The organism is Deinococcus alpinitundrae (genome assembly GCF_009982895.1).
GTDB lineage: Bacteria > Deinococcota > Deinococci > Deinococcales > Deinococcaceae > Deinococcus > Deinococcus alpinitundrae.
Map to the genome: position 1 here is coordinate 109,546 of NZ_WXZL01000004.1, position 54,723 is coordinate 164,268.

A 54,723-nucleotide genomic window follows, 5' to 3' on the forward strand; every position below is an offset into this window, starting at 1 on the left:
GCGTGGCCCAGACCACCGCCGAGGGCGGACACAGCTCGCACGAGCAGGTGCTGGAAGCCGCCGACCGAGCGCTGCACCGGGCCAAGGCCAGCGGACGCAATCAGGTGCGGGCCGAAGGCGACGACCCCGATCCGGCGGCCCCCTTTAGCAGTTCGCGTCAGTCGATGTTCGGCTGAACTGCTCCCCGGTCAGGCGGGGTACAGGCGACTGGCCCGGGCCGCCTGAATGAGCGCCGAGGCCGCCGCCTCAATCTCCTCCGGCATGGTCGCTGCTCCGAAACTCAGGCGAACGGTGGCCAGGGCGTCGGCGTCGCTCAGGCCCAGGGCAGTGAGGACATGGCTGGGCTGCAGGGTACCTGCCGAGCAGGCGCTGCCCGCCGAGACGCACACTCCGGCGAAATCCAGATTCATCAGCAGCGCCTCGCCGTCTGCGCCGAGGGCCGTGAAGGAGGCCACCTTGGGACTGCCCGCCGGAGTGTGGTTGGCCCGCAGGTTCGCCTCGCCTGAGAGCAGCGCCGTGAGCCGGTCATTGAGGGCACGCAAGTGGGCGTGCGTCTGCGGCTGGGCCGCCACCGCCGCTTGCAGACTCAGGCCCGCCGCATACAGGCCCGGGGCGTTCTGGGTGCCGCTGCGCTGGCCGCGCTCCTGTCCGCCGCCCCGCAGCAGCGGCGGTAACTCCAGGCCGCGCTGCAGGTACAGCAGCCCCACGCCCAGCGGCCCGCCCCACTTGTGGGCGCTGAAGCTGGCACAGTCCACGCCCCAGCTGATCAGGTCGAGCGCCACCACACCCGGCGACTGCACCGCATCGGTGTGAAACTTCGCGCCGCCCGTGTGTGCCACTTCGGCCAGTGCCGCGATATCCTGTACCGCGCCGATCTCGTTGTTGGCGTGGTGAATACTGACCAGCCGGGTGCCGGGGCGCAAAGCTTCTCGCAACTGCTCGGGATCAATCTGACCGCTGGCGTCCGGCCTCAGGTAGGTAACGGCCACGCCGCGCTCGGCGAGGAATCGGGCCGGAGCCAGCACCGCCGAGTGCTCGGTACTGGAGACGATCAGGTGGCCTTGGCCGCCCGCTGCGCCCTGAGCGCCGTCTGCCCAGACTTCGGGAAAGCTGCCGAGCAATACCTGGTTGTCGGCCTCGGTGCCGCCGCTGAGGGCCACCAGGGTCAGCGGCGGCACGCCCAGCGCCGAGGCCGCCGCCGCCCGGCCCTCCTCCAGCAGTTCGCGGGCCGCCTGCCCGGCGACGTGAATGCTGGCCGGATTGCCCGGCACGGCGGCGGCGCGCTGGTAGGCATCCAGGGCCAGCGGGGTCATCGGGTGGGTGGCGGCGTAGTCGAGGTAAATCACCGGGGCAAACTCCGAAAGCCGCTCACGGCCCGAAGGTCGCGTAATCCTGACCGCCCACCCTGACCGTGAAGGTGTAGTTGCCGCGCACGCTCACGTCGTCACGCTGGGCCACCGCGCCCCTGAGCTGGGCGCTGTCGGTGGCGGGCAGCACGGTCCGCTCGCCGTCCTCGTCGCGCACCACGATCTCCACGTTACCCGCGGGCAGATCACCGGGGAAGGTGTAGGTCATCGGCACGCTGCGCACGGGAGACGGTGTCGTCTCGGGAGTCGGCGTGGTGTCCGGCGGGGGCGTCTGGTCGGGCGTCGTCGGGGCGACCGGCGTTTGCTCCGGATTCGTCTGATCGGGCGTCACTGGGTTGGGAGTCGTCTGGTCGGGGACAGTCTGGTTGTCGGGCAGCGTGGGCGCGTCCTGACCCGGCGTGGTCGGCGCGAACTCTGGCTGGGCGGCCGGGGAGCCGCCGTCCACGTTACCGGAAGCGGGCGTCTGGTCGGGCAGCGGGTCGGGGGTGGGCGGCAGCGGCAGCGGCGGCACCGGCAGCGGCGAGATGCTGACCGCCGGGGCCTGGTAGCGGGTCTGGGCCACCACCAGCGTCACCGGCGAGCCGCTGTCCACCTTAGCGAAGGCAGCGGGCGACTGGCGCAGGACGGTGTTTTCCGCCGCATCCGAACCCTCCTTCTTGACCGTGTTGACGACCAACCCAGCCCGGCGCACCAGATCACGGGCGTCGCCGAACGGCAACCCGCGCAGATCCGGCAGCCAGGTCTGCTGCACCGAGACGCCGCTGCTGATCAGCAAACGCACACTCTGGCCGCGCCGGATCACCGCGCCAGGCGCGGGCAACTGGGCCACGACCCGGCCCTTGGGCGTGCCACTGAGCGCGCCGTCGACCTGCGAGACGCTGCCCAGCTTGAGATAGTTTTCGCCCAACGCCGACCTGGCTTGATCGAGCGTCTGCTCCTCCAGGCGCGGCACTGTCAGGGTGGGCGGGTTGTTGACGGTCAAGGTGATCAACCGGCCCAGGTGCAGGCTGCTGCCGCCGCCGGGTTCCTGGGCGATCACGGCCCCCAGCGCCGCGCCGCGCTCGTCACCCTCGGCGTATTGCACCCGGTAGCCAATCTTCGCGAGCTTGTCTGCCGCTGCCTTGGCCGGTTGCCCCACCACGGCGGGCACGTCGGCCAGCGCCGGGTTGAGGTAGATCTGGGCGGCCTGGGCACCGAAATACGCCGCGCCCACCACACAGGCCAGCCCCGGGATCCAGGTCCAGACGCTGCGCGGCGGGCGCTGGCGGCGCACCTTGCCCTGGTTGATGGGGGTCAGCGCCGCCGCGCTCAGCGACTCGGCTTCCTGTGGGGTGCGGGTCGCAGGGGTCAGGAAAGCGATTTGGGGGGTGTCACCGTCCATCACGATGTCGGCGTCCATCAGCGCAAAGCCCTGGGCCGCCAGCCGGGCGGCCAGATCACGCAGGGCGCTGAGGGCAGCCTCGTTCTTGACCGGCTGGACCTGAAAGGCCGAGAGCGGCATGCCCGGCACCTCGCGCCAGACGGCATAATACGCGCCGGGGCGGGCCACCACGTCGCTCAGGCCCGCCGGGGCCAGCGCCTTGAGAGCGGTGCGGTAGCGGTGAAAAGCGTTGCGTTCGTCGGGAGTGCTGACCTCGAACCACGACAGCCGCAGCAGTTCGCCGACCCCAGCTCCCGGCAGGGCGTCGGCCCGCACGCTGTAGATCGTCTGGCCGCCGCTCTGCGAGCGCTCCTCCACCACTTCGTACTTGCCGTCTATCCGCGCCATTCGTCGCCCAGTATAGAGTGGCGTGCGTCCACAGACCGCTCATCTGGGTGGAGGCGCCCAGGCCACCGCATCAGGGCTGGTTCCTAAGCGCCGCCAGCGCCTGCGACACGGTACGTCCGGTCACGGGGTGGGCGTAGTCGGGGACAATTTCCGAGAGCGGCAGCAGCACGAACGACCGCTCCCAAGCGCGGGGATGCGGCAGGGTGAGGTCAGGTGTATCGAGCACCCGGCTGCCGTAGGCGATCAGATCGAGGTCGAGCACCCGCGCTCCCCAGCGCTCGCGGCGCACCCGTCCGAAGCGGGTCTCGGTGTCCAGCAGCGCCGTGAGCAATGCCTGCGGCGGCAGCGCGGTGTGCAGCTTCGCGGCGGCGTTGAGGTAGTCCGGCTGGCCCGGCGGCCCGCCCACCGGCGCGGTGCGGTAAAACGTCGAGACGGCCCGCAGCTCGCCCAGCGCCGCCAGTTCCTTCAGGGCCCAGTCCAGCGCCGCCGCCGGGTCGCCCAGATTGGCTCCCAGGGCGATCAGGGCCGTCTCGCCCGGCCGTTCAGGCACCAGGCACCGGGCGCGCCATATCGGAGCGGGCCAGGTCAATTCGGGTCAGGTGCAGCTCGGCGTACACGTCCTCGAAGACGCCCGGCAGCGGCGCGTGCGGTTTGTGAACACGCACCGTCACGGCGCTGAGCTGCGGCTGCTCGCTCAGCAGCGCCCGGGCCAGCCGTCCGCACAGCGCCTCGAGCAGTTGCCAGCGCTCCCCGGTGACAATGCCCGCCACCAGATCGTAAACGGCGGCGTAGTTGACGGCCTGCGCCAGCTCGTCGGTGATGTCAGCAAAATCGTAGTGCAACTCGGCGTCCACGACGAAGCGCGCCCCGAAGACCGCTTCCTCCTGATACACGCCGTGCCGCCCATGAAAGGCCAGGCCCTTCAGCACGACCTTGCTCAGCTGGCCCACCCGTTGCTCGCCGCGCGCATCCATTCCGCGCCCGATTATGCACCCTCCAGCGCGGCCTGCACCCGCAGGGCCAGCGCGTGCCCGCGTGCGTCGTGCACCCGCACCATCGCCGTACCCGCCCGCGCTGCGTGGAGGTGCAGCGCCAGACTGGCCGCGTCGCGGGAGTCGGCACTTCCCTGCGGCTCGCCCGAGAGCGCGGCCAGGAATTTCTTGCGGCTGCCGCCCACCAACACCGGCCAGGGCCGCGCCGTCAGCTGCGGCAGGGCACGCAGGAGCGCCAGATTGTGCTGAGGCGTTTTGCCGAAGCCGATGCCGGGGTCAAGCAGCACACCCGGCACCCCTGCGGCCAGGGCCAGCTCGGCCTGGGCCGCCAGGAAGCCGAACACCTCGGTCACCACGTCGCCGTAGTGCGGAGCAAGCTGCATGGTACGCGGCTCGCCCTGCATGTGCATGATGCAGGCAGGTGCGCCGCGCTCGGCACAGACAGCCCTCATCCGCGTATCGCGCAGGCCCGACACGTCGTTGACCAGGTGCGCTCCGGCCCCCAGCGCGGCGGCGGCGACCTCCGGCTTCATGGTGTCAATGCTGATGACGGCTCCGCTGCCAGCCAGCCCGCGAATCACCGGCCGCACCCGGTCGAGTTCGGTGGCCGCATCCACTGCCGGCGCGCCGGGCCGGGTGCTCTCGCCGCCAATATCGAGCACCAGTGCGCCGCCGAGAAGCAGCTGCCGGGCGTGAAGCAGGGCGGCCTCAGCGCCGCGCCCGCCGTCCGAGAACGAATCGGGCGTCACGTTGACGATGCCCATGACCGCGCAGCCGGGCCAGCTTAGCTGCCAGCCGCCTGCGGTTCGCACGCCGCCGGGCACAGGAAAGCCGAAGCTCAGCCCAAAGTCGGCCACCGCCTACTGCCCGAAGCCCACCGGAGCCGCGCCCTCCCAGCCGCCCAGCACGTGAATGTGGGTGTGAAAGACCTCCTGGCCGCCGCCCCGGCCCACGTTGACGATCAGGCGGTAGTCGCTCAGGTGCTGCTGGGCCACCTTCACCGCCGTGAGCCACAAGCGGCCCATCTCGCCTGCGTCGGTGATCTCGTCGACGCGGGTGCTAACCTGCTTGGGAATGACCAGCAGGTGAACCGGCGCTTTGGGGGCGATGTCCCGGACAGCAATGTAGTCGTCGTCCTCGTAGACGATCTGGGCCGGAATCTGGCGGGCGATGATGCGCTCGAACAGAGTCGGGGCGGCGGGGTCGGCGTTGGTCATGTCTTTACTCTAAAGGCCCGCGCCGCCGGGTTCACGCAGACTGAAGGCATGAAGCCTGTGCTCGGCAATCGCGGCGGCGTTCGCCTCTTGTTCTCCAGCTCCAACACGCCCGCCAAACACGCCAGAAAGCGGCGCTCGGGCACCCGGCGAACGCTACTGCTGGGCGCGGCGGCCCTGATCGCCTTCCGGCGGCTCCTGATTCCGCCGTACCCGCTCGCCGGAAAGTCGGTGCTGATCACTGGCGGCTCGCGTGGCCTGGGGCTGGCCCTGGCGCGCGAACTGCTGCGCTACGGCGCGAACCTGACCTTACTGGCCCGAGACGAGGCCGAACTGCGCCGTGCCGAGGGCGATCTGAAGGCGCGGGCGCTGGGGGTTTCCCCGCCTCCGAGCATTCAGATCGTGGCGGGCGACGTCACGGTCCAGGCCGATCTGGAGCGGGCCGTCGCGGCGGCCATCAGCGCTTACGGACGGCTCGACGTGGTCGCCAACGTGGCCGGTATCATCCAGAGCGGGCCGCTGGACAACGTGACCGATAAAGATTTTCAGGAGAGTATGGCGGTCAATGCCTTTGCGCCGCTGCACCTGACCCGCGCCGCCCTGCCGTACCTGCGGGCGAGCGGCGGACGGGTGCTGATCGTGGCGTCGCTGGCCGGAAAAGTCGCCGTGCCGCACCTGAGCAGCTACAGCGTCAGCAAGTTCGCTGCCGTGGGGCTGGGCCAGTCGCTGCGCGCCGAACTCGCCCAGGACGGCGTGGGCGTCACCACCGTCTGCCCCGGCTTGATGCGCACCGGCAGCCCCCGCCACGCCCAGATCAAGGGTCAGCACCGCCGAGAGTACGCGCTGTTCGCTACCCTTGACAATTTGCCGCTGATCTCGCTGGACGCCGATAAGGCCGCCCAGCGCACCGTGCAGGCGCTGATTCGCGGCGAGGCCGAGGTGATGATCGGTGGCCCGGCCCGGCTGCTCAATCTGCTGCAGTCGCTCGCGCCGCAGCTCAGCGCCGACGTGCTCTCGCTGCTCAACCGGGTGTTACCGGGGCCGGGCAGCAGCGACGCGGCCCTGCCCGGACACGCCGCCGAGGGCCGCCTGACCCGCGCGAACCTAATGAAGCGGGCAGCGGAGCAGGCCCTCAACGAACGCTGAGGGACGTCTGCGCTGCCCCTGGGGTGGCTCAGGCCGCTTGCTTTACTTCAGGTCTTCGGCGTTCACCGTCTGAACCTTGGCCATCTTGGGCTGGTACATCTCGTCGTATTTCATGATGAGGAGGCGCGAGCGCTGGCGCTCTCCGGTCGGCGAGAAGGCCAGCGCTCCGGTGATGGTCACGCAGTCTTTCTTGTCGTTCGAAAAGCAGGCGGGCAGATTGACCTTGCGCACGGCAGCGCTGACCTGGGCGCGGCTGGGCGTCGCTCCAGACGCCTTGAGCGCCGAGAGCAGGGCATTGGTGGCGTCGTAGGCATAGATGGCCACGCCGCTGGGTTCACTCTTAAAGGCCGCGCGGTAAGCCGCCGAGAAGTCTACCGAGTTGGAAAAGGTGTTGACCGGCCCGAACACGGTGGTGTAGATGACCCCGACGGCGGCCTTGCCGGCCCGCTGAAGAAAGCTGGGTGAGTCGAGCGCGTCGCCGCCCATGATGACGGCCTTGACACCCGCGTCGCGCAGGCCCTGCATCAACTGACCGCCGGTATCGTCGGTGCCGCCGAAGTACACCACCTGCGGGTTGCTGAGCTTGATCTGCTTGATGACGCCCGCAATCTGCGCCGCGCCAGACGCGCCCACGTAGGCGACCACACCCACCTTGCGCGCCTTGAGGTTGCCGAGCAGGCTCTTGGTCAGGCCGTTGCCGTAGGCGGTGTTGTCCGAGACCACAAACACCGATTTGGCCGTGAGCGTGTCGGCGATGTAGGCGGCGGCGGCCACGCTCTGGGCCTGGTCGGGAGCCACCACGCGGCTGAAGTTGGTCCACTTGTGCTCGGTCAGGGCGTCGTTGGTGCTCGACGGCGAGATCAGCGCCAGATCACTCGCCGCAAAGCTCTCACCCAGCACATTGGTCACGCTAGAGTTGAGGGCACCGACCACGCCGAGAATGCTCTTGTCGGCCAGAACCGTCTGGGCGATCTGCCCGCCCTTGGTGGCCGAGGCCTGATCGTCGAACGACACCAGTGACACGTCGATGCCCGCCGCTTTGAGTTCAGCGGCGCGGTCCTGAAAAGCGAGTTGCGCGCCGCGCTTGACCTCGCTGCCGATGGCGGTGAGGCTGCCGCTGAGCGGGCTGACAGTGGCAATCTTGTAACTGACGGCCTGGGCGGCACTGAGGGCGGCGAGGAGGACGAGGGCAGTCGGCAAACGCAAACGGGAGACAGAAGTCATGCGCGATGCTAGGCAGCGCCGGATAACCAAGGTCTTACAGCTGTCGCATTTTTCACAGCGTGAAGAACACGTTCTGATGCGGGCGGCCCGGCGCGCGGAGGATCAGCTCTGGCGCAGGGCAGGCAGTCGACGGGTGGGCGGCTCAGCCCAGCTCGCGCCGCAGTTTGCCCGCCAGCGCGAACCACTCGCGCTCCTGCCCTTTGTAGAGGCGGCTGGCCCGCTGCTCGGTCTTGGCCAGCCGCTCGAGTTCGAGCCGCGCCTCGGCCGGCCGCTGCTGGCCGATCAGATAAGCGGCGTAGCGCACGCGCGGCTCCTCGCTGGTCGCGCCAGTCATGGCCTGCCGGTAGGTCGCCTCGGCCTCGGGCAGCCCCGACTCGGCCTGTGCCCGCGCCAGCAACGTCAGGGTGCGGGTGCGAACCGAAGCACTGGTCTTGAGATCGACCCGTTTGAGCTGGGCCGCCGCCGAGGCCGGATCGCGCCGGGCCATCGCCAGCTCGGCGCTGGTCAGCAGCACCAGCGGGTCGTCGGCGTAGATACTGCTGGTCAGCAGCGGGTGCAGCACAGCCTGGGCCTCGTCCTCGCGGTTCGCGTGGGCCAGAAGCGCCGCCAGTTCGGTGCGGTGCTGCAAGGTGTCACTTTCCTCAATCTGCTCTCTGGCCTCGCGGATGCGGGTCTCCAGCGGGCGTAGGTTCTCCAGGGCCGGTTGCAGGCGGCGGCCAACCTGCCGGGAGGTGCCGCGCCAGCCGGGCACGAGTTCCAGAAACAGGTAGGCCAGCACCCCGATATAACTGCCGAACAGCAGAATGAAAAACCAGTAGGTGTTGCGCCGGGTGCTGACCGCGTGAATCAGAAAGACGAGCTGGAGCGCGGCTGAGAGGTAACCGAGCCAGGGGTACTGACCCAGTAAGCCGAGGAGGTTCATGCCCGCATGCTAGAGGCTGAGCGTGAACGGATTCGGAGCAAACCGCATGCTTGTGCTGGGCGCGGCGTACCGTAAAGCCGTGCGCCGTCTCCCACCCTCCCCCACCCTGACCCTCGGTTGGCTGATCGCCCTGCCCGCGCTGACCTTCCTGGGTGTGTTTCTGATCTGGCCGCTGATCAAAGTCATGCGGGTGGGCGGCGTCAACCTGAGCGTCTGGAGCGATCCCTACTTCCTGGGCCGCCTGGGCTGGACACTGGGACAGGCAGGGGTCACGGTGACGCTCGGCGCACTGATCGCCTGGCCGCTGGCGTATCTGTTCTCGCGCCACGCCGTCCCCGGCAAGCGCGGACTGCTCCGATTGTTGCTGCTGCCGTTCGTGACACCCACGCTGGTGGCGGTGCTGGGCCTCACCGCCCTGCTGGGGCCGCGCGGCTGGCTGACCCAGCTCAGCGGCATTGACCTCTCGGAAAGCCCGGTGCTGATCATTCTGGGCAACCTGTTCTTCAATCTGCCGATCATGCTGCGCCTGGCTTACGGCGGCTTTGCCCGCGTGCCGCCGAGCCTGATCGGAGCGGCGCGCACGCTGGGAGCCAGCAACCTGCGGGCCGCCCTGACGGTGGCGCTGCCGCTGGCGCTGCCGGGTCTGGCAGCGGGCGCAATTCTGGTGTTTCTCTACAGCGCCCTGTCGTTCGGGTTGCCGCTGACGCTGGGCGGCGAGCGCTACGCCACGCTGGAAGTCGAGATCTACACCCTGACCGCCTACGAACTGAAGTTGCCGGAAGCCAGCGCCCTGATTCTGGGGCAATTTCTGGTCACGCTGGCGGCGACGCTGCTCTACACCCGGCTGATCGGCGGCGCGGTGCCGGAAGCCGCCCGCCGCCTGCCCAGGGCACGCGGCGCGGCAGCGCTCTTTCTCTACAGTTTGCTGGTTCTGGTGCTGCTGATCTGCTTCTCGCCGCTACTGGCCGTCGCCGTGCGGAGCGTGACCGGCACGGCTGGGCCGACCCTGGCGTTCTGGCGCGGCGTGCTGGCTTCGGACAACGACCCACCGCTGGGCCTGCTGCTGGGCAACACCCTGCGCTTCGCGGGCCTAACGCTCTGCGGCGCGGTGCTGCTGGGGGCCTCGCACGCCCTGAGCACTTACCTGAGCCGCTCACGTGCGCTCGACGCCCTCTCCCTGCTGCCGCTGATGCTCTCGCCGGTCAGCGTGGGGGTGGGCTATCTGCTGAGCTACCCCGGCTGGGCGGCGCAACTCGGCCTGTTGATCGCCGCCTACACCTTGATCGCCTCGCCGCTGATTACCCGCAGCTTGCTGCCTGCCCTGCGCGCATTGCCCCTGCGAGCGCTGGAGGCCGCCCGCACATTAGGGGCCAGCCCGCTCGCGGCGGCGCGCACAGTAGCCCTGCCGCTGGTCTGGCCCGCCCTGCGCGGCGGCGCGGCCCTGTCACTGGCCACTGTGCTGGGCGAGTTCGGCGCGACCCTGGTGCTGACCCGCCCAGAGTGGGCCACCCTCAGCACCGGGCTGTACGAGCGCCTCTCGCGGCCCGGCGCGCAGAACTTGGGCGAGGCCTGCGTTTTGGCGACCATACTGCTGGGCCTGAGCCTGGGAGCCTTTACCGTACTGGACGGCGGCGAGGGAGAGGTGACCTGAGCAACGCACAGTACAATGACAGGGTGAAACGGTTGTGGGTTCTGGCGTGCCTGGCCCTCTGCGGCGCGGCCCAGGCCGATTCGGTGCCGGTCTACGTGACGCTCCCCACGCCCGATCTGCCGCCGTCCGGCCTGAGCGCGCCAATCAGCCCGTTGCCCGTGTCCACGTCGGTGCCCACCTGCGGCGCGGCCAGCACTGTCCCCGCGCCGGGTGGGCGACTGCCACCAGCGGTCACCGGACGGGTCGGCTTCTACGCGGCCCTGTACGACGCGCAGTTCAGGCCGCTCAAAGCACTGGGGCTGGGGCCGGTCAACGCCCTGTTTGCGCTGGGCAGCGCCTTCAAGCCGCAGGTGGTGCGGGCCGCCTTGCAGGAAGTGGACGCCGGGCGGCTGAGCCTGAATGCCCTGATCACCACCACGCCCGGCAAGCGCAGCATCGAGGGCTATCCGCCGGGCCAGAACACGGTGGCACAACTCTCTCAGTGGGCGCTGGAGCGCAGCGACAACACCGCCTCCGATCTGCTGCAACTCGGTCTCGGGCCGCCGAAGATCGCGCGGGCGGTGCATTCGCTCAGTCCGTGTACCAGCATTCTGCACACCACCAAGGCCTGGTGGGCAGCGCAATCGGGACTGATGCCCGACGTGTTTCCCAATCTGGTGGCGGACGCCGTGAGCGCTTCGGTGTTGCCCTTCGAAGCCCGCCTGAACCTGGCCGAGCGGCTCAATGCCCGTGCCCAGGACTTCACGGGGCCACAAGTCGAGGCCGCGCTGGACCGGTATTTTCACGGCCCCGCCTACGCTCCAGCCCTCGAATTGGCGCTGCAAAACACCAGCACCCCGCAGGCTTACGCCGATCTGCTGGCCCGCACCCTGGGCGGCAGCAGTCTGCAACCCGCCACCCGCGCCCTATTTCGGCGCTGGCTGGCCGCGTCGTGCTGCCAGCCCAGACGCCCGGCGCTCAAAGCACTCTACTGGGGCCACAAGGCCGGGAGCGGCTGGCGGCTGCTGACCCTGACCGGCTACGCCGAACTGCCGGGCGGGCGGCGGCTGGCCTACGCCTACTTCAACGACGGCTCAGACACCCTGGAATCGGAAGATATGGAGCGCCAGATTCCGGCCGTCGTGGCCTGGATTGACGCGGCACTGACCGAACTGGCGCGCTAGGGGCACCTTTGTCAGGCGCTACCCTGAGCCGCGTGCTTCCCGCGCTCGAAACTGCCCACCTCAGCCGCCATTACGGCGCAGTCGCCGCCGCCAAGAATGTCAGCCTGAGCCTGGCCGCAGGCGAGACGCTGGCCCTACTGGGGCCGTCGGGCAGCGGCAAAAGTACGGTGCTGCGGATGGTCGCGGGCCTGGAGCGGCCCGACACCGGCCGCGTGAGCACCTCGGGCCGCGACGTGACCCGGCTGCCGCCCGAAGCGCGAAATCTGGGGCTGGTCTTTCAGGATTACGCCCTTTTTCCGCACCTGCGGGTGCTGGACAACGTGGCCTACGGCCCGCGCAGGCGCGGCGCAGGCCGAGCGCAGGCCGAGCAGCAGGCCAGGGAAGCGCTGGCGCTGGTCGGGCTGGCGGAGTTGACCGGGCGGCGCATCTCCGAGCTGTCGGGCGGGCAGCAGCAGCGCGTCGCGCTGGCCCGCGCCCTCGCGCCGCGCCCGCCGCTGCTGCTACTCGACGAGCCGCTGAGTAACCTCGACGAGCAACTTCGCGCCCACCTGCGCGCCGAGTTGCGCTCCCTGTTCGGCACGCTCGGCACGGCGGTACTGCTCGTCACCCACGACCAGCGCGAGGCCCTGGCCCTGGCTGATCAGGTGGCGCTGATGCGGGCCGGGCGGGTGGTGCAGGTCGGCGCGGCAGCCCGCGTGTTCGGCCAGCCCGCGACCGCCTGGGTGGCCGAGTTTCTGGGCCAGCCGAACGTGTTCGCGCGCGGCGATCAAGCTGTTCTGGTGCCGGAAAGTGCGGTGGTGCTGGGCGAGGGAGAAGCCCACCGCATCACCTTCCGTCAGCCCGACGAGCACGGCGAAACCGTCAAGGCCACACACCCACTCGGCGAACTCACCCTGCACCTGAGCCGCCGCGAGGCCGCCCTGATCGGCGGCGGTACCCTGCGGCTGCGGCTGGACGAGCGCCAGTTGCGCCAGGTGCCGGACGACCGGGCCGGGCCTTGACGCCCGTTTGACGCTCGCTGTATCTAGAATGAATGACAGGCCAGTCATCTGTAAGTAGCACCATTCCGGAGGTCACCCCATGAAGAACACCCATTTCAAGGCGAGTTTTCAGTTGCTTAGCGTCGGTTTCGGACTCCTCGGTGCGGCACAGGCCCAGCAGACCCCGGCCTACAGCGGCCCGCAGGCAGTGGTCTATATCGGCGACAACTACTGCAGCGGCGGCTACTGCGGCTACAGCGTCTGGTCGTCGTTCGACACGGCCATGACCCAGGCGCTCAAGGCCAGCGGCTACGTGCGCCCGGTGCGCCAGCAAGACGGAGCCAACCTGATCATGAAGGCGGGCATCAACGACATCACCGGCGGCGGCGGCGTGTGCCTGCCGCTCGTGGGCTGCCTCAACGCCAAGACGGTGAAGGCCAGCTTCGAGATTGACGACGCGAGGACCGGCACGGTGATCTGGCAAGATACCTGCGACGGCACCAGTGCCGGGTACAGCTCGTGGTACTGGTGGAGCGGGGTGAGTTTCAGCAGTGACGAGAGCAAGGCTGCCGCCGACTGCGCGGGCAAGCTGGTGCAGAAGTTCAACGGCAGCGCGGCGATCAAGCCCTACCTGACGGTGGCGGCCGGCGCGCCGCTGGGCACGGCGGCCCCGGTGACGACCACGACCACCGTCAGCAGCGTGACCACCACCTCCAACGCCCCCGGCTCCGGCAGCCCCAGCGAGGCACAGGCGGTCAGCGTGGTGCAGCTGCTCGGCGGGGCCATGCAGGCGCTGAGCTTCAGTGACGTCAACGCGCTGTTCAGCAGCGATCCCCTGAACCCGGTCAGCGTCAAGGCGCTCAACGCGGCGGCCACGGCCGACACCCTCAGCCGGGCGGGCACCCTGCAGTTCAGCGTGACGCCCGGCGAGGACGCGGGCGCGTACCGGCTCGTCGGCCTGAGCTACACCTTGCCCGGCGGCAGCGAGAAATTCGTGCAACTGGCGGTGGCCGCCGAGGGGCCGCTCAACACCCGCAGCGGTCCGCATATCGTCTACCTCTCGGCCTTCAATCCGGCGCGCACCAGTGCGCCCACCCTCGACGGCCTGAGCAAAAATGTGGAAACGCTGCTCTCGGACATGCGCTCGGCGCTGAATCTGCCCTGAGCAGCCCGCCCGTTGCCGACGGGCGCTAGAGTGGCCGCCATGCTCGCCTGGATTCTGGTGGGTGGGCGGCTGACGGCGACGCCCGCCCTGGCTGCGCTGCTGCGCCCCGACCTGATCATCGCCGCCGACGGGGGGGCGCGCCACGCCGCCGTGCTGGGCGTGCACATTGATTTGTGGGTGGGCGATTTCGATTCGTCCGAGGGCCTGATCCTGGACGCGCCGCGCGAGCGGCACCCAGCGGCGAAGGACAGCACCGACTTCGAGCTGGCTGTCCGGGTGGCCCGGCAGCGCGGCGCAACTGAACTCATCATTCTGGGGGCCTTCGGGGGGCGCTTCGACCACGCCTTTGCTCTGGCGCTGGGGGCCTGCCGACTGGCTGGCGAGGCACTGAAGGTGACGCTTCACAGCGGCGACGAGGCCGGGTACCCGCTCCTGGCACAGGTGCCGGTCAGACTCGAATTACGGGCTGGGCAGGTCTTCAGCGTGCTGGCGACCTCCAGCTTGAACGGGCTGACCCTGCGCGGCGCGCGCTGGCCGCTGACCGACGCCGACGTGCCGCTGGGCAGCGGGCTGACCCTCAGCAACGAGGCGGCGGGCGGGGTGCTGACCGCCGAGTTGAGATCGGGCGTGGCGCTGCTCACCGTGCTGGAGGAGATGAGACGGGCTTAAACGTCGTGCGGTGACGGTGGTTGAACTGCGGCTTGGTCCAGTGCCCTCCCCTGAACTCATGTCCAGCTTCAAGACCCTCGTTCTGCTCTCGGCTCTTCTGGCAGGGAGCGGAACGGAATCGGCTCAATCGGAGGCCACACCCTCCACGCCCGCCGCCTCAAGCGTGTAAGCGCCTGTGACCGGGGCCGGCCTTCAGAAGTTCATTGCCAGGCCGAAAAAGACACGCTGAGCGACAGTTTTTTCAGCTTCCAGATGCTGTTCAACGACATCAAGTCGGGCAACAACCCTAACTTCCTGCAAGTCGCCGGAGCGCTGCGCCAGATCGGCGGCTAGGTGGGCGACGCCAGGGCCACGCAGAAGACGGCGCTGGAGAAGCAAACTCTCAGCAGCGCCCGCTTTCGAGCAGATTAATTGGCCGCTGGAGAAGCTCAACAGCGGCGATTTTACCAGCCTGGGCAGTACTGTCAGGACCGACGCCGATTCCCAAATCAAAGCGTTAATAGAGCCGGAGCAAGCGCAGCGATCTGCTCAAGACGGCTCCGCTGGGTCTCTGACGACGGGGGCTGCCGGGAGCGGCAGGGCGGAACTTCCCAGGCCCTGCGCCCGTATCTAATTCCATGAACGCGAGACGTGGATGCGGTTGCGGCTGCGGCGGCTTTGTGGTGCTGATGGTGGCCCTGCTGGCAGCGGGCTATTTCCTGGTCTACCGCCCAGTGACAGTCTTTCTGAGCGGCTGGCGGGTACCTGCCCAGACCCAGCAGATTCCGGCGGCCAGCGGCAACGTGCAGGCCCCGCTGACGCGCAGCGACGTGCAGAAGTTCGTGCGGATTCGTCGTGATGAGCGCGCCGCCCTGGGCAGCAGCTTCACCAGCGTTCAGAACACCTTCCAGAGCATTCAGAACGGCCAGACGCCGACCTTCTGGCAGGTGACCGGCGTGTTGCGCGACCTGGGCCGCTCGGTGGGCCAGGCGCGGGCCGCGCAGGTACAGGGGCTGACGCGCGAGCAGCTCAGCCGTGAGCGCTACAACGTCATCGCGGGCGGGGTCAACCGCGCACTGGGCGTGCCGGACATTGACTTCGGCAAGATCGCCAGCGAATTGCAGGGCGGCAAGCTGCCCGACTTCGGCAACACCGTCAGCACCGGGGCCAGTCCCCAGACCACCGCCCTCATTCAACCGTTCAAGACCGAACTGACGGCAACGGCGGCGCTGGGACTGCTGGGCCTCTGAGATGCCTTCCCCACACCCGGCCCGCTGGCGGCGGCTGTGCTGGACTCTGGTCGCCTTCGCCGGATTCATCGCCGCCGTCTTCACCTTGCTGTGGGCGCTCGGCGGGCTTACCCGCGCCCTCGGCTACCAGAGCAACGACGCCGACCTGCCGATCACGCTGATCATCGCGCTCGCCGTTTTCGCCGTTGCCGGATGGCTGTGGCCCGGTGCAGGTGAGCGCAGTCTGCGCCAGCGCCTGCACCGGTGGTGGCGCGGCGAGCGCTGAGCAAAACCCCCGCCTGCGCGCTGTCCCCACTCGAACCGACCGTTCTTCAGGAGCCTTCGTCATGGAGAAACTTCCTCCCGCCCTGCCCGTCCGCCCGTCCTCGGCCGCCACGCCCTACCTGCGCTGGGGCGGCCTGCTGCTCGTGATTATCGTGGTTGTCAGTGTGCTCAGCAGCAGCCTTCAGGTCATCGGCCCTGGCCAGATCGGGCTGAAATTCAACAAGGCGGGCAGCGCACGCGGCCTGTCGCAGACCAACGTGGTGTCGGGCTACGTGCTGGTCAACCCCCTCACCACCGAGATCGTGACCTATCCGCGCGCCCAGCAGAGTTATTCGTGGACGCGCAATGCCAGCGAGGGCAGCCAGGGCGACGAGTCGTTCACCTTCAACACCGCCGACCAGGTGACACTCAACGGCGACGTGAACTTCGGCTACCAGATCGACCCCAGGTCGGCTCCCGCCATCTACATCCGCTTCGGGCCAGACGTGAACAGCATCACCCATACCTACATCCGCAGCGTGGTCAGAAACGCCATCACTCGCCAGGCGTCGGGCTACACCGCCGAGCAACTGCTGGGCAAGGGCCGCAGCACCTTCGAGGACGCCTCGCAAAAGGAAGTGGTGGCCGAACTCACGCCCTCGGGCTTTCTGGTCCGCAATTTCAGTTTTATCGGTGAGCTGCGCGCTCCGGAAGCCGTCGTGCAGAGCATCAACGCCAAGTTCTCGGCGCAGCAGGCGGCCATTCAGGCCCAGAACAAGGTGGTGCAGAGCCGGGCCGAAGCGCAGCAGGAGATCGCCAAGGCGCAGGGCGACGCCCAGGCCATTCTGGTGCGCGCCGAGGCGCAGGCCAAAGCCAACAAGGTGCTGGCTGCCTCGCTGACACCGGAGCTGATTCAAAATAAACAGGTAGAAAAGTGGAACGGCACGCTTCCAACGGTGTCGGGTGGCTCCGGCAGCGGCTTTCTGATCAACCTGCCCGCCCAGACCCGGCCCGCTTCCGGCAAGAGCGAGCCGGCGCAGCCGTAAACCCCGTTTCTCACGAAGTTCCTTTTGCCCCGCAGGGCAGACGGTAGACTCATAAGCATGGATACCTATGATGTTCTGGTCATCGGCGGCGGCCCCGGCGGCTATGTGGCGGCCATTCGCGCCGCGCAACTCGGCTTCAGCGTGGCCTGCGTGGACGCCTACAGCCGGGATGGAAAACCCTCGCTGGGCGGCACCTGCCTCAATATCGGCTGCATTCCCAGCAAGGCCCTCCTCGACAGCAGCGAAAAGTTCGAGCTGCTCTCGCACGAGTACGCCGATCACGGCATCACGGTGGAGGGCGCGAAGATCGACCTCGCCAAGATGCTGGGGCGCAAGGCGGGCGTGGTCGACAAGCTGACCGGCGGCGTGGCCTACCTGTTCAAGAAGAACAAGATCAAGAGTTACCACGGCTACGGCAAACTGACCCGCCAGGACGGTGACGGCTGGGTGGTTCAGATCGGCTTCGAGGGCCAGGCCAGCAGCGAGGTGAAAGCCAAGCACGTGATCGTGGCGACCGGCAGCAACCCCCGCTCCCTGCCGCTGGCTTCGTTCGGCGGCAACATCGTGGAGAACAGCGGCGCGCTGGAATTCAGCGAGGTGCCCAAGCGGCTCGGCGTGATCGGCGCGGGCGTCATCGGCGTGGAGCTGGGCAGCGTCTGGCGGCGGCTGGGCGCTCAGGTGACGGTGCTCGAAGCCTTGCCCGGCTTTTTGCTGCCCGCCGACCCAGCGGTGAGCAAGGAAGCCCTCAAGCAGTTTCAGAAGCAGGGCCTGGACTTTCACTTCAGCGTCAATATCACGGAGGTCAAGGACAACGGCACTTCGGTCAGCGTGACCTACACCGAGAAGGACCAGAGCGTGACCGCCGAATTCGACAAGCTGATCGTCAGCATCGGGCGGGTGCCCAACACCTTCGGGCTGGGCGGCGAGAACGTGGGCCTGGAACTCGACGAGCGTGGATTCGTCAAGATTGACGCCCACTACCGCACCAATCTGGCAAACGTCTACGCCATCGGCGACGTGGTCGGCGGCGCGATGCTGGCGCACAAGGCTGAGGACGAGGGCGTGGCAGTGGCCGAGCTGATCGCCGGGCAGGCCGGGCACGTCAACTACGACGTGATTCCCTGGGTCATCTACACCTCGCCCGAAATCGCCTGGGCAGGCCTCACCGAGCAGGCCGCCAAGGACCGGGGCCTGAACGTCAAGACCGGGCAGTTTCCCTTCAGTGCCAACGGACGGGCACTGGGGCACGGCGACCCACGCGGCTTCGTCAAGGTGGTCGCCGACGCCAACACCGACAAAGTGCTAGGCGTGCACATGGTCGGCCCCAACGTGTCCGAACTGATCGCCGAGGCCGTGACCCTGATGGAGTTCGGCGGCAGCGCCGAGGACCTGGGCCGCACGGTCCACGCCCACCCGACGCTCAGCGAGGCCGTCAAGGAAGCGGCGATGGGCGTGGGCAAAATGGCGATTCACTTGTAAGGCGCGCAGGGGGAGCGGGCCAGCGGGGTCGCTCCTGGCGTCCCAGGTCCGGTGAGGGGGTGGGCAGCTCTCCCTCCAACGCCTACACTGAACTCAATCGCGCTGCGGCGCGCCAGGAGGCCCCATGACGACAACGAACAGCAAATGGCTGGATACCGAAATGCGCTTTGACAGCGGTGTCTACAACAAGCACCAGGTGGTCATGGTGCGCGCCCAGGGCGCGACGGTGTGGGACGAGACCGGGCGCAGCTACATCGACTGCGTGGCGGGCTACGGCGTCGCCAATATCGGCCACAGCCACCCCGATGTGGTGCGGGCCATCAAGGACCAGGCCGAGCGCCTGATCGTGATGCCGCAGACCCTGCCCAACGACAAGCGCGCCGAATTCCTCCAGGAACTCGCCGGGGTGCTACCGACTGGCCTCGACCGGATCTTTCTGTGCAACTCCGGCACCGAGGCGGTGGAGGCGGCCAAGAAGTTTGCCATCACCGCCACGGGCCGCAAGAAGTTCATCAGCATGAAGCGCGGCTTCGCGGGCCGCAGCCTGGGCGCGCTGGCCTTTACCTGGGAACCCAAGTACCGTGAGCCGTTCGGCGACGCGGTGGACAACAAGAACGTGTCGTTCGTGACCTACGGCAACGTCGAGGAACTCAGGGCCGCCGTCACGGACGAGATCGCCGCCGTGATCATCGAACCGGTGCAGGGCGAGGGCGGGGTGCGTCCGGCCAGCCTAGAATTCATTCAGGCCGCCCGTAAATTCACCCAGGAGCACGGCGCGCTCCTGATCATGGACGAGATTCAGACCGGATTTTGCCGCACCGGCAAGATGTTCGCCACCGAACACTTCGGGATCACGCCCGACGGCATGACGCTGGCCAAAGCGATGGCGGGCGGCGTGCCGGTGGGCGCGTTCGCCATGACCGCCGCCGTGGCCGACAAGATGCCCGCAGGCGGTCACGGCACCACCTTCGGCGGCAATCCGCTGGCGATGGCCGCCGGGGTCGCCGCCATCCGCGCCATGAAACGCGAGAACATGGCCGAGCAGGCCCGCGAGAAGGGCCAGTACTTCATGGAGCAGCTCAGGGCCATCGACTCCAGCAAGGTCCGCGAGGTGCGCGGCCTGGGCCTGATGATCGGCATGGAACTCAAGGAAAAGAGCGCGCCGTACATCGCCGCCCTGGAACACGACGAGAGCGTGCTGACGCTGGCCGCCACGCCGCTGGTGATCCGCTTCCTGCCGCCGGTGACCATCAGCAAGGAGCAGATCGATCAGGTGGTGGCGTCGGTGGCCAAGGTCTTGAAGACCGTCAACCCGCGTGAGGTGCCCGCCGCCGAGGTCAAGGAAAGCAAGCAGACCGAGTAGACCCGACTTCATCTCCCGCCCCGGCCCCGCTCCGGGGCATTTTTATTGGCTGACCTTGGCTGGACCGTGTGCCTTTCAGGACCTTGCCCTAGACTGCGGCGAGCATGCGCCCGCGCCCCGGTCCCTCACGTTCCCGCAGCCTGACCCAGTTTCTGCTGGGACCGCTACTAACGCCGCTCCTGCTGCTGCTGGCCGTCACCGCAGCGGTGGTGTGGGGCATCGACCGCAACGCCCGGCAGATCGAGCTGCTCAACGCCGCGCAGGTGCGCCTCAACCTGATCAATTTGCTGGCCCGCGACGTGGTGGACCTGGAAACCGGCATGCGCGGCTACGTACTGGTGGGGCAAGAAGCGTTTCTGGAACCGTACCGCCGGGGCCAGCGCAACGTCAGCGAGCGCCTCGGCAAGCTGCGAGCCCTCAGCGTCAGTAACGAGCAGCGCCGCAATCTGGCCCAGGTCCGGGCGCTGGTGCAGGGCTGGGATCAGGACGTGGCCGCTCCCGCCATCGCCGCCCGGCGGACCTCGGCAGCGACGGCGGCTTCGCTGCTTAGCCAGCAGACCGAGGGCAAGCAACTCATCGACACGGTGCGCGGCGTGCTGGCCACCCTGGAGCGCAACGAGATGCTGCGGCGCGAGGCAGCGGCCAACACCAGCCTCAGCGCCCTGCGCCTGACCCGGACGCTCACCATTGCTGGGCTCATCAGCGCCCTTTTACTGATCATCTTTGCCGCTCAGCGTGCCGCCCGCACCCTCACTCAGGGCCTGGAGACGCTCAACGCCGGGGCCGGGCGCATCGCCGAGGGCCAGTACGGCGAGGCGCTCCTCGACGTGCCGGTGCGGGAGGTGCAGGCCCTGCGCCGTCAGTTTTACCGCATGGCCGACGCCGTCGAGCAGCGTGAGGCCACCCTCAAGTCAGCCCAGATGGTGCTAGAGCGCACCAACCAAGATCTGGAGCGCAGCAACCGCGAACTCGAGCAGTTCGCCTACGTCGCCAGCCACGACCTCCAGGAACCGCTGCGGACCATCGGCAGTTACACCGAACTGCTCTCCCGGCGCTACCAGGGCAAGCTCGACGACCGGGCCGACCAGTACATCCAGTTCACGCTCAGCGCCACCTTGCGGCTCAAGGGACTGATTCAGGACCTGCTGCTCTACTCGCGGGTACGCCAGCAAGGCCAGGCCAGCGCCATGTTCAGCGCCGGGGGGATCGTTCAGGGCGTGCTCGACGACTTTCAGGACCTGATCCGGCGCAGTGGGGCCACCCTTGAGGTGGGCGAGTTGCCCGAGGTGTGGGGCAGTCCCGAACTGCTACGCCACGTCTTTCAGAACCTGATCGGCAACGCCCTGAAGTTCCGCGATCCGGTCCGGCCCCCCAAGGTCGCCATCTTTGCCGCCGCGCTACCCGACGCCTGGCAGTTCTCGGTGCAGGACAACGGCATTGGCATTGAGGCGACCTACTTCGAGCGGATTTTCGGGGTGTTTCAGCGCCTGCACGGCGTCGGCATCTTCGAGGGCAGCGGCATCGGGCTGGCGGTGGTCAAGAACGTGGTCGAGCGCCACGGCGGACAGCTCACTGTTAAAAGTGCCTTGGGCTGTGGAAGCACCTTCTCGTTTACCCTACCCTACCCGAATATGCCGGGTCTGATTGCTGTGCCGGTCCACCAGTCGCCGACTGTTCAGGTCGAGACGGACCTCTTTGCAGCTGTCCGGACCGAACCCGAAGGACATTCATGAGAAAGATCGAGATTCTGCTGGTCGAGGACAACCCTGCCGACGTGATGCTGACCGAGGAGGCCTTCGAGGAAGCCCGCATCGCCAACCGCCTGCACGTGGCCCGCGACGGCGTGGACGCCCTGGAATTTTTGCACCGGCAGGGCCACTACACCGACGCCCCGACACCCGACGTGATCTTGCTCGACGTGAACATGCCGCGCATGAACGGCCTGGAACTGCTGGCGGTGCTGAAAGCCGACCCGGATCTGCGGCGCATCCCGATCATCATGCTGACCACCTCGCGCGCCGAGCAGGACGTGTGGCGCAGCTACGACCTGCACGTCAACGCCTACATTCCCAAGCCGGTGAGCGTGGGCGAATTCTTCGACGTGGTGCGTACCTTCGAGACGTTCTGGCTCGCCATCGTGGCTCTGCCGCCACACGCCATGTCGTAAGGAGGCGGGAAAAGTCTAAGGGTCGAAAGGGGCTGAGCGAACCCTCCCTTTCGACCCTTCGGCGTTCCGCTCTCGCCTGAGCCTCTAGAGCTTCTTGGCCTGCGGGTACTTCATGATGGCCTCGTCCTCGCTGAGGAATTCACCCTCGGCGTCGGGACTCCAGACCACCTCGGCGCGAATCAGATCGCCGGGGCCGACGGCGGAGATGGCCTGGAGCGCGGCGCGCACCTCGGCAGCGTCGGTGGTTCCGGCAGGCGGCAACTGGGCCAGGGCGTGCGCCGCCGCGCCCAGCGTGACGGCCAGGTAGAGGTCGCCCACGTCGTGCTTGGACTTGGGACCATCCTTGTGCTGGTAGCCGCTGCGCGGGTCGCGATTCTGGTAGTTGCTGGTGGTCTGGTCGGTAAAGGCGGCCCGGGCCTGGGTCGCCCACGCGCCGAGCTGGGCGTCGGTGCTGCTGGCGCTGCCCTGAGCACGCTGCACGTCGCCGTAGACCCAACGTTCGGGGTGGCGCAGCACCACCAGGGCAGCTTCCTGAAGCATCTGCGCAAGGCCCTCGTCGGTGTCGGGGTCGCCACTCTCGGCCACGGCTTGCAGGGCGCGTTTCACATCGTCACCCTCGGCCATGATGACCTGCACCATCACCGCCTGGGCGTCGCCGCTGAAGCTGCCCAGCAGCCCGCTGCCCGCGCCGCCCTTGCCCGAGGCCGCTGCGCTGCGGCGCATCGCCAGGAACACCACCAGCACCACTGCGCCGATCAGCAAGATGGGAATCAGGCTCAGCCCGCCGCCTCCGCCGTAGCCGCTGCTGTACCCGCCGCCGTAGCCGCCGTTGTTGATGATGACTGGTCCCCGGTAGCCACCGCCCGAATACCCGCCGCCGCTGTAGCCTCCACCGCTGTACCCGCCGCCCCGGCTGCTCGACCCACCGAAGCTGCCGCCGCCCGACGACCGACTGCTGCCGCCCGAACTGCCGCCGCTGGAGCGCCCGCCGAATCCCCCGCCCGACTGCGCCCAGGCCAGACCGAGAAGGGTGAGCAGCCCCAGCAGGGCCGTGAGTTTGAGCAGCCGTCTGCAACCAAGCGCCAGTGCGCGAACGGAAGTGAACATGCCTAGCAGTTTAGGCGAGTCGGAGGCCGCAGGCACGCACACGGAGCGCCGGGCGGGCTGGGGCGACGTTTCAGTACAGCGCCCCAGTTTCGGCGGGACCGAGCGCGAAGTCGCTGAACACCGCCTCGAAGCCGCCGCCCTGGGGACTGCACGCGTAGACGCCCACGCTGACGGTCAGCTCCGGCGGCAGATACGCCAGCCGCAGCAGCGACCAGTCGGCGTCCGGCAAACGGCTGTGAATGCTGACGGCCTCTGCCCGGCGGGTCAGCTTGAGGTCGAAGAAGGCGGGCCTGCCCACCGGACACACGCTCCAGTCGCTAAACCCCCGCGTGACCACCGCGCTGAGTTGCTGCTGGCCCACGAATTCCACCCCGGCCTTGATCCAGTGCCCAGCGTCCGCGCGCAGCATCAGCCCAGCCTGATCGTAGAGCGCCGAGTACGCGCCGCGCACCCGCACCTGCGCCGTGAACGGTTGCTGCGCCGCAAAGCCCAGAAAGTGGCCGCTGTCATGAATAAAGTCGTAGTGGGTGCGCTGCCAGAAATCGGTGCCCTGCACGGTCCACAGCCGCAGCTCCTGCGGACCGGCAGACCAGCGGGGCGGTTCGTTGAGCCAGGTCGCATCTTGCCAATCGGTCATGGGTGCACCCAGCATAACGGCAAGCAGATTAGACTGCAGGGCATGAACCGCACCCCCCACTTTGCCTGGAGAGCGCATGGAACTTGACCTGACGCCCGAAGCCTTCGCCGACCTGCTGGCCCGCCTCTACGAGCGAGATGACCGCCTGGAGTTTCGCCAGCCAGGTGAAACTTACGCCCGCAGCGAGGCGGTGGACGCCTACGTGCTCAGCGGCCATGCCGAGGCGCTGCTGAGCGAGGAGTTCGAGGGCGACGTGTGGGGCACCCTGGACGACATTGACGAGACGGCGACCAGCGAGGAGGAAGCCTGGGCCAAGATCCGGGCGTTTTACCTCGACCGGGGCAACGTGCTGCTGCGGCTCGGCCCCGGCGAGGAGTGGATCTTGACCGAAGCGCTGGCGCGGCGGCTGGAGCTGCTGGGCTAATCTGATCAGCGTGGCGGACGGACGCTAGGTCAAGTCCATCTGAACCCCTGCTCATCCACAAGATGAGAGCGCGGCGGTAGTGTGGCCGTATGTTTGAACGCAACGAACGCCGCTTTCCCGTGAAACGCTTTGTCCTGCTGGGCGTGCTGATCGGCGCGGGCGCTTATTACCTCAGCCGTGAACAAAACCGCCGCGCCCTCGATCAGAAGCTCTCCGAACTGGGCATAAAGGACGCGGCCCAGGACGTGGCCAGCAGCGCCTCCAAGGGCTTCGAGCAGGTCAAGGAAGCGGCCAAGGACGCCGGGGCCGTCATCGCCGACAAGGCCGCCGACGTGAAGGATGCGGCCCAGCACAGCGCCGAGGCTGGAAAAGAAGCGGCCAAAGACGCCGCCCAGGACGTTGCCAAAGCCGTACAGGACGCCGCCAGTAAGACCCGTGACGCGGCCAGCAGCGTGGGCGCGCAGGTCAAGGACAGTGTGCAGGGGGCGGCACCGCAGCTCAAAGACGCCGCCAAAGATGCGGGTGCGGCCATTGCCGATAAAGCGGCCCAGGCCAAGGAACAGGTGCAGAACGCCGTTGGTGGCGCTGCCGATAAAGCCGGAGACAAGGCCGAGAACCTCAAGGCCGAGGTGAAGGAAGCGGCAGAGGCTACCCAGAACAAGGCTCAGGACGCCGCCCAGAATGCCGATAGCACAGGCCAGAAAGCTGGCGCGGAGGCCAAGGACAAGGCACAAGAGGTCAAGGCCGAGGCACACGACACCGGTAAGGACATCCGCGCCAACATCCTGAATGTTGCTCAGGCAACCAAAGAAAAAGCCCAGGATGTCAAGGACGACGCCAAAGACCAGCCCAAGAAGGGCTGAGTGTCCTGAACACTGCGGCGGTCTGATACCGGGCAGGGTTATAGAGTCGAGCCAGCAGGGGACGCCGAAAGGCGGTGCTATCTCCTGCTGGCTTTTGGTCTGTTCTTGCAGTAGGCTTCTGCTTTCAAGCGGCCCACGACCCTGCATCAACAGCCTTTCTCCCGTATTCCGGTGCATGGTTCTTGACTCCGGCTGTATACCGCGCTATACTCTTCCTATCAGTCAAACGACAGCCGCCCACGAGGCGGATTTTTTATGGCCCGCTGCTGGGTGAATGGATCTTCCCGGAACTTCAATCGGGCAGGGCGCATATTGGAACGTATGGGACTCCTGATTCTGGGCTTGCTGATCGCGGGCGGCGTGTGGCTGAGTGTCCGGCAGGCAAAACTGAATACGGCCATGCGGCAGATGGGTGACGGACCGGCGGGCAGCGGACCACATGTGGGCCCGTCCTACGCCGGGCCGCCCGAATGATCCGCCCTGCCCTCAGCTTCCGCTGAGCTGGACGACGGTGGGTGCGTCCTCGCCGCCCATGAAGACCGACTGGGCACTCGTCTCGCCGCTGAGCTTGAAGTACTCGCCGCTCTCCTGCAGCACCCACGCCCCGCGCGTATCGGCCCACTCGGTGCCGAGCAGGGCCAGCAGCTTGGCTTTCTGGCGGTCCTCGAACACCGGGGCGATAACTTCCACCCGGCGGTCGAGGTTACGGCTCATCCAATCGGCCGAGCCGAAATATACGTCGGGAGCGCGACCCCTGCCGTCGGCGGCGTCGCCCGCGAAGGCGTAGATGCGGGCATGTTCCAGAAAGCGCCCGATGAGGCTGCGGACCTCGATGTGCTCGGACAATCCCGGCACGCCAGGGCGCAGGCAGCACACGCCGCGCACCATCAGCTCGATATGCACCCCCGCCTGCGACGCCTGGTAGAGCGCCTCGATCATGCCGGGGTCAGTGAGCTGGTTGAACTTGAGCCGCGCCCAGCCGGGCTTGCCTGCTGCGACGTTGGCCGCTTCCCGCTCCAAAAGTTTGATGAATCCGCTGCGGGCGGTGTCGGGGGCCACCAGCAGGTAGGCGTAGTCGGCCTCGGCGTAGCCGGTCAGGTGGTTGAAGAGCGCTGCCACGTCTGCGCCGAGTTCCTCGCGGGCCGAGAGCAGCGAGAGGTCGGTGTAGAGCCGGGCAGTCTTGGGGTTGTAGTTGCCAGTGCCGATATGCACATAGCGCTTGAGTTGCTCGCCCTCGCGCCGCACCACCAGCGTGACCTTGCCGTGGGTCTTGAGGCCGCTGACGCCGTAGACCACGTGCGCTCCGACTCGCTCCAACTCACGCGCCGAGGAGATGTTGCGCTGCTCGTCGAACCGGGCCTTGAGTTCGATCAAGGCCACCACCTGCTTGCCGTTCTCGGCGGCGGTCCTGAGTGCGCCGATTAAGCGTGGGTCGTCGCCAGTGCGGTAGAGGGTCTGCTTGATGGCCAGCACGTCGGGGTCGCTGGCTGCCGCCTGTACGAAGGCCAGCACATTGGTAAACGAGTCGTAGGGGTGGTGCAGCAGCACATCGCCCTGCTGAAGGGTATGAAAAATGCCCTCGTCGTCCTCGCCGTCCAGATCCGGCACACGCGGCGAGAAAGGCGCGAACTGCAAGTCCGGGCGCTCGACCGGCAGGCCCATCAGGTTGGCGGTGCCCAGCGGGCCTTGCAGCTCGAACACGTCCTCGTCGTCGAGCTTGAGGCGGCTGCGCAGAAAGTCGAGCATCTCGCCGGGCATGTCCCGGGTGACTTCCAGTCGCACCGCCGAGCCGAAGCGCCGCCGCCGCAGGCCGTCCTCGATGGTCGCCAGCAGGTCCTCGGCCTCGTCCTCGTCGAATTCGTAATCGGTGTTGCGGGTGACCCTGAACACATGCGAGCGCGTCACGGTGCGCCCCCGGAACAGCTCGCCCAAATGCTCGGCGATCACGTCTTCGAGGAGCAGCAAGTGCTCGCCGCAGCGCACGATGCGCGGCAGCACCCCCACCGGCACCTTAACGCGGGCAAAGTCGGGGGCCTCGCCGCTTCCGGCGTCGAGCAGCACCGCCAGATTCAGGCTGAGGTTGCTGATATACGGAAACGGGTGGCTGGGATCGACGATCAAGGGGGTCAGCACCGGCTGAATCTGCGAGAGGTACTGCGCCTTGAGGGTGGCCCGCGCCCGCTTGCCCAGGTCCTTGACCCGCCCGATCTCCACGCCTTGCAACTGAAGATCCCTGAAGATCTCGCGGGTGGTCTTCTCGATACTCTGGAGCATCACGTGGGTGCGCGACCTGACCAGATTCAGCACTTCCCTGGGCAGCAGGCCATCTAAGCTCTTGGTGGTCACGTTGGCGGCGATCTGGCGATGAATGCCTGCCACCCGCACCATGAAGAACTCGTCGAGGTTGCTGCCGCAGATGGCGGCGTAGCTCAGGCGCTCCAGCAAGGGACTGCGCTCGTTTTTGGCCTCGAACAGCACCCGCTCGTTGAAGGCGAGCCACGACAGCTCGCGGTTAAGGTAGGTACTTTCCGGCACGGCGCTGGTGCTCTGGGTCTGGTCGCTGACGCCCTCGGGCAGCGGTCCAGGTTTGGGGCGCTTGTCGGCTTTGCCGTTGTGGTGCTTGACCGCTTTGGGCAGCGCTCCAGCCCCTTCCGGCTGAAGCTTGATGGAGAGGGACTTCGGGTTCGATTTATTCATAACAGGAACTCACCGCTTTGGCCTGGGCGCGACGCCGTTTTCAAGGACCGTTGACATGAGGACTGTAGAAGAGAGCCGGTGTGTCAGGGCCAGATGAGCAGCGTGGTGCCAGCGGCCCGCAGCAGTGGCAAGGTGAGAAAAACGTCTTGAGCCTAGCGCTTGGAGCCGTCAGCGCCCTAACGGAAAGGTTAAGGCCACGTGGTCAATCTGGCAAGCCGACATACGCTCAGTTGGGAAGCACGTCGGCGGACATAGTGCACCGATGTGCCATATCCAGAAGGCAGGCCGTGTCGAGGGCGCTGGCCTCATCCACGCTGGAAAACAGAGTCAAAAAATTCTCAGCTTCTCCGTCCTCACGCCAGGAGTGGTGTGCAGGCGGCTCTACCCCGGAGTCGGTTTCATGATCAGAGCATAGCCCTGGGGCCGTAACAGACTCGACTCACTCAGCAAATTCTTATTAAATGAGAACCCAGCCGAGGGGCGGCACCACACAGGCGGGCACCCGGAAAACGAATGCTCGAAAATGAAAGAGCGGAAGCGAATTTCTTCGCTCCCGCCACGCTGGTCGAGGCGACAAGATTTGAACTTGCGACCCCTACCACCCCAAGGTAGTGCGCTACCAAGCTGCGCTACGCCTCGTCAAACCAGCGACGGGCAGTGTAGCGGAGTTTGTGGGCCGGGTCAAGCCTGCCGGGAAGCGCCACCCTGAATCCCGCCCGCCACCGCTGAATATTCAGAGAGCCTTAAACGTGTGAGGCCGTGCGGCGGATCGGCGTATCCTGCCGGGCATGACCCAATCTTCCGCCGGGAGCGCCGCGCTCAGCTTTGAGCAAAAACTCCAGAACTACGCCGATCTGGCTGTGCAGGTGGGCCTGGGCCTGAAGGGCGGCCAGCGCCTGCTCGTCGAGTCGCCGGTCGAGACCGCCGCGCTGGCCCGCGCCGTCGTGCGCAGCGCCTACCGGGCCGGAGCCAGCTTCGTCGACGTTCGCTGGGACGACGACGACGTGCAACGGGCACGCTTCGAGCTGGCTCCGGCGGGCAGCTTCGAGACCATCAGCCGTTGGCGGGTCGATGCCGAAACCGAAACCGCCGACGCGGGCGGCGCGGTGCTGGCAATCCGGGCCACCGATCCGGGACTGCACGCCGCCGCCGACCCCACGCACCTCGCCCAGCACCAGCGGACGCTGGCGACCTACCGCAAGCCCTACAGCCTACAGGTGATGACCAACCAGCTTAACTGGAACCTGATCACCGCGCCGCTACCGCAGAGCGCCCGGCTGATCTTTCCGGACGTGGGTGACGAGAAGGCCGTCGAGCTGTACTGGGACGCAATTTTCAAGGCCACCCGCGCCGATCAACCTGACCCGCTGGCTGCCTGGCAGGCACACCTGGACAAGCTGCGCGCGCGCAAGGAGATTCTGAGCGCCAAGCAGTACGCTGCCCTGCACTTTCAGGGCGGCGACACCGACCTCACGGTGGGCCTGGCCGACGACCATATCTGGGGCGGCGGCAGCAGCCTCACACCCGCCGGAATCGCGTTTACCGCCAACATCCCCACCGAGGAAGTCTGGACGGCCCCGCACCGGGAGCGTACCGAGGGCACGGTGGTCAGCACCAAGCCGCTGAGCTACAACGGCGTGCTGATTTCCGGCATCCGCATCCGCTTCGAGGGCGGGCGGGTCGTCGAGGCCAGCGCCGAGCAGGGCCAGGAAGTGCTGCGCCAGTTGATCGACACCGACGAGGGCAGCCACCGGCTCGGTGAGGTGGCCTTGGTGCCGCACTCCTCGCCGATCAGCCAGAGCGGGCTGTTCTTCTACAACACCCTCTATGACGAGAACGCCGCCTCGCATATCGCCATCGGCAGCGCCTACCGCTTCAACGTGAAAGGTGGTGTAGAGAGTAATGACACCTTCGTAGAAAAGGGCGGCAACGACTCGCTGCTGCACGTGGACTGGATGATCGGCAGCGCCGAGATGAACGTGGACGGTATCACCAAGAGCGGCGAGCACGAACCCGTGATGCGGGCGGGCGAATTTGTGATCTGAAGGGGATGAGCGGGGCGCGGTGGCCTCGGAAAGCATTGGCGACCCACCGGAGCCGTGAACCTTATCCTCGTTGCCCGGATACAACACCAAGCAAAGCACCCCAATCAGGAGTGCGGTGCTTTGCCGATTCTGGATTCGCGAAGGTTCTACGAAATCTTAGCTCTGGACCTCATACTGCCGCTTGAGGCCGTTCAGCTCGGCGTCGCTGGACTGAATCTGAGCGTACTGGCTCTCGACCAGCGAGCGTACGTCGCCGGGTAGGTCAGTTTCTTTGAGCACGTCCTGGTAGTTCTTGATGGCCGCGTCCTCGCCGCGCACCGTCTCGGCAATGACTGAAGTGTCGTCCTTGCCGGTCACGGCGTCGCGCACATTGATCCAGGTGCGGTGCAGGACCGCGCCCACACTGCCGCCCGACTTGGGCTTCTCGCCGCCCTGCATCAGGTGCGTCTCAATGGCGCTCGCCATTTCCGAGCGCTGAGTACTGCGGGCCTGAAACAGTTGCTTGAGGCTGGCATCCCTGGCATGCTCAGCGGCCCCGTTGAAGCCCTTCTCACCGTCGCGCAGGGTGCCGAGCAGATACTGGAGCTTGTCGTTGACTTGATCGTTGCTCATGGTCATGGTGGGTTCTCCTCAGCGCCGCAGCGCTTGACCCGTTCATTGTCTTCGGCTGCCCCACCACCGGACTGAGAAAGGCCAAGCAGGGCGTTCAACTGACCCTGGGTCGGCGCTGGGCAAGCCATCAGAAAGTGAGAGGCAGCTGTGTGGAGCGCTGCAATGCTGCTCCACCAGGCCATCCTGCCGGGCCTCTGGCTGGCCCGCTGTGAGGCCGATTGGGCCGCATCTTGTACACTGGTCCGCTTCTCCCTACCAGCCGTTGTACCTCAGCCGAGGCGGTGCTAGAGTCTGGACATCACCGCTCGTCCCGCCGCCGGGACCGCCACCGACCGATCTTCTCTCGCCACCTCTTGAGCGGGTAGGCTGCCGTTGTGCCGCCGCTCTTGCCAAAGTGCTGTCCCAAGGAGTTTGCATGACCACCGCACCCCGCCTGAGCCGCGCTGCCCTGATCCCCTTCGACGACGACGCCCAGCACATCGCCGGGCGACAGTATGTGCAACCGGGTGACCACGACATCGGCGGCATGTTCGAGCGAATCGCCCAGTGGGTCGCCGGCGCCGAAGCGCCCGAAGCGCAGCTGAGCTGGGCGCAGAAATACTACGATCTGATGGCCGCAAAGAAGTTCTGCCCCGGTGGGCGGGTGCTGGCGGGCGCGGGCACGCAGCACGGCAACGTTCTGAACTGCTTCGTTCAGGGGGCGACGGACTTCAATCCAGCTTCATTCGAGGGCGTGATGGAAGTCGCCAAGAAGCTGGCCCTGGTCACCAAGGTCGGCGGCGGCAACGGTGTGAATCTCGATGTGTACACGCCCCGCGCCGCCACTTCGCGTCCCGACGCGGGGGTGCGGGGCTGGGTCTATATGGCAGCAGAGCACCCCGACGTGAGCGACTTCGTGCTGGGCCTGATGCGCCCGCCCACCCAGCCCGACGGCGACAAGCAGCCGGTGGCGATTCGCAACTGGACGCGGGTGGTCTACGGGCAGGCCATTAAGAGCGAACTGGTGGCGCTGGCCCGCCAGAACGGAGTGCAGATCGTCCGGGCCCTGCCGGAAGGCGTGGAGACGGTGCTTGACGACATGGGCGGCATCGTCGACGCGGCCCGCGCCGTGGCCGAGACCGCCAAGTTGGGCTTGGAGCCGCGCCTCGATTTGTCACAGATGCGGCCAGAGGGCGCGGCCATCCGGGGGTCAGGCGGCACCAGCAGCGGGCCGGTCAGCTTCCTGATGGAGATTTTCGACAACTTTCTGGAGTGGGCCAACCGAGGAGCCGAACACAGCGGACCGGTCAATACTCTGCGCTACGTCTATTCGCCGGTGCTGCGGGTGGTCCGGCAGGGCGGAACGCGGCGCGGTGCTGGGATGGCCACCATCAGCGTCTCGCACCCTGATGTACTGGATTTCCTGACCGCCAAGGACCTCGACCGCGAGGCCAGCGAGGGCGACATCTCGACGTTCAACATTTCGATTCTGGTGGACGAGGCGTTCTGGACCACCCTGCAAGCGGGCGGGGTGTGGCCTCTGGCGGCGCAGGAGGTGCCGGGCAAGTATTACTTGGCCGAGCAGGCCAGCGACTTTGCCGGAACTTGGCCCGACTTGCCGGAGCGCGGGGAGGACGGCGCAAAAGGCGTGCCGATTTATACCGTCGGCCAGCAAAGCGGCATTCCCGCCGCCTGGCTGTGGGATCAGGTGGCGCAGCACGCCTGGAGTACCGGCGAGCCGGGGCTGATCTTCGTCGACCGCATCAACGACCACTCGGCGCTGAGGAACCTGGGCGAGCGGTATCAGATCCGCAGCACCAATCCCTGCGGCGAGATTCCCCTGACCGTGGGCGAGCCCTGCGACCTCGGTGCCATCAATCTGGCCGCCTACGTGGAGCACAGTCAGTTCGACTTCGCGGGCTTCCGGGCCGACGTGCGCACCTGCGTGCGCTTTCTCGACGATGTCCTCGACGTGAACGTGTTCGCGCTGGAAGACAACCGGGTGGCCTCGCAGGATTTGAGACGCCTGGGCCTGGGCGTGATGGGGCTGGCCGACGCGCTGATCAAGCTGGGGCTGCGCTACGACAATGAGGCGGGCCGCGAGATGATCTTCGAGATCATGACCGCCCTGCGCGAGGAAGCGGTAGCCGAGAGCGAGCGCCTGGGCGAGGAGCGCGGGGTATACGCCGTCTATCAGCACAACGCGGACAAAATGCCGCACGCGCCGAGGCGCAACGTGGCGGTGCTGACGGTGGCCCCGACCGGCACGACCTCGATGCTGATGGGCGTGTCCAGCGGCATCGAACCGGTGTTCAGCCCGTTCATCTGGCGCAAGATCGGCAGCGAGTACCGTGCCCTGCTGGCTCCGCTGTTCGTGGAGCTGCTGGAAAGTTACCCGCCTGCGCCGAACATGTCCGTGGGCGGCAAATGGGACTGGGACAAGGTGACGCAGGCCGTCAGCGAGAACCACGGCTCGGTGGTGGGCCTGAGCTTCATTCCCGCCGCCTTGCAGCAGGTCTTCGTGTGCGCCCACGACATCGCGCCCCTGGACCATGTGCGGATGCAGGGCGCGGTGCAGCGGGCCTTCGACGCCGAGGGGTTCGCGGCCAACAGTTTGTCCAAGACCATCAATCTGCCCAACTCAGCCACCGTTCAGGATGTGCAGAGCGCCTACAACGAGGCGTACACCACCGGCTGCAAAGGCATTACCGTCTACCGCGACGGCTCAAGGCAATTTCAGGTGCTGAGTACCAGCAAGAAAAAAGACAACGCTGAGGACGCCCAACCTGATTCGCTCAGCGAAGCCGCCGCCGAGGTCATGGGTGAGACGCCCGTGCCGGAAGCCGTGCCCGCGCCCGCCAAAGTCTCCGCCGCACCACAGCTGGGGCAGGCCCAGGCCAGCTCAGCTCGCAACCAGCCCCGCTACGAGCGCCCCGCCCGGCTTCAGGGCATCACCGATATGGTCAAGCTGACCGACCCGACCAGCGGCCACCGCCGCAGCTTTCTGGTGACGGTCAACCACCTGGGCGGCAATCCGGTGGAAGTGATGGTCATTTCGGGACGAGCGGGCGACGAGGCCAACGCCGACAGCGAGGCGTTGGGGCGGGTGGTCAGCATTGCGCTGCAACACGGCGTGCCTGCCGAGGCGCTCATCAAGACCCTACGCGGCATCAACGGCGGGCTGTACGGCAGCTACAACGGCAGGTTGGTGGGCAGCAAGGCCGACCTGATCGCGGTGGCGCTGGAGAGCTTTGCCAAAGACCTCGACTTGAGGAGCCTGCCGCCGATGTCGGGGGGCAGCGGCGAAAGCCGAGCGCCGGGAGACGCGCCCAGCCCGCGCCAGGGCGTCAGCACCGAGGGGCTGGGCCAGGAGCGCTGCCCGGTGTGCGAGGAGCGGGCGGTCATTCGGGAAGAGGGGTGCTTGAAGTGCCAGGCGTGCGGCTATAGCAAGTGCGGCTAAAGGGGTGAACGTCTCTCTTGATGACCTGAGACTAGCCCTCAATCCCTAAAGCTCCACCATCAGCTTGCTCAGGCCGCGCAGCACGATGTTGGGGCGATACTGGGGTGTCTGCTCAAGCACGCGCATCTGCGGGTAGCGGCGCAACTCGCCAAACACCACCCGCGTTTCCAGCCGCGCCAGGCTCGCGCCCAGGCAGTAGTGTGGCCCGCTGGCAAAGGCCAGATGCCGCCCGGCGTTGGCCCGTGTCAGGTTCAGGCGGTTGGCGTCGGTGAAGGTGCGCTCGTCGCGGTTGGCAGCGGCCAGCAGCAGCATGGTGTGGGTGCCCGCCGGGTAGGTCTGCCCGCCGATCTCCAGCGGGGCCCCCAGGGCGCGGCCCGTCAGTTGCACCGGGCTGGTGAAGCGCAGCAACTCGTCGGCCACCGTGTTGCCGATTTCCGGCAGGGCCACCAGTTCGGCCCAGGCCCCGTCTTGCTGGTGCAGCGCCAGCACGCCGCGTCCGATCAGGTTGCTGGTGGTCTCGTGCCCGGCGGCCAGCAGCAACACGGCGTTGGCCAGCAGTTCGTCGCTGCTCAGGCGGCCCGCCTCATCTTCGGCGGCGGCCAGGGCACTCAGCAGACCCGGTTGCGGTCGCGCGCGCAAATCACCCGCCAGATCACGAAAGTAAGCACGCATCTCGCGGGCGTCACCCTCGATGCGGGCCATCAGTTCGGGCGTGTTGTCGATGCCGCCGAGCAGTTCGGCCACGCTCTGGGTCCAGGTCCGAAACTGCTGCTCGTCGGCCTTCGACAGTCCCAGCATTCCGGTGATGACCGCCACCGGCAGCGGCACCGCCAGCTTGTCTACGAGGTCGAAGGGAGCGCCTTCCTGAGCTGCCAACATCTCGCGCACCAGCCCGCGCACGAGTTCTTCCTGCTCAGCCACCACGCGCGGCGTGAAGGCAGCGTTGACCAGCCCGCGCAGCCGGGCGTGCGAGGAGCCGTTGTGAAAGAGCATCATCGGCGCGAGCAGTTGCAGGGCCTCACTGACCTGCCCGTCCTGACCCTGCCGCCCCTCTGCCGTCTGCCCGATCTGCTGCCCCGAGAGCGCAGCGGGCGAGCGCAGCACCTGGGAGGCTTCCTCGTACCCGAAGATCGCCACGGCGTTCCATTCCGGCACCGGCACGACCTGGCCGTGCGAGCGCGCGCGCTCATACAGCGGATACGGATCGGGCAGTGCCGCCCGCGAATAAAGAGCCTGAATATCGGCGGACTCGGGGCGCAGTTCGGGAGCGGGCAGGAGGGATTCAGGCGAGGTCATGCCTCAGCCTACGCCGCCAATCTGCGCCCCAGGTGTGATGCGCCCTGGCCCGCAGCGGGCTGCACTCAGCCCGGAGCCTGACCGGCCTCAGAGGCGTCTTCCTCAGCTTGGCAATAGGCCTCGATCAGCGCCGCACTCGCCTTCAGCGCGTCGGTGTGGGTGCGCTCGTAGGCGTGGCTGGCGTCCACCCCGGGGCCGATCAGGGCCGTCGGCAGGTCGTGCCCGGCCCGCCAGGCGGCGCTGGCGTCAGAAGAATAGTTGGGGTAGATGTCCACCCGGAGATCGATTCCGGCGCGGCGGGCGGCGGCACGCAGGCGGTTGCCCAGGGCGTGGTCATACGGCCCGCTGCTGTCCTTGACACACAAGGTGACGTGGTGCTCGCTGCTGGTCTGCCCGCGCCCCACCGCCGCCATGTCGAGGGCGATCAGCTCGTCGGCGGCTCCGAACTCCGGGGTGGCGAAGCCGGGGGCCGCGCCGTGGCCGACCTCCTCGTAGGTCGTGATCCAGCAGCTGACATTGATGGGCGCGGGCCGGGCCAGCAGCCGCCGGGTCAGGTCCAGCAAAATCGCCACGCTGGCCTTGTTGTCGAGGTGGCGGCTCTTGAGATACCCGGCAGGCGTCAACGTGGCGCGCGGCTCAAAGCTGACGAAATCGCCCACCTCAATGCCCAGGGCACGCGTATCCGCCGCACTGAAGGTGCGCTCATCGAGCCGCACTTCGAGGTTATCCGCACCGCGCCGCAGCTCAAAGAGCTTCGCGCCCCAGACGTGCATGCTCTGCATCTCATTGACCACCGTGCCGGTCACTTCCACGCCCCCCTGACCATGCACCGTCACGTACGCGCCCTCGATGGTGGCCCAGTCGTAGCCGCCGAGCTGGGTCAGGCGCAGCCGTCCGTCCGGCAAGATGGCCTTGACCATCGCGCCGAGCGTGTCGGTGTGGGCGCTGAGGGCCAGGTGCCGGGCCAGATCAGCTGAGGGAGCGGCGGGCAAGCTCCAGTACAGCGCGCCCTTGCGGGTGCGGCGGGTCTCCAGGCCGAGTGCCTGCACCTCGCGCTCAATCAGCGATACGGCCTCTTCGGTCAAGCCAGTGGGGCTGGGCGTGTTCAGCAGCCGCAGGAGAAAATCGAGGACAGCGTCGTTCACGGTTGGACCTCCAATGGGAGAGCTATTTCAATGACGCTCAACCCGGCCCGCTGCGCTCCTGCGCGGGTGGGGACGTCGGCGGCGCTGCCGGGCAGGGCCAGCACCTTCAGGTGGCCTATGCCCCGGCTGCGGAGTTCAAGGGTCAGGGCGCTGCGCTCGAAGGCGTCGTCCGCCGTGACCCGCAGCAGCACGTCGCGCTCCTCGACCCGGAAATCCGGGTGCAGTGTCCAGCCGCGTGTCAGCGGCTCCAGATCGCTGCCCACCTCGCCGTCACGCTGCACGAATACCACCAGCACCCCCTGCGAGCGGGCCTGACTGACCGCCGCGCGCCAGGGCAGCAGCCGGGCGTCGGCGGCGCGGGGGTCTCGGTCTTCGAGCGCCCGGTGGCGGGCACGTTGCGCGTCAAGCAGCAGGAGGGCCTGGACAGGAGGACTCATCACCGCTTCATCATACCGGCCAGGCGCAGCGAGGAGGACCGAACACGCGAACGGCCCGACCCGGCGGCCCTCAAACACAACTGTGCCGTCCGCACCCCCAGTTGCGACCTGGCCTCTAAACTGCCCCCATGATCCCCGATCCCCCCACCCTCTCGCGCGGCGAGCTGCGGCGCTACGGACGCCAACTGCTGCTGCCGGAGTTTGCCACCACCCAGGAGCGCCTGAAGGCCGCCCGCGTGCTGGTGGTCGGCGCGGGCGGACTGGGCTGCCCGGTCATCGCGTACCTGGCCGGAGCCGGCATCGGGTTTCTGCGCATTGCTGACGGCGACACGGTGTCGCTCAGCAACCTGCACCGCCAGACGCTTTACACCACTGCCGACGTGGGGCGCAGCAAGGCCCAGGCCGCCGCCGCCCGCGCCCAGCAGGTCAATCCGTATGTGCGAGTCGAGGCCACGCCTGCGCTGAGTACCGAGACGGCCCCGGCACTGCTGGAGGGCATTGACTTGGTGATTGACGCCAGCGACAATTTCACGGCCCGCTACCTCGTCCACGACGCCTGCACTGCCGCTGGCCTGACCTGGGTGTGGGGCGCGGCGGGCGGTTTCGAGGGCATGGTCAGCGTCTTCGGCCCCGGTTTCGGGCTGCGCGACGTGTTTCCGACGCCAGATGGGGCCGAATCCTGCGACGACATCGGGGTGGTGGGGCCACTGCTCGGGGTAGTTGGCAGCGTGATGGCCGTCGAGGCACTCAAAGTGCTGACCGGTCAGGCAGAAACGCTCGCGGGTCGGCTGTGGACATACGACGCCCTGAGCGCCCGCACGCGGATCGTGCGCCTGGGGCCGCCGATTTCAGTGGGGACATAACTTAATCGTCTTCACATGAATATCTCACTGAGCGAGGCCGTCTGGGACGGCAAATCGCCGATTCTAGCGGGGATTCGTCCTCTCAGGAACAGCGCCTCACGGGGTTGGAGGCGTTCCCAGAGGGCCTCGCTGCCGTTCACAGACGCCAGAATGTGTGTTACTGTCTTTTTCGAGCCGACAACCTGCTCAACTTCAATTCCCGGAGGTTACACATGGCTAAAAGTACCAAAGCGCCAGCCAAACCCGCCGCCAAAGCCGCTGCCCCCAAAAAGGCACCCGCTCCCGCTGCCGAAACCAGTGAGAAAATCGCCAAGACCCAGATCATTGATCTGGTTGCCGACCGCACCAGCCTGAACAAGAAGCAGGCGGGCGAGTCGGTGGCCGTGATGCTCGACGTCGTGGTCGAGGCCCTCAAGGACGGCAAGAGCGTGGGCCTGCCGGGCCTGGGCACCTTCAGTGTCGCCAAGACGGCGGCCCGTCAGGGTGTGCGCCCCGGCACCAGCGAGAAGATCACCATCCCCGCCGGTAAAAAGGTACGCTTCAAGGTCGCCAGCACCCTCAAGGGCAACCTCTAAGCCGAGCACAGCCTCTTTTGCCCCGCCGTTTCCGAGTCTGGAGACGGCGGTTTTTGTGGTCGTCCGTGTCGGGGCCAGCCTTGCGGAGTTGGGGTATCCGTCCGGCAACTCTAAATAATCGCTAAAGTCGGTCAACACCCACCCAACCCGCCTCACGGCCCGTCAAAAGAACGTGTCAAACGGTCCTCGCCCTTCCTGTGGGTGTGGAACTGCTCATCGGCAGCGGCCCAGCGTTTGTGCCCGGTCGTTCAACTCGCGCCAGATTGAGCGGGTATGTTGGCCTTGTTCTGCCTTTCGGCGCGGCGCTGTTTGCTGAACACTGGACTTGCTTATGCAGGGCAGCCGTTCGGGTAGTTGAAGCGTTCATTCTCTTTTCAGCGCCGGGCCAACAGAACATGGAGGAAACCGAATGCCGAATCATCTGAAAAAAGTACTGATGCTGTCCGTGGCTGTTCTCGTTAGCGCCGCCGCTGCCAAACCCATTGTGGTGGGCGGCAAGCTCGACCCCGAAGCGCAGATTCTGGGCCAGATCATCTACCTGACACTGAAAAACGCCGGGCTGGACGTGACCGACAAGACGGCGCTGGGCGACACCGGCGTCAACCGCAAGGCCATTATAGCCGGTGAAGTGGACGTGTACGCTGAGTACACCGGCAACGCCGTGTACCTGTTTCCCGACGCCAAGATCACCCCCAAGCAGGCGGGCAACTCCGGCACCATCTACAACCTCGCCAAGAAGCTCGACACCAAGAATGGCGTCACCTGGCTCAAACCCGCTAAGGTCAACAACACCTGGGTCATCTCGGTGCCGCAGGAGCTGGCCAGCGCCAACAAGCTCAAGAGCGTGACGGATCTCTCGCGCTATCTCAAGGGCGGCGGCAAGTTCAAGATCGCGGGCAGCCCCGAGTATTTCGACCGCCCCGACACCATGCCGATGTTCGAGAGTGTCTACGGCTTCAAGCTCAGCGCCGACCAGAAGCTGGTATTGGCCGGAGCCACCCCGCCGCAAGCGCAGCAGGCGGCGGCGAACGGCACCAACGGCGTCAACGCCGCGATGGCCTACGGCACCGACGGCACCCTCAGCGCCCTCAAGCTGGTGGCCCTGACCGATCCCAAGGGCGCGCAGGCGGTCTACCAGCCCGCGCCGACCATCCGCAGCGATACCCTCAAGGCCAATCCGAAGATCGCGGGCCTGCTGAACACGGCCTTTGCCACCATCGACCAGCCGACCCTGCAAAAGCTCAATGGCCAGGTGGCCCTGGAAGGCCGCAGCGCCCAGTCGGTGGCCAGCGATTACCTCAAGTCCAAGGGCCTGCTCAAGTGAGCTGGACCCGGTGAACAGAGCGGCGCGGGTCAACGGCAGTTTGCCGGTCTTGCGTGTTCGGCTGATGGGCGCGGCGGCGCGCACCTACACCGAATTCATCCGCGCCGCGCGAACCGAGTTGGGCAGGTGAACAGCCGCCCACTCGCCGGGGCAGTGGGAGAGCATCTCTCCCCTGCCCTTTCGTCTGCCGCCCGGTTCAGCCCAGATTTACAGCTTGTGCTGTGGCTGGGGGCCGCACCGATGCTGGCGGCCTGCTGGCTGCCCTGGGTGCTCCTCCGGCCCAACCGGCTGGCGGCGGGCGAGTTTCTGCGCCTGCCACCGCTGGACATCGGGCTGGGGCTGCTGGCCGCGCTGGCCACGGCACTGGCCGGGCGTTTTTTGCCGCGCGCCGTGCCGCTGCTGGCCAGCTTTGCACTGAGTCTGGGCGCGTGGTGGCTCGGCTCGCGCAGCGGGGCGGCCGTGCAGGGACAGGCCGAGTTCGCACGGGCGAGTGTGAGCAGCGGCGTGTGGCTGTGGCTGCTGGGGGCCGCCATGACCGTCTACGGCGCGGGGCTGGTGGGGCGTAGGCTGGGCGGCGCGCAGCCGTATCTGGCGTGGCTGTGGCTGCCCGCTGTGGTGCTTATGGCACTCATCGGCCACTTCGCCAGCTGGTCGGTGGTGGCCGAGTACCGGGTGCAACACGACCGCTTCTTTCAGGAACTGGGGCGGCACCTCTACCTGATTCTGGTGGCGCTGGGCCTGGCCACCCTGATCGGTGCGCCGCTGGCCGTCTGGGCCTCGCGGAATGCCCGCGTGTCGGGGGTGGTGCTGGGCGTCGCGGGCGGCGTACAGACAGTGCCGAGCCTGGCGCTGCTGGGTCTGCTGATCGCGCCACTCTCGGCACTGGCCAACGCCGTCCCGGCGCTGCGGGCGGTGGGGGTCAGCGGCATCGGGGTGGCCCCGGCGCTGACCGCCATGACCCTGTACGCGCTGCTGCCGGTCCTCAGAAACGGCGTGGTGGCCCTGCGCGGCGTGCTGCCGGGCGTGCTCGACGCCGCGCGCGGCATGGGCATGACCGATAACCAGCGCTTCTGGCGGGTCCAGCTGCCGCTGGCGCTGCCCGTGTGGCTCAGCGGCATCCGGCAGGCCGCCGTGATGCTGGTCGGGGTCGCCAGCGTGGCGCAGCTGATCGGCGCGGGCGGGCTGGGCTACTTCATCTTCAGCGGGCTGCAAAGTGGGGCCGCCGACCTGATCTTGCTCGGCGCACTGCCCGCCGCGCTGCTGGCGATCGTGCTGGACATTTTGCTGCGCGGGCTGGAAACCTTGCTGGGGCGCAGGCTGGGAAGGGCGTGAGGGCATGATCGAACTCCGGAACCTGGAAAAACGCTACGACAACCCGCTGACAGGCCTTCCTTTCTACGCCGTCAAGGACCTGAGCCTCGCCTTTCCCAGTGGAGAGATCACGGCGCTGCTGGGGCCGTCGGGCTGCGGCAAGACCACCACCCTGCGGATGATCAACCGCCTGATCGAGCCGACGGCGGGTCAGATTCTGGTGGAAGGCGAGAATGCCCAGAGTCTGAAACCCGAGGCGCTGCGCCGCCGCATCGGCTACGTCATCCAGCAGATCGGCTTGTTTCCGCACCTGACCGTCGCGCAGAACGTGGCCACGGTGCCGGACCTGCTCGGCCAGCCGAAGGCCAGAACCCGTGAGCGGGTGCGCGAGTTGCTGGGACTGGTGGGCCTGGAGCCGGGGCAGTTCGAGACCAAGCGTCCCTCGGAACTGTCGGGCGGGCAGCAGCAGCGGGTGGGCGTGGCGCGGGCGCTGGCCGCCGATCCACCGGTGCTCCTCATGGACGAACCCTTCGGGGCGCTCGACCCGCTGGCCCGCGACAAGTTGCAGGAAGCGTTTCGCGAGATTCAGCACAACCTCAAGAAGACCATCGTGATGGTGACGCACGACATCGACGAGGCGCTCAAGCTCGGCGACAAGGTGGCGCTGCTCAACGCCGGGGAGCTGGCGCAGTTCGGTACCCCCGACGACTTGGTGCGTCGCCCGGTGAGCGAGTTCGTGCGGCAATTTCTGGGCGAGGACGCCCTGCTGCGCCAGCTGGCCGGGGTACGGGCCGGGGCACTGGCGCGGGCGGGCGACGGCTCGGGCCTGCCGCAGGTCAGCGCCTCGCTCAATGCCCGCAGTGCCCTGAGCGTGATGCTGCGCGAGCGCGCCGAGGCGGTGGCAGTGACGGGCGAGGACGGCCAGATCAGCGGCGTGCTCTCGTTTCATGATCTGGAGCGGACGTGACTTTGCTGGCTTCGGATACCCGGCGTCCGAGGCGCTCGATCTGGCCCGCCTTGATCTGGCCTGCGCTGCTGCTGATCTGCCTGATTCCGGGGTTGCTCAACCGGGCGGTGTCCTCGCTCTCAGCGGGGCAGGTGCCGACCCTCGACACGCCGCTGTGGAAGCTGACGCTCTCGCACCTGGGGCTGGTGCTCCTGGCCGAGGTGGTGGTGCTGCTGATCGGCGTGCCATTAGCGGTAGCGGTCACCCGGCCAGGCCGCGAGTCGCTGATGCGGCTGGCCGAGGCTGTGGCCGGGCTAGGCCAGACGGTGCCGACCCTGGCGATTCTAGCGCTGGCGGTTCCGGCGCTGGGCTTCGGGGTCAGGCCGACGCTGCTGGGGCTGCTGCTCTACGGTCTGGTGCCGGTGGTGTCCAACGGTATTGCGGGCCTGCTGGCCGTCGACAAACCCACCCTCGACGCCGCGCGTGGTATGGGCATGACCGACGGCCAGCGCCTGCGGCGCATCGAGCTGCCGCTGAGCCTGCCGGTGCTGCTGGCGGGGGTGCGGACCTCCACCGTCTATAACGTCGGCACCGCCACCATAGGCGCGGCACTCGGCGCGAGCGGGCTGGGCACCCCGATCATCGAGGGGTTGTCGCAGCAAAACACCGGGCTGGTGGTCATCGGGGCGCTGCTGGCCGCGTTGCTGGCGCTGAGTCTGGACGGCCTGCTGGGCCTGGCAGCGGCGGAAGAAGGGCAGCGGTAAACCGGAACACGAACTGATTTCCGTGCTTACGCCTTGGCCTGGCACGGGTGCAGCCCGTCAACGCAGGCGGCGGGAAGGCATCAAGCGCCTGAAGGCAAGCCCCACGAACAGCAGCGGCAACCAAGCCTGCTCCAGCGAGAAGTTCAGCAGGATGCTCAGGCCGATCAAGGCGGGAATGCACACGCCGAACAGCGCGCCGTACATGCCTCTGGGCAAATACCCCAGCCGGAGCATTCGGTTGATGGCCTGACCCAGTACCGCCGCCAGCGGAATGAACAGGTAAAGGCCGCCCGCCCGGTCGCCCAACGTACCGTCGACGGTAAAAGCCACCGCCAGCACCAGCAGCACCGCCGCGCCCGGCAGCCCCGGCAGGGAAAAAGGTTCTGAAGGTGAGCGGCCCGGCTGAAGTGACGTCTGCTCGTTCATGCGCGCAGCCTAGACCCACTCACCTTTGCCGGGCAGTGCGGAGTGTCAGGCGGCGGGCGTGACAGATGTCATACACTCGGAACCTATGGCAGACCCCAACCCGCTGCACGGCGTCACGCTGGAGCAGATCGTCACGCGCCTGAGCGGGTACTACGGCTGGGCAGAGCTGGGACGGCGCATCAGCATCCGCTGCTTTCAGGACAATCCCAGCGTGCCCAGCAGCCTCAAGTTCCTGCGCAAAACCCCCTGGGCCAGAACCAAAGTGGAAGAACTGTATCTGTACATGCTCAGAAAACACCGACTGGAGTTCGGTGAGGCCGCACCGGACGCCGCGCCGAAACCCACCCGGCCGGACGAAGGCTGATCTCGGCTGAGTGGGAGTGCAGTTGCCGCGTCTCCAGAGCGTGAAAGAGCCGGTGGGTCTCCTCCACGACCGCAGCCCGTTTTGCTCCATATGACTTCAGCTGCAGGCGAGGCAAGGTGAGCGCGGCCCACCGGCGGCAGACCGACTTCGGGTAGCCTGACGCCATGACTGCTTCCCAACTCACGTCCCTGGCGGTGGTGCAGATGCACATGACCGACCAGCTCGAAGACAACCTGACGCGGGCCGAGGCGCACGTCCGGGACGCGGCGCAGGCGGGCGCGCAGGTGATCTTGCTGCCGGAGCTGTTCGAGAACCTATATTTTTGTCAGGCCGAGCGCGAGGACTATTTTTCTCTGGCGCACCCGCTGTCGGGCCACCCCTTTCTAGGCCGGTTCCAGAACCTCGCCGCCGAACTCGGGGTGGTGCTGCCGATCAGCTTTTTCGAGGCGGCGGGTCAAACCCACTACAACTCGCTGGCCTGCATCGATGCGGGCGGCGAACTGCTGGGCGTCTACCGCAAGTCCCACATCCCCGACGGCCCCGGCTACGAAGAAAAGTACTACTTCACGCCGGGCGACACCGGCTTCAAGGTGTGGGCCACCCGCTACGGGCGCGTCGGTGCGGGCATCTGCTGGGACCAGTGGTATCCCGAATCGGCCCGCGCCATGATGCTGCTGGGAGCCGACTTTCTGCTGTACCCCACCGCCATCGGCTCGGAGCCGGAAGGTGTGGAGACGCCCAACAGCCACCAGATGTGGCAGCGGGCGATGGTGGGCCACGCGGTGAGCAACTCCAGCTACGTCGGCGCGGCCAACCGCATCGGCAGCGAGGTCGTGGAAAACCTGACCCAGACCTATTACGGCCACAGCTTCATCAGCGACTACACCGGCGAACTGGTGGCCGAGTTCGGTGAGCACGACGAGGGCGCGCTGCACCACACGCTCGATCTGGCGGCGGCCAGGAAGTTCCGCGCCGGAATGGGCTTTTTCCGCGACCGCCGCCCCGATCTCTACGGCCCGCTGCTCACCAGCGACGGCTCGACCCGGCGCTAGCGCCATGCACCTGCGGCCCTGGCTGGCGGCGCTGCTGGCCCTGATCCTCACCCTGGGCGCGTCAGCCTGCGCGCCGCTGCCCAGCCTCAGCCCGGCGGTCTTCGAGGCGCTCAGCCCAGCCCAGCAACGTGCGTTGCCGCCGCGCCCGGCGGGCAGTCCCGACGTGCTGATCTTCGGGATCTCCGGGCGCTGCGGCCCGCCGTGCCAGGCCCCGCAGGACAACTGGGATTACCTCAGCGAGCGCGGCACCCTCAAGGCCGTGGCTGCCGTCTTCGAGCAGCGCGGCCTGAGGACCGAAGTGGAAGGCTACGCCGAGCGCATCGCCACCGATTTCACCTCCAGGCGCTCCAAGCTGCCGCAGCGCGGGATTCTCGATCTGCTCGCTGATTACCAGCGCCTGACCAATGGGCTGGTGCTGGGGCGCAGCAACCCGGCGCGGGTCATCATCGTGGGCCACTCGCACGGCGCGGTGTGGGGCCACTACCTGAGTCGCCTCTTCGGGCAGGTGCCGGTGGCGGCACTGATCGACCTCGACGCCAACTGCGTGGCCTGGAACGCCGACCACAGCGCCGAGACGGTGGCGGCCACCTCAGCAGTGTGGCAGGGCGATCCGCAGCGCTCGCCCCTGCTGGCGTGCAGCAACGTCCGCATCGGCGGCCAGACGGCGCGTCTCAAGGATCTGGTGTGGCCCAACGTGAGCGTGAACCTGGAAGTGCAGAGCAAGCGCCTCCCGGCCAGCGGCGGCGATGTGCCGGGCTTCTACGTCAACTACCTGTTCGATCTGACGTCCAACCAGCGCCCCGGCGGCGACAAGGCGAGCATTCAGACCTTCGTCTCGGTGCATGAGGACCACAGCGGTGTGTCGTATCCGGGCAGCCAGGCCGTGCAGTGGGTGACCGGCCAGCTCTCCAAGTTGCCCTGGCTGCCTCCTTTGCCGATTCCGGCGCTGCCAATCACACTGCCGACTTCCCGCTAGAATGACCCCGATGCTGAGTGGCCGGAGCAAACCCTGCCGGGTGGGGCGCGGATGAACTACGCCGCCTCGCTGGCGACAGTGGTGGTGCTGGCCTTTTTCTTTCCGCTGCTGGTGCGCCTCGCCAGCGGCTTCGGGGTGTCGCGCTCTCTCAGCGCCTCCACCCTGGCGGTGCTGCTGACCTTTATCGCCGCCAGCTCGCTGATCCGATTTCAGGTCACCCGCTTTCGCCACTCCACCACCCGGCTCGACGCGGCCCGCGCCCAGGTGGCCCAGCAGCCCGACCTGCCGCGCGCCTACTTCGTGGACGGCGAGCACCTCGCCAGCATGCTGCTGCGGCTGGGACGCAGGCGCGAGGCGGCGGACGTGATCGACCGCTACGCCCAGCTCGGCGGCGCGCGCGAGGCCGAGATCACGGCGCTGCGCGAGGCTCTGGCCAGAGCCGAGCGCCGTCGCCGGGAGAATTGAGCGCGCGCGGCTCCACTTGGCATAAACTAAGCCAATGAGGGCCTACAAGGGCGTGGTGGAAAATGAAGTGGTGGTGCTGATCGGGGCCAAGCTGCCGGAAGGCACCGTCGTCACCGTGACGGTGGGCGAGGGCGAACTGCTGCGCGCCAAGATCAGCAGCGCCTTGAACCGACCCAAGAAGATCCGCATCAAGTTGCGCCCGATGCCGGGTCTGACCAGCGAGCGGGTGCCGAGTGAGGCGCAGGGGCATGTCCCTGAACCGGTCTGACCCGCCAGCCGGTGACCCATTGACTGAGGAGCCGATAACCGATGAGCGGGTTGCTGGTGAACCGTTTCCAGACGAAGCTCTCCCCATGGCAGAGGCGGCCAGCGGCGTTCACCTGTGGCTGGTGCCGACGCCGGTGGGCAACCTCGGCGACCTGACCTACCGGGCCGCCGAGGTGCTGAAACAGGCCGACGCAGTGGCCTGTGAGGACACCCGCCGCACCGCTCACCTGCTGACCCATCTGGGCATTTCCCGCCCGCTGGTGCGCTTAGATGCCCATACCATGTCGCGCGCCGAGCGCACCTTCGGGCAGTACCCGAAGCTGGCCTACGTTTCGGACGCGGGCACGCCGGGCATCAGCGATCCGGGCAGCGAACTGGTGCAGGTGGCGCTGCGGCTGGGCGGCCGGGTGGAAGCGCTTCCGGGAGCCACTGCCCTGATTCCGGCGCTGGTGCTCTCGGGCCTCGATACCGCCCGCTTCACCTTCGAGGGCTTCCTGCCGCGCACAGGCCGCGAGCGCAAGGAGCGCCTAGCGGCCATCGCCGCCCGAACCGAGACCAGCATTCTCTACGAGAGCCCGCACCGCCTGCACGCCACCCTGACTGAGCTGGCTGCCGTCTGCGGCGGCGCGCGGCTGGCCTCGGTGACGCGCGAACTCAGCAAGAAGTTCGAGGAGACCCGGCGCGGCCCGCTCACCGAGCTGGCCCAGGCTTTCGAAGGCGGCGTGCGCGGCGAGATCGTGGTGGTGGTCTCGGGCCGGGGTGTGGGCGAGCTGCTGCCCGGCGAGACCCAGACCGATTACCCCGGCCTGGCTGCTGGGTGGGCCACCGAGGGCAGGGACGCCCGCGAGATCCGGGCCTTGCTCCAGAGCCGGGGTTTGCGTAAGAATGACGCTTATCAGTTGGCGCTCGGTGCGGTGCAGGCTCAGGACTCCGTTCCGGCCCGTCCGTTCGCCAACGCCCCCCTGGAGGAGTCATGACCGCACCCAACCCCACCATCAAGCGCCTCGCGGTGCTGACCAGCGGCGGCGACGCCCCCGGCATGAACGCGGCCATTCGCGCCGTCGTGCGCACCGCCACCTACCACGGCATCGAGGTGGTGGGCGTGCGCCGGGGCTTTCAGGGCCTGCACCAGGGCGACTTGCGCCTGCTCGGGCCGCGCGACGTGGCCAACATCATCCAGCGCGGCGGCACCATGCTGCTCACCGCCCGCAGCCACACCTGGCGCAGCGCCGAGGGCCGGGCCGAGGGTGCAAGGCACCTGCGCGAGTGGCACGTGGACGCTTTGGTGGTCATCGGCGGCGACGGCAGCTTTCACGGCGCGCACTACCTCCAGCAGGAACACGGCATTCCGGTCATCGGCCTGCCCGGCACCATCGACAACGACCTCTACGGCACCGACCACACCATCGGCTACTTCACGGCGGTCGAGACGGCCCTGGACGCCGTGGACAAGCTGCGCGACACGGCGGCCAGCCATGAGCGCATCTTCGTCATCGAGGTGATGGGCCGCCACGCCGGACACATCGCGCTGGACGTGGCGGTGGCGGGCGGCGCGGAGGAAGTCTTCTTACCCGAGGACCAGAAGACCGTCACCGACCTGCTGGAAGTCATCAGGGACAGCCAGGCGCGCGGCAAGACCAGCAGCATCATTATCGTGGCCGAGGGCTACCCCGGCGGCGGACAGGGCATCGCCGACGCCATCACCAAGAACACCGGCATCGACACCCGCCTCACCGTGCTGGGGCACATCCAGCGCGGCGGTTCACCCGTGTCGAGCGACCGAGTGCTGGCCTCGCGGCTGGGCGAGGGGGCGGTCGAGGCGCTGATCGCGGGCAAGTCGAACATCATGGTGGGGCGCACCGGCGGCGGGCTGACCTATGTGCCGTTCGAGGAAACCTGGGAAAAGCGCAAGGACGTGAGCCGGGCGCTCTACCGCTGCGCCAAGGTGCTGAGTATCTGAACACGCACCGGGCCTCTATGCTGACCGCATGACGACACCCGACGCCGCGCCGCCCGCCTTCCCGATGTTCGTCAGCGTGGAGGAAGCCCGCACGCTGCTGCGCCAGTTGCTGCCCGAGCGCCAGACCGAGACGGTGGCGCTCGCGTCGGCTTTTGGCCGCACCCTGGCCGCCGACCTGGTCGCCAAAGTCAGCCATCCCTCGGCCACCGAGAGTGCGCTCGACGGCATCGCCTGCCGCGAGGCCGATACGCTGAGGGCCAGCCGTGAGCAGCCTGTGCGCCTGCGCCTGATCGGGGAGAGCCGTGCCGGGCTGGCCTTTGCCGGAACCGTCGGGCCGGGCGAGGCCGTGCGCATTTACACCGGCGCGCCGCTGCCGCAGGGGGCCGACGCCATCTGCCCGGTGGAGCAGCTTCAGGACGACGGTGACGGCATCCTTCTGCTGCGCCCCGCTTCGCCCAGCGACGTGCGGCAGGAGGGCGGCGACTTTACGGCGGGCGAGACGGTGCTGCATGCGGGCGCACGGCTGACCCCAGCGCGTGTGGCGCTGGCCGCCGCCCTGGGCCACGCCGAGGTGCCGACGCTGAAGCCTTTGAGGGTCGCGGTGATGAGTACCGGCGACGAGGTGATCGAACCGGGGCAGCCGCTCGGTGCCGGGCAGGTCTACAACTCCAACGCCTACGGCCTGCTGGGCCTGCTCAGGGAAGCGGGTTGCGAGGCCGCGCTGCTGCCCGCCGCCCCCGATAGCCCCGAGGCGCTGGAGGAGGCTCTGGCGGGCATTGGCGGCGCGGACGTGCTGCTGACGTCCGGTGGCGTCAGCATGGGCAAGTACGACTTCGTGCGCGATCTGCTGATCCAGGAGGGCCAGGTCAGCTTCTGGAAGGTGCGGATGCGCCCCGGCGGCCCGGCCATGCTGGGCGGCTGGAAGGGCCTGCCGGTGTTCGGTCTGCCGGGCAACCCGGTCAGCAGCCTGGTGGTGTTTCAGGTGATCGTGCGCCCGGCGCTGACCGGGCAGCCGTTGAGCAGCCTGCGGCTGAGAGCGGGCACGCCCTTTCGCGGCCTGGCCGACAAGACGGCCTTCTGGCGGGCCGAGGTGCGCGGCAGCCAGGTTTTCGATTACGGCAAACAGGGCAGCGGCGTGCTGAGGTCGCTGAGCGACGCGGGCGCGCTGGTCGTCATGCCGGAAGGCGGCGCGGCGGCGGTGGGCGACGAGGTGGACGTGGTGCTGCTGGACTGAGCCGGGCTGGGGTTATCCGCCGACCAGCTTGAGCAGTTCGACGTACACCCGCGCGGTGGCCCTGGCGTCTTCCAGGGCGTCGTGGGCGGCGTATTCGATGCCGAAGTGCCCGGTGAGCTGCGAGAGCGGAGTGCCGACCGTGTGCGGCAGGACCCCGGCGTGAATCAGAAACTGGGCGCTGAGTTTGGTATCCACGTGGCCGCTTCTGAACACCCTGCGCAGGTCGGGCAGCAGCGGGCGCAAGAAGGCCAGATCGAAGTCGAAATTGTGGCCGCCGAGCATCACCCGGCCCACCCCGGCGGCGTAGTCGCGCAGCGCCTGGGCGGCGGCTTCCGGCGGCTGGGCCACCTGATCGTGCGCCAGCAGGTCGATGCCGTTGACCGCCAGCGCGCCCGCCTCCACGCAGTACTCGGTGTGCTTGAGGTGCAGGTGCAGCGGGCGGCTGATCTCGCCGTCCACGCCCAGCGTCACCGCGCCGATGGTCAGCAGCGAGTGGCGCGCCGGGTCGCGGCCTCCGGTCTCGGTGTCGAGGAAGATGATCGGCTGGCGCAGTGGGAAGACAGCCACGGCGCTCAACCCTCCCCGCCAAACGCTGCCTGCGCCAGATAAAGGGCGTGGGCGCTGACGCCCTCGGGCCAGTCTCCAGCAAACAGCAGCGCTTCGAAGCGCTGACGGTTTCCGGTATACAGCGCCCGCTGCACCTCTTCCAGCCCCGGCTGATCGCCCGCCATCACGGTCAGAAATCGGCTGGTCGCGTCGGTAGCGTCACGGACGCGGGCCTGCCCGGCCTCGGCCTTGCGGGCGGCGTCGATGAGGCGGCGCAGGGTGGCCGAGGCACCGCTCGGCTGAGCGTGCAGCCACTCCCAGTGGCGGGCCAGCAGCTTGACCTTCTGGGTGTCGGGCTGCCGGGCGGGTGGGCGCTCGGTGGGCAGGCCACGCGCGAGCACCTGCGCCAGACTGCCCTGAAAGTTGAAATCCACCGGCTGCCCACTCTGGTCGTCGAAAATCAGAATCGGCAGCGCCTGGGTGGCGGCGTCGAGGTGCCGCTTGACCTCGCTGAGCACCTCCGGCAGCTCCGACGTGATCAGGCGCTCTTTCTCCAGAAAAGCGGTGTAGGTGGGCGGATCGCTCACAGCGGTCTCCCCTGGCCACCGACGCTCCGGGTGCTGATGATTTGGGTGCGGCGGCGCACCAGCGGGTGGGCATCTTGCTGCAGCGTTTTCAGCACCTCGGGCGGCAGGGCCGGGTGGGCGGCCAGCGAGAGCCGCACGCCGTAGTCGGAGTCGACGGCCAGCGCGCCGAGCAGCTCGGCGGGCAGATCAGGGTGCTGGGCCACCGCCGCACGCAGTTGCCACTCGCGCCGGCCAGCGAGCTGGCACAGCCGCTCGGCACTCAGCTGAGCGCGCCCCGCCACTGCCCACTGGGCCTGCGGGTCAGGGTGGCGCATGGCGAGTTCCTGGAGCCACTCAGGAGCTGCCTCCACCGCCGCCAGCCGGGCCAGCGTGCGCCCCGACCAGCTTTGAATCTGCTTCATCTGGGCCAGTCGCAGCAGCGGCAAAGCCGGGTTACTGATCACCGCTCCCGGAAAATCGGCGGCCAGCTGCCCCAGCACCTCGGCGGGCGTGTTGGGGTGGCGGGCCACCGCTTCGCGCAGGTGCAGCGACGGCTCGCGGGCCAGCCGGGTGAGCTGCTCGGCGGTGGCATTGGGCGCAGGCAAATTGGGGTGGAGGTCGGGCGCAGTCATGGCCTCATTCTGAAGGCCCGTCCCGCTTGGGCGTGAGCGAAAAGGACACCAAATCCGGCCCGCGCCCGGTCCACTTCAGGTCGGTCGCCTGCCCACCAACAGGCCAGGACTCAAGCGGGGATCAGCGGCAGGCCGGGCTGTTCCTGAAGATGCATAGCTCCTTGGGCGGGCCAGTCCCGGCGCTGTGTTCGAGTTTCTTCACTGGGCGTCACAAAATAGAAAGCCAATCCCAGCAGCAGGTACACCGCAATCAGCATCACGCCCTCGAACCAGGTGGCCTCGCCGTCCTTGGTGACTGTCGTGACGATCAAGGCCACCGCCACGATAGCGACAAGTTCCAGCGGACTGGAAAAGACCAGATTCATCGGCTTGCCGATCAGGTAAGAAATGATCACCAGCAGCGGCGCGGTAAAGAGGGCCACCTGAATGGTCGCGCCAATCGCGATATTGATGGCCAGCCCGATCTTGCCCTGGCGCGCGAAGTAGCTGCCCGCGATGTACTCGGCGAAGTTGCCCACCACCGCCAGCACGATGATGCCCAGAAAAAACGGGCTGAGGCCGAGGGCGGTGCTGCTCTCGTCGAGTGCGCCGGAGAGCAGTTCGGATTCCAGCGCGATCAGGGCGGTCGCGCCAAGCAGCACCGCCGCCGCTTGCCACACCGGCCAGAGCGTGCCCTGATGCTCCTCCTCCTCCAGCGCGAACACGTCCTTGTGGGTCACCAGGGTGTAGACCAGGTTGAGGCCGTACACCAGAATCAGCACCACCGCCACGCCCAGACTGAGGTATTCGTCGAGGTTGGTGCGCGCAGCGGCGCTCCCGGCGGCAAAGGCGGGCAGCCGCTCGGTGAGGTCGAAGAGGGCCGGCAGCAGCAGGGCCACCACCACCAGAAACAGCATCGAGTTGAGCTGCCCGGCATTCTCACCGCTGAATTTCTGGCGGCTGCGCCCGAAACTGCCGATCAGGATGGCCAGGCCCAGGCCCAGCAGGCCGTTGCCGATGATGCTGCCGGTGATCTGCGCCTTGACCACCGCCACGTTGCCGCCAAGCAGCACGAAAATAGCGATGATCAGCTCGGCCAGGTTGCCGAAGGTCACGTTGAGCAGCCCGCCGATGGTCTGCCCGGCGCGCGCCGCGACCTGCTCGGTGGCCTTGCGCAGCCAGTCGGCCAGCGGAATGATGGCGACGGTGGCTGCCCCGAACACCCACAGCGGCGGCGCGTGAAAGACGTATTCGAGCAGCAGACTGATGGGGATGAAGACCAGCAGCAAGTTCATGCGAATCAGAGTAGCGCCGCGTGCACCCCTTCAGGGGCTGTCAGTGTCACCTGCGTCCGTGCCACGCCCGGCCCACCTGCTCTAGAATCCCCCGGATGCCTGCCCACACCCATCCGCTCCCCAACGGCCTGACGCTGGCCTTCGAGCGCCGCGCCACGCCCGGCTTTTCGTTTCATCTCAGGGTGCCGCTGGGCAGCGCCCACGACCCGGTCGGCCAGGAAGGCACGGCGGGCGTGGTCGAGGAGTGGCTCTACAAGGGCGCGGGGCAGCTCAGTGCCCGACAGTTTCAGGATGCGCTCGACGACCTGGGGGTGCGGCGCGGCGGCGGCAGCGACGCCGAGGCCACCTTCTTTTCCGGCAGCGGCCTCGGCGCAGACCTCGGCGCGGCGCTGGAATTGTTTGCCGAACTGGTGCGTCGCCCGAAGTTGCCCGACAGTGAGCTGCCGGTGCTGCTCGATCTGGCCCGTCAGGACCTGGAGAGCTTGCAGGACAGCCCTGCCGAGCGCCTGGGTCTGGCCGCCCGGCAACTCGTCTTCGGAGGCAGCGGCTACGCCCACCCCGGCAGCGGCACCCCGCAGGGCCTCTCGCAGATCACGCCCGCCTCGGCCCGCGCCTTCTGGCAGCGCTCCGGCGCGCGCGGCAGCATCCTGACGGTGGTGGCTGACACCGAGGCGCAGACGATCATCGGTCTGGTCGAGCGGCTATTCGGCGACTGGCAGCCCGGCGACGCCCAGCCCGTCAAGCCGCAGCCCCAGCTGGGCGGCTCGGCCCACTTGCAAGGCGACAGCCAGCAGACGCATTTCACCTTCACCGGGCGCGGCGTCTCGCCGCACAGCCCCGACTGGTTCGCCTGGCATCTGGCGCTCACGGCCCTGTCGGGCGGCAGCGCCAGCCGCCTGTTTCACGCGGTGCGCGAGGAGCGCGGCCTGGCCTACACCGTGCACGCCGGGCCGCAGGTCGTCGGCGGCGAGGCGCTGCTCTCCGGCTACGCGGCCAGCACCCCGCAGCGCGCCCCCGAGACCCTGGACGTGATGCTCTCGGAGTTGCGCCGCTGGCGACAGGGGCTGAGCCAGGCGGAGTTCGGGCGCGCCCAGAACGCCTTGATGGCGAGTACGGTGTTTGGCTCCGAGAGCATCCGCTCACGCAGCGGCGGCATGGCCCGCGATCTGGCGCTGTTTGGCCGGGTACGCGAGCCGGGCGAGATGCGCGCCGAGATCGAGCTCCTCACGCTTGAGCGGGTGAACGCCTTTCTGGAGAGCTACGACCCTGGCCCACTGGGACTGGTTTCGCTCGGGCCGCAGCCGCTCAGCGCTCCGCAGACGGGCAGCGAGGCAGCGCATGTCTGAGCCGCTGCCACCTCTGCGGCCCGTCAAACACCAGCTCGCCAGCGGCCTCACCGTGCTGACTGAGCGCGACCCCGATGCCCAGACGCTGGCGATGGGGTTTTTCGTGCGCACCGGGGCCAGAGACGAACTTCCTGCCGAACTCGGCGCGTCACACTTTCTGGAACACCTGATGTTCAAAGGCTCCGAAACGGTCAGCGCCCCCGACTTGAATGCCCGGCTGGACGCGCTGGGCGGTCAGGCCAACGCCTTTACCAGTGAGGAGGCCACCGTCTACCACGCCGCCAGCTTGCCGGAGCAGCAGCATGACCTGCTCAGTACCCTCAGCGTGCTGCTGACTCCGGCCCTGCGTCCCGAGGAAGTCGGCACCGAGCGCGGCGTCATTCTGGAAGAAATCGAGATGTACGCCGACCAGCCCGACTCGCGCTTGATGGACCTTCTGCACGCCGAGTACTGGGGGCAGCACCCGCTGGGCCAGCTGGTGCTGGGCACGGCCCAGACGGTGGGTGATCTGACACCGGACGTGCTGCGGCGCAACTTCACTGCGCGCTACGGCACGCCGAACATCACCCTGGTGGTCTGCGGCCAGTTCGACGAGTCGTCGGTGCTAGCCGCCGCCGAGCAGGTGTCTGCCGACTGGCCCCGCACGACGTTCGAGCGTGCCCTGACGCCGCACACGCCGACGGGGGGCCTCAGCCTCACCATTGACGCCGACCTCAGCCGCGCCCAGGTCGCGCTGGCGGCCCCCGGTCTGGACCATGCCGATCCGCTGCGTGAGGCCGCCCATGTGCTCACCGAGATTATCGGCGGCGAGAACGGGAGGCTCTACTGGGCACTCATCGACACCGGCCTGAGTGACAGCGCCGACCTCTCGCACGCCGAGTACGACGGCGCGGGCACCTTCGAGGGGGGCTTTTCCTGCGACCCGCCGCGCACCCAGGATGTGCTGGACGCTTACCGCGCGGTGCTGCGGGACGTTCAGGACAACGGCGTCAGTGAGACCGAGGTGCGCCGGGCCGCCCGCAAGATCGCGGTAGGCGCGGTGCTGCGCGGCGGCACACCGCAGGGCCGCCTGTTTACGCTGGGCATGGACTATCTGGCGCGCGGCGAACTCCTCAGCGCCGACGAGAGTGTACAGCGCTACGCCGACGTAACGCCCGAACAGGTGCGGGCTGTGCTGGAGCGCCGGCCTTTCGACACCCTGCGGGTGGCCGCGCTGGGACCGATCGAGGCGCTGAGCTAGCGTCGCCGCAAAACATACCCAGACAGACTGGGCTTGACAAATCTGGTACCCAGACAGACTATGTAGGCAGACATAGCTATGTGGGGGCGGCAGCCGGGCGGG

The 54,723-nt window shown here is 67.6% G+C and carries 56 protein-coding genes and 1 tRNA gene (1 of these 57 only partly in view); 35 read left to right on the top strand and 22 right to left on the bottom strand.

Features of this window, described 5'->3' with window-relative positions; translation table 11 throughout:
* Nucleotides 1-176 carry the final stretch of a GGDEF domain-containing protein gene (locus GUI70_RS04935; RefSeq protein WP_161881193.1) on the top strand. Its footprint begins 943 nt before the window's first position, so the window shows 176 of its 1,119 coding nt (coding positions 944-1,119); the start codon falls outside the window, past its left edge; it ends in the stop codon at nucleotides 174-176.
* A 12-nt stretch (nucleotides 177-188) separates the two neighbouring features.
* Here GUI70_RS04935 and GUI70_RS04940 read toward each other — a convergent pair whose 3' ends face one another.
* From GUI70_RS04940 to GUI70_RS04965, 6 genes are all read right to left on the bottom strand, one after another.
* Entirely contained in the window at nucleotides 189-1,346 is a 1,158-nt protein-coding gene (locus tag GUI70_RS04940; protein WP_161881194.1) for a cysteine desulfurase family protein, read from the bottom strand.
* A gap of 22 nt (nucleotides 1,347-1,368) precedes the next feature.
* Nucleotides 1,369-3,135, bottom strand: a complete 1,767-nt coding sequence (locus tag GUI70_RS04945) for a PASTA domain-containing protein (RefSeq protein ID WP_161881195.1) — start codon at nucleotides 3,133-3,135, stop codon at nucleotides 1,369-1,371.
* A gap of 70 nt (nucleotides 3,136-3,205) precedes the next feature.
* Nucleotides 3,206-3,685 carry a 2-amino-4-hydroxy-6-hydroxymethyldihydropteridine diphosphokinase gene (gene folK, locus GUI70_RS04950; protein WP_161881196.1) on the bottom strand — a complete coding sequence of 160 codons (480 nt, stop codon included), beginning with the start codon at nucleotides 3,683-3,685 and terminating at the stop codon, nucleotides 3,206-3,208.
* A complete protein-coding gene (folB, locus tag GUI70_RS04955) occupies nucleotides 3,678-4,076 on the bottom strand; it encodes a dihydroneopterin aldolase (RefSeq protein ID WP_161881351.1) in 399 nt (132 codons plus the stop codon). Before folB ends, folK begins: the two co-directional genes overlap by 8 nt.
* 44 nt (nucleotides 4,077-4,120) lie before the next feature.
* Nucleotides 4,121-4,984: a dihydropteroate synthase gene (gene folP / locus GUI70_RS04960; RefSeq protein WP_237724705.1), complete on the bottom strand. Its 864-nt coding sequence runs from the start codon at nucleotides 4,982-4,984 to the stop codon at nucleotides 4,121-4,123.
* 3 nt (nucleotides 4,985-4,987) lie between these two features.
* Nucleotides 4,988-5,344 (bottom strand): histidine triad nucleotide-binding protein, encoded by a 357-nt coding sequence (locus tag GUI70_RS04965; RefSeq protein ID WP_161881197.1) that lies wholly within the window; start codon nucleotides 5,342-5,344, stop codon nucleotides 4,988-4,990.
* 48 nt (nucleotides 5,345-5,392) lie between these two features.
* On the opposite strand from GUI70_RS04965, the gene GUI70_RS04970 reads away from it, so the two are divergent.
* Nucleotides 5,393-6,487 (top strand): SDR family NAD(P)-dependent oxidoreductase, encoded by a 1,095-nt coding sequence (locus GUI70_RS04970; RefSeq protein ID WP_161881198.1) that lies wholly within the window; start codon nucleotides 5,393-5,395, stop codon nucleotides 6,485-6,487.
* Nucleotides 6,488-6,529: 42 nt separating this feature from the next.
* Here the strand turns inward: GUI70_RS04970 and GUI70_RS04975 are convergent, their stop codons facing one another.
* Nucleotides 6,530-7,711: a branched-chain amino acid ABC transporter substrate-binding protein gene (locus tag GUI70_RS04975; RefSeq protein WP_161881199.1), complete on the bottom strand. Its 1,182-nt coding sequence runs from the start codon at nucleotides 7,709-7,711 to the stop codon at nucleotides 6,530-6,532.
* A gap of 142 nt (nucleotides 7,712-7,853) precedes the next feature.
* Nucleotides 7,854-8,633, bottom strand: coding sequence for a hypothetical protein (locus GUI70_RS04980; protein WP_161881200.1), 780 nt, complete (start codon nucleotides 8,631-8,633; stop codon nucleotides 7,854-7,856).
* A 46-nt stretch (nucleotides 8,634-8,679) separates the two neighbouring features.
* On the opposite strand from GUI70_RS04980, the gene GUI70_RS04985 reads away from it, so the two are divergent.
* The 5 genes from GUI70_RS04985 (at nucleotide 8,680) to GUI70_RS05005 (ending at nucleotide 14,261) form a co-directional block, all read left to right on the top strand.
* Nucleotides 8,680-10,284, top strand: a complete 1,605-nt coding sequence (locus GUI70_RS04985) for an ABC transporter permease (protein WP_161881353.1) — start codon at nucleotides 8,680-8,682, stop codon at nucleotides 10,282-10,284.
* 23 nt (nucleotides 10,285-10,307) lie between these two features.
* Nucleotides 10,308-11,447, top strand: coding sequence for a serine hydrolase (locus GUI70_RS04990; protein ID WP_237724706.1), 1,140 nt, complete (start codon nucleotides 10,308-10,310; stop codon nucleotides 11,445-11,447).
* 23 nt (nucleotides 11,448-11,470) lie between these two features.
* Nucleotides 11,471-12,448, top strand: coding sequence for an ABC transporter ATP-binding protein (locus tag GUI70_RS04995; RefSeq protein ID WP_161881355.1), 978 nt, complete (start codon nucleotides 11,471-11,473; stop codon nucleotides 12,446-12,448).
* Nucleotides 12,449-12,527: 79 nt separating this feature from the next.
* The gene (locus tag GUI70_RS05000; RefSeq protein ID WP_161881201.1) at nucleotides 12,528-13,592 is read left to right on the top strand and encodes a hypothetical protein; all 1,065 of its coding nucleotides are present in this window, start codon (nucleotides 12,528-12,530) and stop codon (nucleotides 13,590-13,592) included.
* Nucleotides 13,593-13,631: 39 nt separating this feature from the next.
* Nucleotides 13,632-14,261, top strand: a complete 630-nt coding sequence (locus GUI70_RS05005) for a thiamine diphosphokinase (protein ID WP_161881202.1) — start codon at nucleotides 13,632-13,634, stop codon at nucleotides 14,259-14,261.
* A gap of 192 nt (nucleotides 14,262-14,453) precedes the next feature.
* Here GUI70_RS05005 and GUI70_RS05010 read toward each other — a convergent pair whose 3' ends face one another.
* The gene (locus GUI70_RS05010; protein ID WP_161881203.1) at nucleotides 14,454-14,693 is read right to left on the bottom strand and encodes a hypothetical protein; all 240 of its coding nucleotides are present in this window, start codon (nucleotides 14,691-14,693) and stop codon (nucleotides 14,454-14,456) included.
* A 185-nt stretch (nucleotides 14,694-14,878) separates the two neighbouring features.
* Between GUI70_RS05010 and GUI70_RS05015 the strand changes: the two genes are divergently transcribed.
* From GUI70_RS05015 to GUI70_RS05045, 7 genes are all read left to right on the top strand, one after another.
* On the top strand, nucleotides 14,879-15,490 hold the full coding sequence (locus GUI70_RS05015; protein ID WP_161881204.1) for a hypothetical protein: 612 nt from the start codon (nucleotides 14,879-14,881) through the stop codon (nucleotides 15,488-15,490).
* A 1-nt stretch (nucleotide 15,491) separates the two neighbouring features.
* Nucleotides 15,492-15,755: a hypothetical protein gene (locus GUI70_RS05020; protein WP_161881205.1), complete on the top strand. Its 264-nt coding sequence runs from the start codon at nucleotides 15,492-15,494 to the stop codon at nucleotides 15,753-15,755.
* Between the two features lie 61 nt (nucleotides 15,756-15,816).
* The gene (locus GUI70_RS05025) at nucleotides 15,817-16,779 is read left to right on the top strand and encodes an SPFH domain-containing protein (RefSeq protein ID WP_161881206.1); all 963 of its coding nucleotides are present in this window, start codon (nucleotides 15,817-15,819) and stop codon (nucleotides 16,777-16,779) included.
* Nucleotides 16,780-16,836: 57 nt separating this feature from the next.
* Entirely contained in the window at nucleotides 16,837-18,258 is a 1,422-nt protein-coding gene (gene lpdA, locus GUI70_RS05030; protein ID WP_161881207.1) for a dihydrolipoyl dehydrogenase, read from the top strand.
* A gap of 124 nt (nucleotides 18,259-18,382) precedes the next feature.
* Entirely contained in the window at nucleotides 18,383-19,621 is a 1,239-nt protein-coding gene (locus tag GUI70_RS05035) for an aspartate aminotransferase family protein (RefSeq protein WP_161881208.1), read from the top strand.
* Nucleotides 19,622-19,725: 104 nt separating this feature from the next.
* Complete coding sequence (locus GUI70_RS05040) at nucleotides 19,726-21,354, top strand: sensor histidine kinase (protein WP_161881209.1); 1,629 nt, start codon at nucleotides 19,726-19,728, stop codon at nucleotides 21,352-21,354.
* Nucleotides 21,351-21,788: a response regulator gene (locus tag GUI70_RS05045; RefSeq protein ID WP_161881210.1), complete on the top strand. Its 438-nt coding sequence runs from the start codon at nucleotides 21,351-21,353 to the stop codon at nucleotides 21,786-21,788. The genes GUI70_RS05040 and GUI70_RS05045 overlap by 4 nt, the downstream gene beginning before the upstream one ends.
* Before the next feature lie 84 nt (nucleotides 21,789-21,872).
* Here GUI70_RS05045 and GUI70_RS05050 read toward each other — a convergent pair whose 3' ends face one another.
* The gene (locus tag GUI70_RS05050) at nucleotides 21,873-22,895 is read right to left on the bottom strand and encodes a DUF1517 domain-containing protein (RefSeq protein ID WP_161881211.1); all 1,023 of its coding nucleotides are present in this window, start codon (nucleotides 22,893-22,895) and stop codon (nucleotides 21,873-21,875) included.
* 70 nt (nucleotides 22,896-22,965) lie between these two features.
* A complete protein-coding gene (locus GUI70_RS05055) occupies nucleotides 22,966-23,532 on the bottom strand; it encodes a DUF1349 domain-containing protein (protein ID WP_161881212.1) in 567 nt (188 codons plus the stop codon).
* Between the two features lie 76 nt (nucleotides 23,533-23,608).
* On the opposite strand from GUI70_RS05055, the gene GUI70_RS05060 reads away from it, so the two are divergent.
* The 3 genes from GUI70_RS05060 (at nucleotide 23,609) to GUI70_RS05070 (ending at nucleotide 25,293) form a co-directional block, all read left to right on the top strand.
* Nucleotides 23,609-23,956 (top strand): hypothetical protein, encoded by a 348-nt coding sequence (locus GUI70_RS05060; RefSeq protein ID WP_161881213.1) that lies wholly within the window; start codon nucleotides 23,609-23,611, stop codon nucleotides 23,954-23,956.
* 89 nt (nucleotides 23,957-24,045) lie between these two features.
* Nucleotides 24,046-24,819 (top strand): hypothetical protein, encoded by a 774-nt coding sequence (locus GUI70_RS05065; RefSeq protein ID WP_161881214.1) that lies wholly within the window; start codon nucleotides 24,046-24,048, stop codon nucleotides 24,817-24,819.
* A 321-nt stretch (nucleotides 24,820-25,140) separates the two neighbouring features.
* Entirely contained in the window at nucleotides 25,141-25,293 is a 153-nt protein-coding gene (locus GUI70_RS05070) for a hypothetical protein (RefSeq protein ID WP_161881215.1), read from the top strand.
* A gap of 12 nt (nucleotides 25,294-25,305) precedes the next feature.
* Here GUI70_RS05070 and ppk1 read toward each other — a convergent pair whose 3' ends face one another.
* Nucleotides 25,306-27,516 carry a polyphosphate kinase 1 gene (gene ppk1 / locus GUI70_RS05075; protein ID WP_161881216.1) on the bottom strand — a complete coding sequence of 737 codons (2,211 nt, stop codon included), beginning with the start codon at nucleotides 27,514-27,516 and terminating at the stop codon, nucleotides 25,306-25,308.
* A 562-nt stretch (nucleotides 27,517-28,078) separates the two neighbouring features.
* Nucleotides 28,079-28,155: transfer RNA gene (locus tag GUI70_RS05080), tRNA-Pro, on the bottom strand.
* A gap of 149 nt (nucleotides 28,156-28,304) precedes the next feature.
* Between GUI70_RS05080 and GUI70_RS05085 the strand changes: the two genes are divergently transcribed.
* Nucleotides 28,305-29,561, top strand: a complete 1,257-nt coding sequence (locus tag GUI70_RS05085) for an aminopeptidase (protein ID WP_161881217.1) — start codon at nucleotides 28,305-28,307, stop codon at nucleotides 29,559-29,561.
* A gap of 156 nt (nucleotides 29,562-29,717) precedes the next feature.
* On the opposite strand, the gene GUI70_RS05090 is transcribed toward GUI70_RS05085, so the two are convergent.
* Nucleotides 29,718-30,179, bottom strand: a complete 462-nt coding sequence (locus GUI70_RS05090; protein WP_161881218.1) for a ferritin-like domain-containing protein — start codon at nucleotides 30,177-30,179, stop codon at nucleotides 29,718-29,720.
* A 409-nt stretch (nucleotides 30,180-30,588) separates the two neighbouring features.
* Here GUI70_RS05090 and GUI70_RS05095 point away from each other — a divergent pair, with 409 nt between their 5' ends.
* A complete protein-coding gene (locus GUI70_RS05095) occupies nucleotides 30,589-33,612 on the top strand; it encodes an adenosylcobalamin-dependent ribonucleoside-diphosphate reductase (RefSeq protein WP_161881219.1) in 3,024 nt (1,007 codons plus the stop codon).
* A gap of 45 nt (nucleotides 33,613-33,657) precedes the next feature.
* On the opposite strand, the gene GUI70_RS05100 is transcribed toward GUI70_RS05095, so the two are convergent.
* From GUI70_RS05100 to GUI70_RS05110, 3 genes are all read right to left on the bottom strand, one after another.
* Nucleotides 33,658-34,908: a cytochrome P450 gene (locus tag GUI70_RS05100; RefSeq protein WP_161881220.1), complete on the bottom strand. Its 1,251-nt coding sequence runs from the start codon at nucleotides 34,906-34,908 to the stop codon at nucleotides 33,658-33,660.
* Nucleotides 34,909-34,973: 65 nt separating this feature from the next.
* Nucleotides 34,974-36,053, bottom strand: coding sequence for a M42 family metallopeptidase (locus tag GUI70_RS05105; protein ID WP_161881221.1), 1,080 nt, complete (start codon nucleotides 36,051-36,053; stop codon nucleotides 34,974-34,976).
* Nucleotides 36,050-36,490 carry a cysteine hydrolase family protein gene (locus tag GUI70_RS05110; RefSeq protein WP_161881222.1) on the bottom strand — a complete coding sequence of 147 codons (441 nt, stop codon included), beginning with the start codon at nucleotides 36,488-36,490 and terminating at the stop codon, nucleotides 36,050-36,052. The genes GUI70_RS05105 and GUI70_RS05110 overlap by 4 nt, the downstream gene beginning before the upstream one ends.
* A 128-nt stretch (nucleotides 36,491-36,618) precedes the next feature.
* Between GUI70_RS05110 and GUI70_RS05115 the strand changes: the two genes are divergently transcribed.
* The 6 genes from GUI70_RS05115 (at nucleotide 36,619) to GUI70_RS05140 (ending at nucleotide 42,273) form a co-directional block, all read left to right on the top strand.
* Nucleotides 36,619-37,353 carry a HesA/MoeB/ThiF family protein gene (locus tag GUI70_RS05115; RefSeq protein WP_161881223.1) on the top strand — a complete coding sequence of 245 codons (735 nt, stop codon included), beginning with the start codon at nucleotides 36,619-36,621 and terminating at the stop codon, nucleotides 37,351-37,353.
* A 212-nt stretch (nucleotides 37,354-37,565) separates the two neighbouring features.
* Nucleotides 37,566-37,928 carry an HU family DNA-binding protein gene (locus GUI70_RS05120; protein ID WP_161881224.1) on the top strand — a complete coding sequence of 121 codons (363 nt, stop codon included), beginning with the start codon at nucleotides 37,566-37,568 and terminating at the stop codon, nucleotides 37,926-37,928.
* Between the two features lie 409 nt (nucleotides 37,929-38,337).
* Nucleotides 38,338-39,252: a glycine betaine ABC transporter substrate-binding protein gene (locus GUI70_RS05125; protein ID WP_237724707.1), complete on the top strand. Its 915-nt coding sequence runs from the start codon at nucleotides 38,338-38,340 to the stop codon at nucleotides 39,250-39,252.
* A gap of 126 nt (nucleotides 39,253-39,378) precedes the next feature.
* Nucleotides 39,379-40,584, top strand: coding sequence for an ABC transporter permease (locus tag GUI70_RS05130; RefSeq protein ID WP_306468263.1), 1,206 nt, complete (start codon nucleotides 39,379-39,381; stop codon nucleotides 40,582-40,584).
* A gap of 4 nt (nucleotides 40,585-40,588) precedes the next feature.
* The gene (locus GUI70_RS05135) at nucleotides 40,589-41,530 is read left to right on the top strand and encodes an ABC transporter ATP-binding protein (protein ID WP_161881225.1); all 942 of its coding nucleotides are present in this window, start codon (nucleotides 40,589-40,591) and stop codon (nucleotides 41,528-41,530) included.
* Complete coding sequence (locus GUI70_RS05140; RefSeq protein ID WP_237724708.1) at nucleotides 41,527-42,273, top strand: ABC transporter permease; 747 nt, start codon at nucleotides 41,527-41,529, stop codon at nucleotides 42,271-42,273. The genes GUI70_RS05135 and GUI70_RS05140 overlap by 4 nt, the downstream gene beginning before the upstream one ends.
* Before the next feature lie 57 nt (nucleotides 42,274-42,330).
* On the opposite strand, the gene GUI70_RS05145 is transcribed toward GUI70_RS05140, so the two are convergent.
* Complete coding sequence (locus GUI70_RS05145) at nucleotides 42,331-42,699, bottom strand: hypothetical protein (RefSeq protein ID WP_161881226.1); 369 nt, start codon at nucleotides 42,697-42,699, stop codon at nucleotides 42,331-42,333.
* 85 nt (nucleotides 42,700-42,784) lie between these two features.
* Here GUI70_RS05145 and GUI70_RS05150 point away from each other — a divergent pair, with 85 nt between their 5' ends.
* The 8 genes from GUI70_RS05150 (at nucleotide 42,785) to GUI70_RS05185 (ending at nucleotide 49,017) form a co-directional block, all read left to right on the top strand.
* Complete coding sequence (locus tag GUI70_RS05150) at nucleotides 42,785-43,063, top strand: VF530 family protein (RefSeq protein ID WP_161881227.1); 279 nt, start codon at nucleotides 42,785-42,787, stop codon at nucleotides 43,061-43,063.
* A 164-nt stretch (nucleotides 43,064-43,227) separates the two neighbouring features.
* On the top strand, nucleotides 43,228-44,115 hold the full coding sequence (gene aguB, locus GUI70_RS05155) for an N-carbamoylputrescine amidase (protein WP_161881228.1): 888 nt from the start codon (nucleotides 43,228-43,230) through the stop codon (nucleotides 44,113-44,115).
* Between the two features lie 4 nt (nucleotides 44,116-44,119).
* A complete protein-coding gene (locus GUI70_RS05160; RefSeq protein ID WP_161881229.1) occupies nucleotides 44,120-45,091 on the top strand; it encodes a hypothetical protein in 972 nt (323 codons plus the stop codon).
* Between the two features lie 51 nt (nucleotides 45,092-45,142).
* A complete protein-coding gene (locus tag GUI70_RS05165; protein ID WP_161881230.1) occupies nucleotides 45,143-45,556 on the top strand; it encodes a hypothetical protein in 414 nt (137 codons plus the stop codon).
* A 34-nt stretch (nucleotides 45,557-45,590) separates the two neighbouring features.
* Nucleotides 45,591-45,824, top strand: a complete 234-nt coding sequence (locus GUI70_RS05170) for a hypothetical protein (protein ID WP_161881231.1) — start codon at nucleotides 45,591-45,593, stop codon at nucleotides 45,822-45,824.
* An 85-nt stretch (nucleotides 45,825-45,909) separates the two neighbouring features.
* Nucleotides 45,910-46,800: a 16S rRNA (cytidine(1402)-2'-O)-methyltransferase gene (gene rsmI / locus GUI70_RS05175; protein WP_161881232.1), complete on the top strand. Its 891-nt coding sequence runs from the start codon at nucleotides 45,910-45,912 to the stop codon at nucleotides 46,798-46,800.
* Nucleotides 46,797-47,783: a 6-phosphofructokinase gene (pfkA, locus tag GUI70_RS05180; RefSeq protein WP_161881233.1), complete on the top strand. Its 987-nt coding sequence runs from the start codon at nucleotides 46,797-46,799 to the stop codon at nucleotides 47,781-47,783. Before rsmI ends, pfkA begins: the two co-directional genes overlap by 4 nt.
* A 28-nt stretch (nucleotides 47,784-47,811) precedes the next feature.
* Complete coding sequence (locus tag GUI70_RS05185) at nucleotides 47,812-49,017, top strand: molybdopterin molybdotransferase MoeA (RefSeq protein ID WP_237724709.1); 1,206 nt, start codon at nucleotides 47,812-47,814, stop codon at nucleotides 49,015-49,017.
* A gap of 12 nt (nucleotides 49,018-49,029) precedes the next feature.
* Here the strand turns inward: GUI70_RS05185 and GUI70_RS05190 are convergent, their stop codons facing one another.
* The 4 genes from GUI70_RS05190 to cax all read right to left on the bottom strand — a co-directional run bounded on the left by GUI70_RS05190 (nucleotide 49,030) and on the right by cax (nucleotide 52,035).
* Entirely contained in the window at nucleotides 49,030-49,584 is a 555-nt protein-coding gene (locus GUI70_RS05190) for a 3'-5' exonuclease (RefSeq protein ID WP_237724710.1), read from the bottom strand.
* A 5-nt stretch (nucleotides 49,585-49,589) separates the two neighbouring features.
* Nucleotides 49,590-50,150 carry a DUF2239 family protein gene (locus GUI70_RS05195; protein WP_161881235.1) on the bottom strand — a complete coding sequence of 187 codons (561 nt, stop codon included), beginning with the start codon at nucleotides 50,148-50,150 and terminating at the stop codon, nucleotides 49,590-49,592.
* The gene (locus GUI70_RS05200; RefSeq protein ID WP_161881236.1) at nucleotides 50,147-50,761 is read right to left on the bottom strand and encodes a hypothetical protein; all 615 of its coding nucleotides are present in this window, start codon (nucleotides 50,759-50,761) and stop codon (nucleotides 50,147-50,149) included. Before GUI70_RS05200 ends, GUI70_RS05195 begins: the two co-directional genes overlap by 4 nt.
* Before the next feature lie 110 nt (nucleotides 50,762-50,871).
* The gene (gene cax / locus GUI70_RS05205; protein WP_161881237.1) at nucleotides 50,872-52,035 is read right to left on the bottom strand and encodes a calcium/proton exchanger; all 1,164 of its coding nucleotides are present in this window, start codon (nucleotides 52,033-52,035) and stop codon (nucleotides 50,872-50,874) included.
* Between the two features lie 95 nt (nucleotides 52,036-52,130).
* Between cax and GUI70_RS05210 the strand changes: the two genes are divergently transcribed.
* Both GUI70_RS05210 and GUI70_RS05215 read left to right on the top strand, forming a co-directional pair.
* Complete coding sequence (locus tag GUI70_RS05210) at nucleotides 52,131-53,381, top strand: M16 family metallopeptidase (RefSeq protein WP_161881238.1); 1,251 nt, start codon at nucleotides 52,131-52,133, stop codon at nucleotides 53,379-53,381.
* Nucleotides 53,374-54,621: a M16 family metallopeptidase gene (locus tag GUI70_RS05215; protein ID WP_161881239.1), complete on the top strand. Its 1,248-nt coding sequence runs from the start codon at nucleotides 53,374-53,376 to the stop codon at nucleotides 54,619-54,621. The genes GUI70_RS05210 and GUI70_RS05215 overlap by 8 nt, the downstream gene beginning before the upstream one ends.
* Nucleotides 54,622-54,723: the final 102 nt, after the last annotated feature.

Excerpts from the sequence above, each read along its gene's own strand:
- GUI70_RS05125 (WP_237724707.1), top strand. The coding sequence starts at position 38,338 with ATGCCGAATCATCTGAAAAAAGTACTGATGCTGTCCGTGGCTGTTCTC.
- GUI70_RS05115 (WP_161881223.1), top strand. The coding sequence starts at position 36,619 with ATGATCCCCGATCCCCCCACCCTCTCGCGCGGCGAGCTGCGGCGCTAC.
- GUI70_RS05135 (WP_161881225.1), top strand. The coding sequence starts at position 40,589 with ATGATCGAACTCCGGAACCTGGAAAAACGCTACGACAACCCGCTGACA.
- GUI70_RS05070 (WP_161881215.1), top strand. The coding sequence starts at position 25,141 with ATGGGACTCCTGATTCTGGGCTTGCTGATCGCGGGCGGCGTGTGGCTG.
- GUI70_RS05150 (WP_161881227.1), top strand. The coding sequence starts at position 42,785 with ATGGCAGACCCCAACCCGCTGCACGGCGTCACGCTGGAGCAGATCGTC.
- GUI70_RS04965 (WP_161881197.1), bottom strand. The coding sequence starts at position 5,344 with ATGACCAACGCCGACCCCGCCGCCCCGACTCTGTTCGAGCGCATCATC.
- GUI70_RS05065 (WP_161881214.1), top strand. The coding sequence starts at position 24,046 with ATGTTTGAACGCAACGAACGCCGCTTTCCCGTGAAACGCTTTGTCCTG.
- GUI70_RS05045 (WP_161881210.1), top strand. The coding sequence starts at position 21,351 with ATGAGAAAGATCGAGATTCTGCTGGTCGAGGACAACCCTGCCGACGTG.
- GUI70_RS05000 (WP_161881201.1), top strand. The coding sequence starts at position 12,528 with ATGAAGAACACCCATTTCAAGGCGAGTTTTCAGTTGCTTAGCGTCGGT.
- GUI70_RS05095 (WP_161881219.1), top strand. The coding sequence starts at position 30,589 with ATGACCACCGCACCCCGCCTGAGCCGCGCTGCCCTGATCCCCTTCGAC.
- GUI70_RS05160 (WP_161881229.1), top strand. The coding sequence starts at position 44,120 with ATGCACCTGCGGCCCTGGCTGGCGGCGCTGCTGGCCCTGATCCTCACC.
- GUI70_RS05145 (WP_161881226.1), bottom strand. The coding sequence starts at position 42,699 with ATGAACGAGCAGACGTCACTTCAGCCGGGCCGCTCACCTTCAGAACCT.
- pfkA (WP_161881233.1), top strand. The coding sequence starts at position 46,797 with ATGACCGCACCCAACCCCACCATCAAGCGCCTCGCGGTGCTGACCAGC.
- GUI70_RS04970 (WP_161881198.1), top strand. The coding sequence starts at position 5,393 with ATGAAGCCTGTGCTCGGCAATCGCGGCGGCGTTCGCCTCTTGTTCTCC.
- GUI70_RS05120 (WP_161881224.1), top strand. The coding sequence starts at position 37,566 with ATGGCTAAAAGTACCAAAGCGCCAGCCAAACCCGCCGCCAAAGCCGCT.
- GUI70_RS04975 (WP_161881199.1), bottom strand. The coding sequence starts at position 7,711 with ATGACTTCTGTCTCCCGTTTGCGTTTGCCGACTGCCCTCGTCCTCCTC.
- GUI70_RS05185 (WP_237724709.1), top strand. The coding sequence starts at position 47,812 with ATGACGACACCCGACGCCGCGCCGCCCGCCTTCCCGATGTTCGTCAGC.
- GUI70_RS05025 (WP_161881206.1), top strand. The coding sequence starts at position 15,817 with ATGGAGAAACTTCCTCCCGCCCTGCCCGTCCGCCCGTCCTCGGCCGCC.
- GUI70_RS05020 (WP_161881205.1), top strand. The coding sequence starts at position 15,492 with ATGCCTTCCCCACACCCGGCCCGCTGGCGGCGGCTGTGCTGGACTCTG.
- ppk1 (WP_161881216.1), bottom strand. The coding sequence starts at position 27,516 with ATGAATAAATCGAACCCGAAGTCCCTCTCCATCAAGCTTCAGCCGGAA.
- GUI70_RS05210 (WP_161881238.1), top strand. The coding sequence starts at position 52,131 with ATGCCTGCCCACACCCATCCGCTCCCCAACGGCCTGACGCTGGCCTTC.
- GUI70_RS04980 (WP_161881200.1), bottom strand. The coding sequence starts at position 8,633 with ATGAACCTCCTCGGCTTACTGGGTCAGTACCCCTGGCTCGGTTACCTC.
- GUI70_RS05100 (WP_161881220.1), bottom strand. The coding sequence starts at position 34,908 with ATGACCTCGCCTGAATCCCTCCTGCCCGCTCCCGAACTGCGCCCCGAG.
- GUI70_RS05165 (WP_161881230.1), top strand. The coding sequence starts at position 45,143 with ATGAACTACGCCGCCTCGCTGGCGACAGTGGTGGTGCTGGCCTTTTTC.
- rsmI (WP_161881232.1), top strand. The coding sequence starts at position 45,910 with ATGGCAGAGGCGGCCAGCGGCGTTCACCTGTGGCTGGTGCCGACGCCG.
- GUI70_RS05015 (WP_161881204.1), top strand. The coding sequence starts at position 14,879 with ATGAACGCGAGACGTGGATGCGGTTGCGGCTGCGGCGGCTTTGTGGTG.
- GUI70_RS05085 (WP_161881217.1), top strand. The coding sequence starts at position 28,305 with ATGACCCAATCTTCCGCCGGGAGCGCCGCGCTCAGCTTTGAGCAAAAA.
- GUI70_RS05035 (WP_161881208.1), top strand. The coding sequence starts at position 18,383 with ATGACGACAACGAACAGCAAATGGCTGGATACCGAAATGCGCTTTGAC.
- aguB (WP_161881228.1), top strand. The coding sequence starts at position 43,228 with ATGACTGCTTCCCAACTCACGTCCCTGGCGGTGGTGCAGATGCACATG.
- GUI70_RS04945 (WP_161881195.1), bottom strand. The coding sequence starts at position 3,135 with ATGGCGCGGATAGACGGCAAGTACGAAGTGGTGGAGGAGCGCTCGCAG.
- GUI70_RS05040 (WP_161881209.1), top strand. The coding sequence starts at position 19,726 with ATGCGCCCGCGCCCCGGTCCCTCACGTTCCCGCAGCCTGACCCAGTTT.
- GUI70_RS05170 (WP_161881231.1), top strand. The coding sequence starts at position 45,591 with ATGAGGGCCTACAAGGGCGTGGTGGAAAATGAAGTGGTGGTGCTGATC.
- GUI70_RS05110 (WP_161881222.1), bottom strand. The coding sequence starts at position 36,490 with ATGAGTCCTCCTGTCCAGGCCCTCCTGCTGCTTGACGCGCAACGTGCC.
- lpdA (WP_161881207.1), top strand. The coding sequence starts at position 16,837 with ATGGATACCTATGATGTTCTGGTCATCGGCGGCGGCCCCGGCGGCTAT.
- GUI70_RS05215 (WP_161881239.1), top strand. The coding sequence starts at position 53,374 with ATGTCTGAGCCGCTGCCACCTCTGCGGCCCGTCAAACACCAGCTCGCC.
- GUI70_RS05050 (WP_161881211.1), bottom strand. The coding sequence starts at position 22,895 with ATGTTCACTTCCGTTCGCGCACTGGCGCTTGGTTGCAGACGGCTGCTC.
- GUI70_RS05200 (WP_161881236.1), bottom strand. The coding sequence starts at position 50,761 with ATGACTGCGCCCGACCTCCACCCCAATTTGCCTGCGCCCAATGCCACC.
- GUI70_RS05090 (WP_161881218.1), bottom strand. The coding sequence starts at position 30,179 with ATGACCATGAGCAACGATCAAGTCAACGACAAGCTCCAGTATCTGCTC.
- GUI70_RS04985 (WP_161881353.1), top strand. The coding sequence starts at position 8,680 with ATGCTTGTGCTGGGCGCGGCGTACCGTAAAGCCGTGCGCCGTCTCCCA.
- GUI70_RS05005 (WP_161881202.1), top strand. The coding sequence starts at position 13,632 with ATGCTCGCCTGGATTCTGGTGGGTGGGCGGCTGACGGCGACGCCCGCC.
- GUI70_RS05055 (WP_161881212.1), bottom strand. The coding sequence starts at position 23,532 with ATGACCGATTGGCAAGATGCGACCTGGCTCAACGAACCGCCCCGCTGG.
- GUI70_RS05060 (WP_161881213.1), top strand. The coding sequence starts at position 23,609 with ATGGAACTTGACCTGACGCCCGAAGCCTTCGCCGACCTGCTGGCCCGC.
- cax (WP_161881237.1), bottom strand. The coding sequence starts at position 52,035 with ATGAACTTGCTGCTGGTCTTCATCCCCATCAGTCTGCTGCTCGAATAC.